This window comes from Gordonia sp. YY1 (genome assembly GCF_009872315.1).
Classification (GTDB): Bacteria; Actinomycetota; Actinomycetes; order Mycobacteriales; family Mycobacteriaceae; genus Gordonia; species Gordonia amicalis.
Map to the genome: position 1 here is coordinate 57,030 of NZ_WXYI01000008.1, position 57,320 is coordinate 114,349.

50 protein-coding genes, 1 tRNA gene and 9 pseudogenes (2 of these 60 cut by a window edge) are annotated in these 57,320 nt (G+C 67.4%); 24 read left to right on the forward strand and 36 right to left on the reverse strand.

The annotated features are described in order from the left end of the window. The 4 genes in view from BPODLACK_RS12530 to BPODLACK_RS12545 are tightly spaced (at most 53 nt apart) and all read left to right on the forward strand, a layout consistent with a single transcriptional unit that may run on beyond the window. Positions 1–1,330, forward strand: partial view of a penicillin-binding protein gene (locus tag BPODLACK_RS12530; RefSeq protein ID WP_096272867.1) — the 3' portion only. 1,124 nt of this gene lie to the left of the window's left edge; the window shows 1,330 of its 2,454 coding nt (coding positions 1,125–2,454); its start codon lies beyond the left edge, outside the window; it ends in the stop codon at positions 1,328–1,330. Between the two features lie 53 nt (positions 1,331–1,383). Then, a complete protein-coding gene (locus tag BPODLACK_RS12535) occupies positions 1,384–2,391 on the forward strand; it encodes a metallophosphoesterase (protein ID WP_006435106.1) in 1,008 nt (335 codons plus the stop codon). A 34-nt stretch (positions 2,392–2,425) separates the two neighbouring features. Beyond that, positions 2,426–3,121, forward strand: a complete 696-nt coding sequence (locus tag BPODLACK_RS12540; RefSeq protein ID WP_006435107.1) for a haloacid dehalogenase type II — start codon at positions 2,426–2,428, stop codon at positions 3,119–3,121. Positions 3,122–3,141: 20 nt separating this feature from the next. Continuing rightward, positions 3,142–3,333: a hypothetical protein gene (locus tag BPODLACK_RS12545; RefSeq protein ID WP_006435108.1), complete on the forward strand. Its 192-nt coding sequence runs from the start codon at positions 3,142–3,144 to the stop codon at positions 3,331–3,333. Positions 3,334–3,459: 126 nt separating this feature from the next. Here BPODLACK_RS12545 and BPODLACK_RS12550 read toward each other — a convergent pair. After that, positions 3,460–3,533 (reverse strand) — tRNA-Pro (locus BPODLACK_RS12550). A 201-nt stretch (positions 3,534–3,734) separates the two neighbouring features. On the opposite strand from BPODLACK_RS12550, the gene BPODLACK_RS12555 reads away from it, so the two are divergent. Both BPODLACK_RS12555 and BPODLACK_RS12560 read left to right on the forward strand, forming a co-directional pair. Then, positions 3,735–4,160: a DUF7144 family membrane protein gene (locus BPODLACK_RS12555; protein WP_159405416.1), complete on the forward strand. Its 426-nt coding sequence runs from the start codon at positions 3,735–3,737 to the stop codon at positions 4,158–4,160. Between the two features lie 141 nt (positions 4,161–4,301). Beyond that, positions 4,302–4,901, forward strand: a pseudogene (locus tag BPODLACK_RS12560) (lipocalin family protein). 73 nt (positions 4,902–4,974) lie between these two features. Here BPODLACK_RS12560 and BPODLACK_RS12565 read toward each other — a convergent pair. From BPODLACK_RS12565 to BPODLACK_RS12580, 4 genes are all read right to left on the reverse strand, one after another. Next, positions 4,975–5,430 carry a helix-turn-helix domain-containing protein gene (locus BPODLACK_RS12565; RefSeq protein ID WP_040004551.1) on the reverse strand — a complete coding sequence of 152 codons (456 nt, stop codon included), beginning with the start codon at positions 5,428–5,430 and terminating at the stop codon, positions 4,975–4,977. Positions 5,431–5,621: 191 nt separating this feature from the next. Further along, positions 5,622–7,019 carry a dipeptidase gene (locus tag BPODLACK_RS12570; RefSeq protein ID WP_006435112.1) on the reverse strand — a complete coding sequence of 466 codons (1,398 nt, stop codon included), beginning with the start codon at positions 7,017–7,019 and terminating at the stop codon, positions 5,622–5,624. Positions 7,020–7,087: 68 nt separating this feature from the next. After that, the gene (locus BPODLACK_RS12575) at positions 7,088–8,485 is read right to left on the reverse strand and encodes a DUF2252 domain-containing protein (protein ID WP_006435113.1); all 1,398 of its coding nucleotides are present in this window, start codon (positions 8,483–8,485) and stop codon (positions 7,088–7,090) included. A 110-nt stretch (positions 8,486–8,595) separates the two neighbouring features. After that, on the reverse strand, positions 8,596–10,050 hold the full coding sequence (locus BPODLACK_RS12580) for a hypothetical protein (RefSeq protein WP_006435114.1): 1,455 nt from the start codon (positions 10,048–10,050) through the stop codon (positions 8,596–8,598). A gap of 208 nt (positions 10,051–10,258) precedes the next feature. On the opposite strand from BPODLACK_RS12580, the gene BPODLACK_RS12585 reads away from it, so the two are divergent. Then, positions 10,259–10,855, forward strand: a complete 597-nt coding sequence (locus BPODLACK_RS12585; RefSeq protein ID WP_006435115.1) for a hypothetical protein — start codon at positions 10,259–10,261, stop codon at positions 10,853–10,855. 124 nt (positions 10,856–10,979) lie between these two features. Here the strand turns inward: BPODLACK_RS12585 and BPODLACK_RS12590 are convergent. The 7 genes and pseudogenes from BPODLACK_RS12590 to BPODLACK_RS12620 form a co-directional block, all read right to left on the reverse strand. Further along, positions 10,980–11,455 (reverse strand): annotated as a pseudogene (locus BPODLACK_RS12590) (Dps family protein). Positions 11,456–11,586: 131 nt separating this feature from the next. After that, positions 11,587–11,829: pseudogene (locus tag BPODLACK_RS12595) on the reverse strand (organic hydroperoxide resistance protein); the annotation flags it as partial. 161 nt (positions 11,830–11,990) lie between these two features. Then, positions 11,991–12,680, reverse strand: coding sequence for a hypothetical protein (locus BPODLACK_RS12600; RefSeq protein WP_006435118.1), 690 nt, complete (start codon positions 12,678–12,680; stop codon positions 11,991–11,993). A gap of 310 nt (positions 12,681–12,990) precedes the next feature. Next, complete coding sequence (locus BPODLACK_RS12605; RefSeq protein ID WP_040004552.1) at positions 12,991–14,277, reverse strand: lipase family protein; 1,287 nt, start codon at positions 14,275–14,277, stop codon at positions 12,991–12,993. A gap of 113 nt (positions 14,278–14,390) precedes the next feature. Then, positions 14,391–15,760: pseudogene (locus BPODLACK_RS12610) on the reverse strand (hypothetical protein). Between the two features lie 186 nt (positions 15,761–15,946). After that, positions 15,947–17,341: a GntP family permease gene (locus tag BPODLACK_RS12615; RefSeq protein WP_024499582.1), complete on the reverse strand. Its 1,395-nt coding sequence runs from the start codon at positions 17,339–17,341 to the stop codon at positions 15,947–15,949. A gap of 2 nt (positions 17,342–17,343) precedes the next feature. Next, positions 17,344–17,847, reverse strand: a complete 504-nt coding sequence (locus tag BPODLACK_RS12620) for a gluconokinase (RefSeq protein WP_006435122.1) — start codon at positions 17,845–17,847, stop codon at positions 17,344–17,346. Positions 17,848–17,972: 125 nt separating this feature from the next. On the opposite strand from BPODLACK_RS12620, the gene BPODLACK_RS12625 reads away from it, so the two are divergent. Beyond that, positions 17,973–18,722, forward strand: coding sequence for a FadR/GntR family transcriptional regulator (locus BPODLACK_RS12625; RefSeq protein WP_159405417.1), 750 nt, complete (start codon positions 17,973–17,975; stop codon positions 18,720–18,722). A 139-nt stretch (positions 18,723–18,861) separates the two neighbouring features. On the opposite strand, the gene BPODLACK_RS12630 is transcribed toward BPODLACK_RS12625, so the two are convergent. Next, positions 18,862–19,887, reverse strand: a complete 1,026-nt coding sequence (locus tag BPODLACK_RS12630; protein ID WP_159405418.1) for an aspartate-semialdehyde dehydrogenase — start codon at positions 19,885–19,887, stop codon at positions 18,862–18,864. Positions 19,888–19,889: 2 nt separating this feature from the next. Then, on the reverse strand, positions 19,890–21,155 hold the full coding sequence (locus BPODLACK_RS12635) for an aspartate kinase (RefSeq protein WP_024499587.1): 1,266 nt from the start codon (positions 21,153–21,155) through the stop codon (positions 19,890–19,892). Positions 21,156–21,322: 167 nt separating this feature from the next. Here BPODLACK_RS12635 and BPODLACK_RS12640 point away from each other — a divergent pair, with 167 nt between their 5' ends. Then, positions 21,323–22,666 (forward strand): hypothetical protein, encoded by a 1,344-nt coding sequence (locus tag BPODLACK_RS12640; RefSeq protein ID WP_159405419.1) that lies wholly within the window; start codon positions 21,323–21,325, stop codon positions 22,664–22,666. 25 nt (positions 22,667–22,691) lie between these two features. On the opposite strand, the gene BPODLACK_RS12645 is transcribed toward BPODLACK_RS12640, so the two are convergent. Next, on the reverse strand, positions 22,692–23,363 hold the full coding sequence (locus tag BPODLACK_RS12645) for a TetR/AcrR family transcriptional regulator (protein WP_040004553.1): 672 nt from the start codon (positions 23,361–23,363) through the stop codon (positions 22,692–22,694). 286 nt (positions 23,364–23,649) lie between these two features. On the opposite strand from BPODLACK_RS12645, the gene BPODLACK_RS12650 reads away from it, so the two are divergent. Together BPODLACK_RS12650 and BPODLACK_RS12655 are read left to right on the forward strand one after the other, a co-directional pair. Beyond that, on the forward strand, positions 23,650–25,230 hold the full coding sequence (locus BPODLACK_RS12650) for an MFS transporter (protein ID WP_159405420.1): 1,581 nt from the start codon (positions 23,650–23,652) through the stop codon (positions 25,228–25,230). Next, entirely contained in the window at positions 25,218–25,796 is a 579-nt protein-coding gene (locus tag BPODLACK_RS12655; RefSeq protein ID WP_159405421.1) for a nitroreductase family protein, read from the forward strand. The genes BPODLACK_RS12650 and BPODLACK_RS12655 overlap by 13 nt, the downstream gene beginning before the upstream one ends. Before the next feature lie 107 nt (positions 25,797–25,903). Here the strand turns inward: BPODLACK_RS12655 and BPODLACK_RS12660 are convergent, their stop codons facing one another. Further along, a complete protein-coding gene (locus tag BPODLACK_RS12660) occupies positions 25,904–27,349 on the reverse strand; it encodes an MFS transporter (RefSeq protein ID WP_159405422.1) in 1,446 nt (481 codons plus the stop codon). A gap of 358 nt (positions 27,350–27,707) precedes the next feature. Here BPODLACK_RS12660 and leuA point away from each other — a divergent pair, with 358 nt between their 5' ends. From leuA to BPODLACK_RS23900, 3 genes are all read left to right on the forward strand, one after another. Further along, a complete protein-coding gene (gene leuA / locus BPODLACK_RS12665; protein WP_006435131.1) occupies positions 27,708–29,558 on the forward strand; it encodes a 2-isopropylmalate synthase in 1,851 nt (616 codons plus the stop codon). A gap of 166 nt (positions 29,559–29,724) precedes the next feature. Next, positions 29,725–30,315 carry a TetR/AcrR family transcriptional regulator gene (locus tag BPODLACK_RS12670; RefSeq protein ID WP_006435132.1) on the forward strand — a complete coding sequence of 197 codons (591 nt, stop codon included), beginning with the start codon at positions 29,725–29,727 and terminating at the stop codon, positions 30,313–30,315. 102 nt (positions 30,316–30,417) lie between these two features. Next, positions 30,418–31,038: a TetR/AcrR family transcriptional regulator gene (locus BPODLACK_RS23900; protein WP_051995363.1), complete on the forward strand. Its 621-nt coding sequence runs from the start codon at positions 30,418–30,420 to the stop codon at positions 31,036–31,038. 432 nt (positions 31,039–31,470) lie between these two features. On the opposite strand, the pseudogene BPODLACK_RS23905 reads toward BPODLACK_RS23900, so the two are convergent. The 9 genes and pseudogenes from BPODLACK_RS23905 to BPODLACK_RS12720 all read right to left on the reverse strand — a co-directional run. Next, positions 31,471–31,791, reverse strand: a pseudogene (locus BPODLACK_RS23905) (MlaD family protein); the annotation flags it as partial. Then, the gene (locus BPODLACK_RS12685) at positions 31,788–32,822 is read right to left on the reverse strand and encodes an MlaD family protein (protein WP_006435138.1); all 1,035 of its coding nucleotides are present in this window, start codon (positions 32,820–32,822) and stop codon (positions 31,788–31,790) included. The gene BPODLACK_RS12685 and the pseudogene BPODLACK_RS23905, both read right to left, overlap by 4 nt. Continuing rightward, a complete protein-coding gene (locus BPODLACK_RS12690) occupies positions 32,819–33,409 on the reverse strand; it encodes a hypothetical protein (protein WP_006435139.1) in 591 nt (196 codons plus the stop codon). Before BPODLACK_RS12690 ends, BPODLACK_RS12685 begins: the two co-directional genes overlap by 4 nt. Then, entirely contained in the window at positions 33,355–33,942 is a 588-nt protein-coding gene (locus tag BPODLACK_RS12695; RefSeq protein WP_006435140.1) for an MlaD family protein, read from the reverse strand. Before BPODLACK_RS12695 ends, BPODLACK_RS12690 begins: the two co-directional genes overlap by 55 nt. Next, positions 33,942–34,955 (reverse strand): MlaD family protein, encoded by a 1,014-nt coding sequence (locus tag BPODLACK_RS12700; RefSeq protein ID WP_006435141.1) that lies wholly within the window; start codon positions 34,953–34,955, stop codon positions 33,942–33,944. The genes BPODLACK_RS12695 and BPODLACK_RS12700 overlap by 1 nt, the downstream gene beginning before the upstream one ends. Next, a complete protein-coding gene (locus BPODLACK_RS12705) occupies positions 34,952–35,968 on the reverse strand; it encodes an MlaD family protein (protein ID WP_006435142.1) in 1,017 nt (338 codons plus the stop codon). Before BPODLACK_RS12705 ends, BPODLACK_RS12700 begins: the two co-directional genes overlap by 4 nt. Beyond that, the gene (locus BPODLACK_RS12710; protein ID WP_006435143.1) at positions 35,965–36,999 is read right to left on the reverse strand and encodes a hypothetical protein; all 1,035 of its coding nucleotides are present in this window, start codon (positions 36,997–36,999) and stop codon (positions 35,965–35,967) included. Before BPODLACK_RS12710 ends, BPODLACK_RS12705 begins: the two co-directional genes overlap by 4 nt. A gap of 5 nt (positions 37,000–37,004) precedes the next feature. Further along, a pseudogene (locus BPODLACK_RS23910) lies at positions 37,005–37,878 on the reverse strand (ABC transporter permease). 52 nt (positions 37,879–37,930) lie between these two features. Further along, a pseudogene (locus tag BPODLACK_RS12720) lies at positions 37,931–38,753 on the reverse strand (MlaE family ABC transporter permease). A gap of 484 nt (positions 38,754–39,237) precedes the next feature. Between BPODLACK_RS12720 and BPODLACK_RS12725 the strand changes: the two are divergent. The 4 genes from BPODLACK_RS12725 to BPODLACK_RS12740 all read left to right on the forward strand — a co-directional run bounded on the left by BPODLACK_RS12725 (position 39,238) and on the right by BPODLACK_RS12740 (position 42,790). Further along, positions 39,238–39,558 carry a putative quinol monooxygenase gene (locus BPODLACK_RS12725; RefSeq protein WP_006435146.1) on the forward strand — a complete coding sequence of 107 codons (321 nt, stop codon included), beginning with the start codon at positions 39,238–39,240 and terminating at the stop codon, positions 39,556–39,558. Between the two features lie 192 nt (positions 39,559–39,750). Next, positions 39,751–40,944 carry a thiolase family protein gene (locus BPODLACK_RS12730; RefSeq protein ID WP_159405423.1) on the forward strand — a complete coding sequence of 398 codons (1,194 nt, stop codon included), beginning with the start codon at positions 39,751–39,753 and terminating at the stop codon, positions 40,942–40,944. Next, on the forward strand, positions 40,937–41,602 hold the full coding sequence (locus BPODLACK_RS12735) for a TetR/AcrR family transcriptional regulator (protein WP_006435148.1): 666 nt from the start codon (positions 40,937–40,939) through the stop codon (positions 41,600–41,602). Before BPODLACK_RS12730 ends, BPODLACK_RS12735 begins: the two co-directional genes overlap by 8 nt. A gap of 36 nt (positions 41,603–41,638) precedes the next feature. Next, positions 41,639–42,790, forward strand: a complete 1,152-nt coding sequence (locus BPODLACK_RS12740; protein WP_024499595.1) for an acyl-CoA dehydrogenase family protein — start codon at positions 41,639–41,641, stop codon at positions 42,788–42,790. A gap of 64 nt (positions 42,791–42,854) precedes the next feature. Here the strand turns inward: BPODLACK_RS12740 and BPODLACK_RS12745 are convergent. Continuing rightward, positions 42,855–43,208 (reverse strand): annotated as a pseudogene (locus BPODLACK_RS12745) (LysR substrate-binding domain-containing protein); the annotation flags it as partial. A gap of 141 nt (positions 43,209–43,349) precedes the next feature. Here BPODLACK_RS12745 and BPODLACK_RS12750 point away from each other — a divergent pair. Beyond that, positions 43,350–44,588: an IS256 family transposase gene (locus tag BPODLACK_RS12750; protein ID WP_159405424.1), complete on the forward strand. Its 1,239-nt coding sequence runs from the start codon at positions 43,350–43,352 to the stop codon at positions 44,586–44,588. A 77-nt stretch (positions 44,589–44,665) separates the two neighbouring features. On the opposite strand, the pseudogene BPODLACK_RS12755 reads toward BPODLACK_RS12750, so the two are convergent. After that, positions 44,666–45,199 (reverse strand): annotated as a pseudogene (locus BPODLACK_RS12755) (LysR family transcriptional regulator); the annotation flags it as partial. A 72-nt stretch (positions 45,200–45,271) separates the two neighbouring features. On the opposite strand from BPODLACK_RS12755, the gene trxA reads away from it, so the two are divergent. Together trxA and BPODLACK_RS12765 are read left to right on the forward strand one after the other, a co-directional pair. Continuing rightward, the gene (gene trxA, locus BPODLACK_RS12760; RefSeq protein WP_159405425.1) at positions 45,272–45,634 is read left to right on the forward strand and encodes a thioredoxin; all 363 of its coding nucleotides are present in this window, start codon (positions 45,272–45,274) and stop codon (positions 45,632–45,634) included. A gap of 102 nt (positions 45,635–45,736) precedes the next feature. After that, a complete protein-coding gene (locus BPODLACK_RS12765) occupies positions 45,737–46,741 on the forward strand; it encodes an EamA family transporter (protein WP_236577665.1) in 1,005 nt (334 codons plus the stop codon). Here the strand turns inward: BPODLACK_RS12765 and BPODLACK_RS12770 are convergent. Further along, entirely contained in the window at positions 46,720–47,814 is a 1,095-nt protein-coding gene (locus tag BPODLACK_RS12770) for an alpha/beta hydrolase (RefSeq protein WP_159405426.1), read from the reverse strand. The two genes, BPODLACK_RS12765 and BPODLACK_RS12770, sit on opposite strands and share 22 nt — an antisense overlap. Positions 47,815–47,889: 75 nt before the next feature. Between BPODLACK_RS12770 and BPODLACK_RS12775 the strand changes: the two genes are divergently transcribed. Beyond that, positions 47,890–49,191, forward strand: coding sequence for a MurT ligase domain-containing protein (locus BPODLACK_RS12775; RefSeq protein ID WP_159405427.1), 1,302 nt, complete (start codon positions 47,890–47,892; stop codon positions 49,189–49,191). After that, positions 49,188–49,910, forward strand: a complete 723-nt coding sequence (locus BPODLACK_RS12780; RefSeq protein ID WP_159405428.1) for a type 1 glutamine amidotransferase — start codon at positions 49,188–49,190, stop codon at positions 49,908–49,910. The genes BPODLACK_RS12775 and BPODLACK_RS12780 overlap by 4 nt, the downstream gene beginning before the upstream one ends. A 10-nt stretch (positions 49,911–49,920) precedes the next feature. Here BPODLACK_RS12780 and BPODLACK_RS12785 read toward each other — a convergent pair whose 3' ends face one another. The 8 genes from BPODLACK_RS12785 to BPODLACK_RS12820 all read right to left on the reverse strand — a co-directional run bounded on the left by BPODLACK_RS12785 (position 49,921) and on the right by BPODLACK_RS12820 (position 55,891). Beyond that, complete coding sequence (locus BPODLACK_RS12785; protein ID WP_006435156.1) at positions 49,921–50,646, reverse strand: uracil-DNA glycosylase; 726 nt, start codon at positions 50,644–50,646, stop codon at positions 49,921–49,923. A gap of 33 nt (positions 50,647–50,679) precedes the next feature. Then, positions 50,680–51,240: a uridine kinase family protein gene (locus tag BPODLACK_RS12790; protein ID WP_096272846.1), complete on the reverse strand. Its 561-nt coding sequence runs from the start codon at positions 51,238–51,240 to the stop codon at positions 50,680–50,682. After that, positions 51,237–52,811, reverse strand: coding sequence for an alpha/beta fold hydrolase (locus BPODLACK_RS12795; protein WP_236577671.1), 1,575 nt, complete (start codon positions 52,809–52,811; stop codon positions 51,237–51,239). The genes BPODLACK_RS12790 and BPODLACK_RS12795 overlap by 4 nt, the downstream gene beginning before the upstream one ends. Before the next feature lie 122 nt (positions 52,812–52,933). After that, positions 52,934–53,545, reverse strand: a complete 612-nt coding sequence (gene recR, locus BPODLACK_RS12800; protein WP_006435159.1) for a recombination mediator RecR — start codon at positions 53,543–53,545, stop codon at positions 52,934–52,936. 51 nt (positions 53,546–53,596) lie between these two features. Continuing rightward, a complete protein-coding gene (locus BPODLACK_RS12805) occupies positions 53,597–54,013 on the reverse strand; it encodes a YbaB/EbfC family nucleoid-associated protein (RefSeq protein ID WP_174324705.1) in 417 nt (138 codons plus the stop codon). Continuing rightward, a complete protein-coding gene (locus tag BPODLACK_RS12810) occupies positions 53,991–54,320 on the reverse strand; it encodes a hypothetical protein (protein ID WP_006435161.1) in 330 nt (109 codons plus the stop codon). Before BPODLACK_RS12810 ends, BPODLACK_RS12805 begins: the two co-directional genes overlap by 23 nt. A gap of 162 nt (positions 54,321–54,482) precedes the next feature. Next, positions 54,483–55,379 carry a pseudouridine synthase gene (locus BPODLACK_RS12815; protein WP_191834966.1) on the reverse strand — a complete coding sequence of 299 codons (897 nt, stop codon included), beginning with the start codon at positions 55,377–55,379 and terminating at the stop codon, positions 54,483–54,485. Positions 55,380–55,453: 74 nt separating this feature from the next. Continuing rightward, positions 55,454–55,891, reverse strand: a complete 438-nt coding sequence (locus BPODLACK_RS12820; RefSeq protein WP_006435163.1) for an SRPBCC family protein — start codon at positions 55,889–55,891, stop codon at positions 55,454–55,456. 80 nt (positions 55,892–55,971) lie between these two features. Here BPODLACK_RS12820 and BPODLACK_RS12825 point away from each other — a divergent pair, with 80 nt between their 5' ends. Then, positions 55,972–57,320, forward strand: the 5' portion of a protein-coding gene (locus BPODLACK_RS12825) for an FAD-binding oxidoreductase (protein WP_159405449.1). 34 nt of this gene lie beyond the right edge of the window; only the first 1,349 of its 1,383 coding nucleotides appear in the window; its start codon is at positions 55,972–55,974; the stop codon falls past the right edge of the window.

A 57,320-nucleotide genomic window follows, 5' to 3' on the forward strand; every position in this document is an offset into this window, starting at 1 on the left:
CGACGTGCTGTCCATGGCGTCGAGTCGCCGCTACGGACTGAACCTGAATGCCGGCGAGACGATGCAGCCGCAACCGTTCTCGATGGTCGGCGACGGCGCGGGCTCGGTGTTCAAGATCTTCACCGTGGCTGCGGCCTTGGAGAAGGGTCTCGGCGCCGGGTCGACGATCCCGGTGCCCGGTTTCGTCGCCGTGGAGGGCATGGGTAACAGCGGCGGGGTGAACGGGTGTCCGGCCAACGCCTACTGCGTGAAGAACGCCGGCCGCTACCCCGCGGCGATGTCGGTGACCGATGCGCTCGCCCAATCGCCGAACACCGCTTTCGTCAAGCTGCTGCAGCAGGTCGGCGTGAAGCCGGCCGTCGACATGGCCGTCCGCCTCGGCCTGCGTTCCTACACCGTCCCCGGCTCGTCGGGAAACGGCGAGAAGAGCATTGCCCAGTACGTCAAGGACGGGAACTTCGGTTCGTTCACGCTAGGGCCGCTGCCCATCAACGCGCTCGAGCTCGCCAACGTCGCCGCGACGATCGCCTCCGGCGGCGTCTGGTGCCCGCCCAACCCGATCAAGTCGATCAGCCGGGTGAAGCGCGATCAGTACGGCAACCCGGTGATCGGGCCCGACGGGCAGCGTGCCCTCACCACGGTCCCGTTCAACGCTCCGGGCTGCGAACAGGTCGTCGACAAGGGTCTCGCCGACACCCTCGCCGTCACCATGAGCAAGGACGACGTGGGTGCGGGTACCGCCGCGGGCGCCGCGGGTTCGGTCGGCTGGACGCTTCCGATGTCGGGTAAGACCGGCACGACCGAGGCATACCGGTCGTCGGCGTTCGTCGGATTCACCAACCAGATCGCCGGCGCCGCGTACGTCTACAGCGATGGCCCCAACCCGCAGGGTGTGTGCACCAGTCCGCTTCGGTCCTGCTACGAAGGCAACGTGTTCGGCGGTATGGAACCCGCGCGGACATGGTTCCAGGCGGTGAAACCGGTCGCGACCAAGTTCGGTCCGGTCCGGCTCCCTCCGATCGACCGCGAATACTGGAACGGCAGTGACCGCGGACGAATCCCGCAGGTCAGCGGACTGACCGCCAGTGAGGCGACCTCACGCCTGCAACGGGCCGGGTTCAAGGTCAACGAGCTCGAGGTCGACAGCGGCCGCCCCAAGGGCACGGTCGTGTTCACCGCACCCTCGGATTCCGCGATGCCCGGCAGCACGGTCACCATCTACGTCAGCAACGGTCGTCGCGCCGGTGGCGGTGACGGCGGCAACGGTCCCACCGAGACCACCGTGGTGGTTCCCGGTGTCGGCCCGGTCGTGATCCAGCTACCCGGCTGAGCCCGGGGCCGGGAACGGGTGGGCATGCGCTCGGTGATGCGTATTCTGAACAGATGCAACACTCCGAACTCGACTTCGCACGCCTCGGCCGTTCACGCCTCGGTTCACCCGGTTCCGGGGTCGGTTCGCGCGCACTGATCGGTGCCGCGGGACTCGCCGCGGCCGGCCTCGTCTACTCGACGGTCATCGAGCGCAACGCCTTCGCCCTGCGCCACACGACGCTGTCGGTCCTCGAACCCGGCGCCTCTCCCCTGCGGGTCCTGCACATCAGCGACCTGCACATGATGCCCAACCAGCGGCTCAAGCAGGCGTGGATCTCCGAGCTCGAGGCGCTGGAACCAGATCTGGTGGTCAACACCGGCGACAATCTCGCGCACCCGCAGGCGGTGCCCGCGGTGATCCAGTCCCTCGGCGGCCTCCTGTCGCGTCCGGGTCTGTTCGTCTTCGGTTCCAACGACTACTTCGGCCCCAAGGCGAAGAATCCGTTCAAGTACTTCAAGAAGGATCACCAGCGCACGTATGGTGAACCGCTTCCGTGGCAGGACCTGCGGGCGGCGTTCACCGAACGCGGCTGGCTCGACGCCACACACACCGTGCGTGAGCTCGAGGTCAGCGGGGTGCGGGTGGTCGCGGCCGGAGTCGACGATCCGCACATCGAGCGGGACCGCTACGAGACCATTGCCGGGCGCCCCAACCCGCTGGCGCACCTGCGCCTCGGCCTCACGCATTCGCCCGAGCCGCGGGTCCTCGACCGCTTCGCCGCCGACGGCTACGACCTCGTGATGGCCGGCCACACCCACGGCGGGCAACTGTGCCTGCCGTTCTTCGGGGCGCTCGTCACCAACTGCCACATCGACCGTTCCCGGGTGAAGGGACCGTCGAACTGGGGGTCGTCGATGAAGCTGCACGTGAGCGCCGGCCTCGGCACATCCCCGTACGCGCCCGTCCGCTTCTGCTGCCGCCCGGAGGCCAGCCTCATCACCCTGACGCCGGTCTCGCACGGCGACGCCGATTACGACGCCGACCAGTCGCTGCCGCAGCTGGCACGCGAGTCCCTGTGAGCGTCCCCCGAACACACCGGGGGTCGATCGACTCGTGAACGCGCTCGGCGTGAAGGTCCTGGCGTTCGACACCTTCGGTACGGTCACCGATTGGTTCACCGGGATCTCCGGTGCCGTGGCGCTGATCGTCCCCGAGGTCGACTCCGCCGACTTCGCGCGTGAGTGGCGTCGCCGCTACTCGCCGATCCTCGCGCGTGTCGAGGCCGGAGAGCTCCCCTGGCGTCGTCTCGACGACCTGCAGACCGAGACCCTCCGGGAGGTCGCAGGGGCCTTCGGCGTGACTCTCGACGCCGAACAGAGCCGCGCGCTGGTGCGTGCGTGGCGGACCATCCCCGGCTGGCCCGACGCCGCCGAAGGCATCCGGCGCCTCAAGCGGGACCGCATCGTGTGCGCTCTCAGCAACGGGACCGTGGCGTTGCTGACCGACATGGCACGACACAACGGCTTCGGGTGGGACGTCATCGGGGGTTCCGACCTCTGGCGTCACTACAAACCCGCGCGCGAGACGTACTGCGGCCTCGCCGAACTCCTCGAGGTCCGACCGGACGAGGTGATGATGGTCGCGACGCATCAGTCGGACCTCGACGCCGCCCGCTCCTTCGGCCTGCGTACCGCGTTCGTCGAGCGACCGGCCGAATGGGGTGGCGAACCCAAGGACGACTCCGGTTCGCCGGACAACGATTTCCACGCCACCGATCTGCTCGACCTGGCCCGGCAGCTGGGTTGCTGAGCGAAGGAGCCCGTTGCGTCATGACCCTCGACGATCTGCGGCGCTGGGAGGACTCCGGTGCTTGCTGGCGGGTCGTCCGCCGCGGTCCCGAGGATGTCACCGTGAGTCTGTTGCGCTGTGACGGCGGCGAAGAGGTCGACCGGTTCGTCAGCGCCGACCCCGAGATCCTCGCTCACCTCGGCGATCGTGTCTCTTCCGAGCAGAAGATCTGAGCCCGCGCTCTCCACTGCGAGGTCACCGGCGAAGACGAGGAAACCCCGGCCGCATCTCTGCCGACCGGGGTTTCACTGCTGTGTCTCAACCAACACATCTCTGTGATCGACCGTGGCCGATCTCTGTCGGGGTGGCGGGATTCGAACCCACGACCTCTTCGTCCCGAACGAAGCGCGCTACCAAGCTGCGCCACACCCCGTGTGTAGCCTGCGATAGCTTATACCCGACCCCCGCCGAGTACTAAATCGCCTGCTCAAAGATGTGCCGGAACTGAGCGAAACGCTGTGGGACACGGGTCGGATGTCCCATCCTTGGTTAAGGTCCACCCGCAACAACGCCACCGCGCCGTCGCGCCAGGATCTCTGGACGCCGGCGTTCCCCACCATGAAAGGACGCCACCATGAGCGCCACCCCCGACCAGCAGGCGAACTCGTCGGCCAAACAGGGCTTCGCCTTCGGGATCTCGATCGTCGCCGCCGCCCTGCTCTTCGTCGCAGGCCTGGTCTCGGTCTTCCAGGGCATCTCGGCGATCGCCAACGACGAACTCTTCGTCGTAGGCCGCGACTACGTCTTCGAATTCGACCTCACCGCGTGGGGCTGGATTCACATGATCCTCGGCATCGTCGGCATCCTCGTCGCCGGCGGACTCGCGGTCGGTGCGGACTGGGCGCGCATCGCCGCCATCGTCATCGCGTCACTGTCGATCATCGCGCAGTTCCTGTGGCTGCCCTACTACCCGGCCTGGGCGATCCTGATCATCGTCCTCGACCTCATCGTCATCTGGGCGGTCTCCACCTGGAACCCGAACAACGTCTACAACATGTGATCTTTCGTTTCACCAGCGATGATGCCCGCCGACATGGCCTGCCGGGTGCCCATGACCCATCCGTGACCGCGTGCGGTCTGAACACTCTTCAGACAGCCGATCGGGACTCGACGTAGACGATCGGCCCACGAAAGGAACACCATGCGCGTCACACACACCCTTGCAGCCCTTGTCGCCGGCATCGTCGTGGTATCGGTTTCGTCATCGGGACCGGTCCGGCGCAGGCCGCGCCCCTGGCCCCGGTGGCCTACGTCGACGTCGACCGTTACCTCGGCAAATGGTGGCAGCTGGCGACCGTCCCCTCGTTCTGGGGCGTGACCTGCGCGCGTTCTACACCCGGATCGATGAGAAGACCATCGGTGTCGACAACCAGTGCACCGGACCCACCGGCATGCGGGGCGGCGTGATCGGGCGCGCCACCGTGGTGGACACCAAGACGAATGCCCAGTTGAGTGTGCGGTTCCCGCAGACACCCGCCAGCATCAACCCCAACGGGGCGCCGAACTACATCATCGCCTACATCGAGGACGGCGAGAACCCGAACGGTCCGTACAAGTACGCGATCGTCGGTGACCCACTCGCGCCTCGGGATTCCTGCTCTCGCGCGACAAGGTCGTGTCCGACTCCGAACTGCGTCGGCTGACCAAGGAGATAGAGAAGGTGGGGTTCAACCCGTGCACGTTCCTCGTCTCACCGACGACCGGTGGACGCAGTGACTACTCGCCGCTTTGCATACTGTGATCGCGAACCGCCACTGAACACGACGATCGAAACCATTTCAGCGCAAGCACCAAAGTGCTTGCGCCGAAATGCATCAGCTGGCTTCCGCGTCGGCAACCGTTGCGGCGCGCCGGAATTCGTCAGGGGTGAGCCCGTACTTGGCGCGGAATCTGTTCCGCATCGTCGCCGTCGAGGCGAAGCCCGAAGCATGTGCCACCGCTTCGAGTTTCGGATTCCCCGGGCCCGTCAGCAGGCCACGGGCCCAGTCGAGACGGCGGTCGGCGATCATCTCGGCCAGCGACGTGGGACTGCCGGCGAGAACCCGATAGAGGTGCCGGCGACTCACATGCAGGTGCCGCGCCACGACCTCGACACTGAAATCCGGGTCGCGGAAATTACGCTCGATGAGGTCGGTGACCGCGGCGCGCAAATACCGCTCACTCGTTCGCAAGTCCGACACTCCGACACGGGAAACCTGTTCGCTACGCGAAACATGTTCCGGCGCAATGTTCATCACTTGCCCGTCACGACCAATGGGACCTGGGCCCACCTTGTTCCTTCCACGAGAGTTCTCCCACCCGGCATCAGACATTACCGACGGGGGTGTTCCCGGTCTTGGGCCTTTGGTCCCAATTTCATGGGTCTTCGTCTCGGGATTGTGCTGCGACACGCGAACTTTCCCTATCCACTTCGCTCAGGAACTGGGTCAGCCGTCCACCTTCGCGAGCTATCGGACCCGCGCTAGGCGCCGCCTGGCCCGGCGTTGGCCGAATCCCGGCCGGCCCGGGCCGCGCGGGACGCGTAGTCACGTAGGAACAGGGCCTCGGCGAGCGCGATCCGCTCGATCTCGGTCGGATCGACGCTCTCGTTGGGGGCGTGGATCAGGCACCGCGGCTCCTCGACACCGAAGAGCATGATCTCGGCGTCGGGGAAGGTGCTCTGCAGGACGTTGCACAGCGGGATCGATCCACCCTGCCCCTGGATCAGCACCTCCTCGCCGCCGTAGGCGGCCGCGAGCGCGTCGGTGAGCGCCTCGTAGGCCGGACCGGATGTCGAGCCGACGAACGGCGATCCCACCGCCTCACGCTCGAAGGACACCCGGGCATTCCATGGGGTGGCCGCCCGGAGGTGTTCGATGAGCGCGTCCTGGGCGTAGGTGGGGTCCATTCCCGGCGGCACGCGCAGGTTGATGCGCGCCCGGGCGCGTGGCTGGACCGCCGCGGAGGACCCGACCACCGGCGGGCAGTCGATGCCGAGCACGGTCGCGGCGGGACGCGCCCACACCATGTCCGACACCGATCCGGATCCCACGAGCTCGACGCCCTCGAGCACCGTTGCATCAGAACGGAACTGTTCGGGCGGGTAGGAAACGCCAGGCCACTCGGCATCGGCGTCGAGACCGGTGATGGTGGTGTTGCCGTGCTCGTCGCGCAGAGTGGCGAGCATCGCGATGAGGGCGGCCAGCGCATCCGGCGCGGCCCCACCGAACATGCCGGAATGCATTGCCGATCCCAGGGTTTCGACCGTGACGTCGATGTTGGCGATGCCGCGCAACGTCGTCGTGAGACTCGGTCTGCCGACAGCGAAGTTGCCGGAGTCGGCGATCAGGATGGTGTCGGCACGCAACAGGTCGGGATGCTCGACCGCGAAATGCTCGAGCCCACCCGTCCCCTGTTCCTCCGAGCCCTCGCCGATGATCTTCACGGTCACACCGAGGTCGCCGGCGAGGGCACGCAGCGCGGTGAGGTGCACGGCGATGTTGCCCTTGCAGTCGGCGGCACCGCGTCCGTACCAGCGACCGTCCCGTTCCGTCAGCTCCCACACCGGCGAATCCCATTCGTTCTCACCGAGGGGCGGTTGCACGTCGTGATGGAAGTACAGCAGGACGGTCGGCGCACCTTCCGGACCGGGGATCTGCCCGGTGACCGCCTTGGACCCGTCACTGGTCACATGCGCGGCGACATCCTCGACACCCAGCTCGCGGAACGTTCCCAACAGCCATTCGACCATGCCGTCGCATTCCTCCACCGGGAACTGCTGCGGGTCGTGAACCGAGCGGAACCGCACCATCTCCGCCAGATCCGACTTCGCACGAGGCATCAACTCCCGCACCCGATCTCGCAATGTCGCGTCATCCATGCACACATCTCCCTGTCGGTTCTCGGCGGTCGGTTCGCTCCGTCGTCTGTGTACCACAGCCCGGTGCGTCAGCTCTTTCCCGCCGCGGTGAGGTCGTGCACACTCAGCTCGCCGCGGCTGATCGCCGCCGTCATCTGGGTATGATCGGCGTCGTTGAGATCTGCGTAGGCGATCGAGAACTCCGCCACGGCATCCGCGAAACCCTTTGTCTCGGAGAGATATCGTGCGATGTCGAAGCGAGTCGACGTCCTGGCGTGCGCCTGGGCGAGCGCCGTCCCGCACAGGCGCGCATAGAGTTTCATCGCGTCGGGTTCGAGCGCCTCGACGACGACCGACCCCTTCCCGTCGCGGAGCTGGCGCACGTAGAAGTCACGTCGCTCGCCGTTCTCGTCGAGCCCCGTCGACCAGCCCAGAAAGAGGTCGCTCGCCGCCTGCAGGAGACGCTGGCCCTCGACGACGCGCTGGCCCTGGTTGTCGAATCCCGAGGTCGGGACGTAATCGGCGAGGACCGACCGCTGAGCCTCCTTCACCTGGAGGAAGAGCGGATCCTCGAGGTTCTTGCCCATCATCAGCACGATCCACGCCCGGGTCCCGACGCTCCCCACTCCGACGACCTTGAAGGCGATGTCGACGAGCGAGAACTGGGCGAGCAACGCCTGCACATGCAACGGCAGTGTCGCCCGGTAGTTGTCGACCCGCTCTCGGACACGTTCCTCGACCACGGCGGCGTTCTCACTGGAGAAGCGCTCTTTCAGTGGCACCAGCAGCGGCGGATCGCTGCGGATGTGTGCCGTGCCGTCCGGGTCGATCTCGCAGAGTTTGGCCAGGGCCTGGGCACTGTTCCGGTGCCGGGCCTTGCGTAGCGCCTTCTGCGTCCGCTCCGTCACCGAGGTGTCCAGCCGGTCTCCCAGTTCCGCGACCAGAGAGTCGACATCGATTCCGGCGTACCAACATTCGAGAGTGGTCAGCGAGACACTGCGTTTGATCGTCCGACGGTAGGTCTTCGCCACGGTCTTGGCGATCGTCCGGTTGGTCGTGTCGTCGAATCCGTTGTTGCGACCTGCGATCGTGAAACTCGCCGCCAGCCGTTTCACGTCCCATTCGAAGGGACCGATGTGGGTCTCGTCGAAATCGTTCAGGTCGAAGACCATTCGACGCTCCGGACTGAAGAACAGGCCCAGATTGCTCAGGTGGGCATCCCCGCAGAGCTGCGTGATGATTCCGGTGTCCGGGGTTCGCGAGAGATCGTCGGCCATGACTGCCGCCGCGCCGCGATAGAACGTGAACGGCGTCGCCGCCATCCGCGCGTGCCGGACGGGGATGAGTTCGGGCACCCTGTTCAGCGACTGTCTGGCGAGGATCGCCAGCGGGTCGGATCGCTCCCCCGGTGTCGGACACGCGGCCAGATCGGCGGCGGTCGGGACGGGATGCCGCTGGGACTGCGGGTCGGCCGGAGTCGTGGTCACCGGGGTTCCTCCCTGTCGGGTGCGTCCCGTCGCGTTCTGGAACCTCGTGGCGCGGGGTCGCGTGTCCCGGGCGCCGGTCGGAGCCCGGAGGTGGCAGGCCTCCCGGCGCGCTACTGGTACGAGACGAACCAGGGTGTCGGCGCGACCGCCATGGTCGTCGCCGGCGAGAACGTCGGCTTGTCCTCCGTGTAGAAATTCTTCCAGCCCATCCACACCCCCGCGGGAAGATCACCGAGCAATCTGCGCCAGGTCTCCATCTTGACCGGCGGTGTCCCGTGCCCGTCGGCGTGCAGGACCACCTGGAGTTCCTCTCGGTCGGTGACGATGTTCTTCCGCTGACCGAGCATGCCGGCGTCGAACTGGTGCAGCACGAAGAGCTTCTGTGGCAGTCCTCGCTCACGCACCATTCCCGCGAGCCACGCCGAGGTGCGATTCACCTCGGCGGCCTCGACGGACCCGATCTGCTTCAGGTGTACCTGATCCGGCTTGAGGCGCCACTCCGGGTCGAGCGCCAGCCCGACATGCGGCAGGGCCAGGAGCTCCGCATACTTCTGGGCCTGGGTCAGGAAGTCCATACGTCCGGGCTGGAGGTCGAGAGTCACGTAGACACCGGCACGTCCGGCCGCCTCGACCCACGGCCGCAACGTCGCGGGGTCGATCATGCTCGTGTAGTTGGAGCCCTCGCCCGGTTCCGACGATGCGACGGTCGCGATGATCTCGAACGCGGGGACGACCGGCTCGGCACTGACCCGCTGATAGTCGGCCGCGAGACGCCGGACGCGTTCGATCGACGCCTCGATCCCCTGCCGGCCGAGCGGACCCAGGGCCGGCGCGTCGGGGGAACCGTAGAGCGCGACCATCCGCCTGCCCGGGAACACGACCTGTCCACCGCCGGGGAGTTCCGGCGTTCGCCGCGCCTGGTCGACCCGTGCCGCGAAGTCCTCGGTGTCGCCGAAGCCGGCTCCGACCGCTCGGATCGGGGTCTGCGACGAAGCACCGGTCAGAGCGGCCACGGCAGGCGTGTTCGCGCGCGGGTCGGGGAACGGCACCTCGACGACGCGCGCTCCGGAACGAGCGGTCAGCGTGGCATCGACAGGGGTGTCCCGGGAGACCATCACGATCGGTTCGTCCCCGTCTCGCGGCCGGTTGCCTCGCAGGTCCCCGAGATCGATCGCGGGCCGACGACCCTCGAGCCCTTCGACCTCGCCGAGTCGCACCACCCGTTGCGCACCGAGACGCCCCAGCTCGTCGTCGACGTCGTCCGCCGTCTGCGGGGTCACGGTGAGCACCGGCACGTGCTTGTCACCTGCGGTCTCCCCGACGCGATTCCGTGTCTCGGGGTCGGCGAGTGCACCCGGTGCGAGCAGGATCGCCTCGGCGGATCGGGAGTACAACTCGCGGCTGACGAGGACCGCCTCGGGTTCCGCGCCGGACAGGACGGCGACCCCCGGTTGTGGGTCAGCGAACGCGACGACGTCGTTCGTTCCCGCTTGCCCCGCAGATGCGCTGATGAACAGCCCGAGCATCACGCACACGATCGTCGCGCCGATCAATCTGATCGTCACCAGTGCATTCCTCCCGTTCTCGGTTCCGCTCGACCCGAGGGGTCGGACGTTTCGTGACCGCGATGGCTAGACGGTCGCCCAACGTATCAGCGACGACCGGTCCCATCGACTCCTCGCGCGCACCGGTACTCGACCGCACCGCTGTGACCGGTGCCGACCGTCCCACCATGTGACCTGGTTCACGAGCGGTGACGGACGGCGTTGTAGCGTGTGTGCCGTGGACTATTGGGGAGTCATGGTCGGGTTGGGTCTTCTCGCGTCGGCGTTCGGTGCCGCCGCGTTCGTGCGGTACCGGGAACGGGAGTCCGCGACCCTCCAGAGACAGACGGCACTGGCACGCGAACTGCGCGACCTCGCAGGCGCTGACGAGGTTCGTCTGGCCGCAGTGGACGAGTTCTCGCTCACCATCTACCAGCGCCTCTTCTACGCCTCGGTGGTGGCGCCGTGGATTCGCTCGGCGGTCTGGGCCCTGCTGGGCGCGGCCCTCGCCGCGGCGGGCGCCGTCGCGACCGGTCCGATCGACGGGGTGTACGCCACGGCCGTCCACGTCGTCACGATCGCCGCGTCCGCGATCTTCGGGCTGGCCGCACTCGTCTTCGCCGGCATCGCCCTTTACCACTCGGCGTCGACTCCTCGTGTCTCCTTCCGCGATTCCTACGCGGTCGACGACGACGCCGGCTCACACGTCGCCGTCACGAACACAGCAGGCACCGACACCACGACCACCGACCACGAGTCCGCCGCGAAGAACGTCGTCGAGAAGAAGACCATCGAGAAGAAGGCCACCGAACCGGCCGGCGACTGACGCCGACCATGGATCCCGAGCCTTCCGAACATCCACGACGACATCGGAATACGACGAACCCCGCCGGTGAGACCGGCGGGGTTCGTCGCTGTGAGAGGCCCCGATCAACGGGGTGTTCTGCTGGTCAGGCGACCTGTGCCTGCCACATCCAGTGCAGCTGTTCGAGTTTCGACGCGAACGAGATGAGCAGATCCTGGGTCACCGGGTCGGCCTCCTCGGTGGCGTCGATGCGCTCGCGGAGTCCCGCGACGACCGCCTTGAGGTTGGCGACGATGGCGTCGACGACATCCGAGTCCTTGGTCCAGCCTTCGCCGAATCCCTTGGTGTTCGCGGTCTTCGCCACGGTTTCGGCGCGCCCGTCGGGACTGACGCCGATCGCGGTGGCACGCTCGGCCGCCGAGTCGGTGAACTCACGCGCCACGGTGACCAGTTCGTCGAGATCGAGGTGCACCGATCGGAACTGCTTGCCCACGACGTTCCAGTGGGCCTGCTTCGCGTCAGACTGAGGTCGATCAGGTCGACGAGGGTGTCCTGCAGGGCCTTTCCGGCCACGGACTGCTGCTCTTCGGTGAGAGTGCTGGTGATGGGAGTGGTGGTCATGATCAAGAACTTCCTTTCTTGTCATATCTGCGCTGCTCCGGAGCCGGTCTCGATGCCCCGGTGGGTAGAGACGTCCCGCTGGGAGGGAAAACGAACGGGGACCGGTTGCCGCCGTGTGACCCCTCGAATTAGACGGTGGACTCGTCGGGCACCGGGCTACCGGCCGCCTTCGACGTGGCGCGGAGGGCACCCAGAAAACATGCCGCGTACCCGGCCGAGAAGAGTTCTTCCGGATTGCTGCCGTCGCCGCTGCCACCCATTTCCTTCGGCGGCCGGAGGGAGAGGTCGATCCGACCCGTCGCCGAAACCACCTCACCGTCACGTCCACCACCGGACGCCTTGGACGAAATGGTGTACACCGGCTCGATTGCCATCGGAGATCCTCCTGAGTTCGGGTCTTCGGGTGAGTCGCGATCAGACAGGGTCGGCCGTAGAACCAACGTTCTGTCCAACAGACCAGTACCCGGGATCATTCCGACCAAACCGGCAGGTGGCGGGCCTGACAAAGTCGGCGCGGGCGTGACGGCGCCGACGTTCAGCGGCCGCGCAGCATACGGGTCGGCTTCATCCTCGTGGATTCGGGCAGCCACGTGTTCACCGACCGACGCAGCGTGAAGAGCGCGGCGATCACCAGCAGGGCGAACTGCACGTAGCTGAGGACGACCATCGTGGACGTGATGTCCGGATAACGGAAGAGCAGGTCGACGCCGACGGGGATACAGAGGAGATGAACCACCACCGCGGCGAGGAAGAAGTTGCGGCAATGACGGCTGTGGTGGGTGGCCGCTGCCACCAGGAGCAGATACTCGATCACCAGCACCACCACGATCATCACCAGCATGAACGGCGGGAAGAAGCCGGCCAGTGTATCGATCTGGTCCTCGGGGGCGGAGTTGGCCGGGTCGGACACGACCCCCTCGAGCAGACGGAGCCGCAGGTCGTCGGTGATGGTGCTGAGGTTGAAGAAGCCGTAGACCGCCAGGATCGACCCGATGACCGCCGCGGCCCACCAGACCACGCGGGCGTGGAGGACCAGCGCCACCGGCGGGCGGCCCGGATCGGCCGGCCGCGGCGGATAGAGCGAGGCCTGGTCGTGGTCACGCGACGACCGTTCCAGCTCGGCGAGGTCCTCGGCGTCGAGTTCTGCCTGGCTCGGGATGCGTTCGGGGTCTCGATCATGGGGATCCCCGTTCGCACCTCCCCCCGGCCCGTGCGGATCGTTCATTCCTCGATCCTGCCATCCGGGCGTCGGGTACCGACAGGTCCCGGGCCCCTGAGGAGCGTCCGGAGACAGACAGGGCCCGCGTCCCGCCCCCTGAGGAGCGTCCGGAGACAGACAGGGCCCGCGCCCCGACACCCCCTGAGGAGCGTCCCGAGACAGGCCCGCGCCCCCCCCGCCCCCTGAGGAGCGTCCCGAGACGACAGGGCCCGCGCCCCCGCCCCCGCCCCCTGAGGAGCGTCCGGAGCTTGCGGAGGACGCGTCTCGAAGGGCCGGCGGGCCCTGTCTGCGGTTCGAGTGGTTCTGCTCCCCGGGTCTACTTCTGGAACTCGCCGAGGACGAACTCCATACCGGGCAGGAAGGTGCCCAGCATGGGGACAACGTGGTTGACGATCGACTTGGTCAGGATCGGCGGCGTCGGGTTCGTCACGAACCGGACGTCGGCGCCCTGTGCGCGCCAGTCCGCGGCGAGCTGCGCGACCTGGCCGTATGGGATCACGTCGTCGTGGAGGCCGCCCTCGAGGAACACCGGCGCGTTCGGCTTGAGGCGGCCGATGCGCTGTTCGCCGACGACCTTCTGCACTCCGGGCGATCGCGCGATGACCGCGGAGAGCGTCTCGCCGGTGCGTGTCCAGTTCTGCGTCCGCTGGAATCCGTACGCCGGGATGATGTCACCGATGCAGCTCGTCGAGATCTGCCGCAGCGCAGCCTTTCCGGACGCGTTGGTCTCCCTGTGCACCACGTCGGCGACCTCCGGGTACCGCTGGGTGAGGCCGTTGATGGCGAATCCGATGGCCCCGGCGATGGTGCTGCCGTCGATGGCCGGGATGACCTTCTCCAGGTCGGCCGGCGGCGCACCGGCGTAACTGGCACGGACGTTCAGTTCCGGCGCGTAGGTCGCGGCGAGTTCGGCGGCGGACGCAGCGGCGCCCCCGCCCTGCGAGTACCCGGCGAACCCGACCGGCGCATCGGCCGGGGCCCCGGAGGCGCGCAACGCCGCGCGGGCACCGTCGAGCATGGCGTGGCCGGTCTCGGACCGGTTGACGTAGGTGTGGATACCCGGGGTGCCCATGCCGATGTAGTCGGTGACGAACACCCGAACGCCGTTGAGCAGCATGTAGTACGTCTCCGGCGCGGTGTAGTTGACGCCGATACTGGGTTTGGTGATGTCGATCGACACCGGCAGGGTCATCATCTTCGACGCCGCGCACTGGTCACCTTGGCCGATGGTGCCCGGGCCGACGACGACGGTCGGCCGCGGCCCCTTCCCACGCCACGGCGCGGTCGGCTCGACGACGGTTCCGGTCACGGCCGCGGGGGTGCCGTCCTGGTAGGTCGAGGTGTACATGACCTTGCGGGCCGTGCCCGGCCACTGTCCGGGCGCGCCGGGGATCTGCAGGAGCAGCGGGATCTCCTGGCTCCGGATCACCGAGCCGGGCTCGGTGGCGAAGGACGACGGCGGCGTGTAGAAGTCGGCCGCACTCGCGTCCGACGCCGGACTGATCAACGCGGCCGCGCATGCGGCCGCCACCCCCGCTATCGCGGCCGTTCGCAGGCGTGACCTGCGGCGTGACCCGATGCTCATACCCGACTTCAGCTTCATGGGCGAGTAACCTACCCCACAGTAAGTGGAGTCAGGTGACCGGGTCGGCTTCCGGGGCGTGTTGTGAGTGACCCTTGATCACGACACCTCGGTGACCTGGCCGTCCGCGACCGTCAGCGGCCGGCCGGCACGATCTTGAGCATCCGCCCGACCGTCGCCTGCCACAGAGCTCCGTCCGCGGTGATGGTGCCGGTGAGTTCGAGCGGTTCGTCGGCGGGCGCATTCCCGACTTGTCGGATCTCGACACGGAGTCCGGTCGCGAAATCCGTCGCGACGTAAGCGACCGGACCGAGCTGTTGCGGCCGGCTCGGAGCCCACGGACCGTAGCCGAGCGCATGGATGAGGCCGTCCGCGCGCGAGAGCCTCGGCAGCGTCGCGATCCGGTCGGAGTTCTCCCACACGCGCCGGCACCCGTTCTCGTCGACGTCGATTCGGGTCGCGCCACCGGTGAAGGCGGCGTCCGCGGGAACCGCCGGACCGGTCACCGCCATCGGCGGATACTGGTATCCGTACGTGCTGGGGATGACGACAGAGTTGCCCCAGGCCATCGGTGAGTTCTCGGTACCCGGCCCCGAACGGTCGAAGGCCCGGATCCGGCACACCTCGGACCCGTCGTCACTGCGGAACACCCGGAGGTCCGGCCGGTCCGCGTTGTCGACGATCGCCACCCAGCCGTCACCGCCCGGGCCGAAGTACGTGGGGGTGGTCCCCGATCCCCAGGTCAGCTGGCCGGGTTTGCGTGCAGGGCCGCGGTCGTACGATCGACGCCACACGATCCGCGGCGCGGCACCGCGTTCCGCGCGCATCTCGTACAGGGCGTGCGTCGTCAGGATCGACGCCCCCGATCGTCGGATCGACAGTCCGTTGCCGAGTTCCTCGCCCCGCGGCAGTCGCGTCGAGTGAACGCGCTTGTCCTCATCCACCGTCCCCACGACGCCGCGGGTCGTCGCAAACCAGACGCGTCCGTCGAAATCCGGTGCGAGACCGGTGATCGTGTCGCCGGTCGGGATGTGGGCCGAGACATCGACGCGGTCATCGACCTGGACTTGCCAGCCGGTGACCGTCTTTCGGTGTGCGACACGCAGAATCGACCCGGACCCATCTGCGACGACGACCCGGTCGCGGTAGTCGAGGTAGCCGTAGACCCCGCCGAGCAGTCCACCTTTGGTCAGTTGCCTCGACGCCAACGGTTGCGCCGTACGGGGATCGAACGGAACAACGGTCGGCGCCGCCACGCCGGCGGCGAGGTCGCCACGAACTGCGTGCACAGCGCGACCGGCATCCCGTCGCGGCCGACGAAGGTCGCCGCGCAGGCCCCACCGGGAATCGACGAGGCGGCGAGGCGCGCGCCACGCCCCGGTCCTCGGTGTCCCGTCGAGTCGGTGGACGCCAGGTCGCCGTGCATGAGCGACGTGCCCGCGGGACCGAGACCGGTTGCCGGCGAATCAGGCTGTGCTGCGGCGGGATACGCGGTCACCGCCATCACCAGCGCGCCGGCGAACACCCACATGCGAAGTCGCGTCATGAGTCGTCAAGCTACCGCAGAACCGCCCCGGAGATCCGCCCTCGAGAGGCCATTCGACGACAATATGTCGACGACCCGGCTGCTGAGGGCGCATTCCAGGGGCGGTTCACCGGGGCGTTTTTCAGAGCGGCGCGGTCGGCTCCGTCAGATCACCAGCCCCAACGCCAGCACGACGACCAGGCCGCTGACCGAGAGGAGGGTCTCCATCATCGACCACGTCTTGAAGGTCTGGCCGACGGTCATGCCGAAGTACTCCTTCACCAACCAGAAACCGGCGTCGTTGACGTGGGACAGGAAGACCGAACCGGCGCCGATCGCGAGGACGACCAGGGAGACCTCGCCCGAGCTCAATCCGTCCACGAGGCCGAGCATCAGCGAGGACGCGGTGATGGTCGCGACGGTCGCCGACCCGGTGGCCAGGCGGATCAGCGCGGCAAGGACCCAGGCGAGGACCAGTACCGGAATGTTCGCGCCGGTGGCCCAGTCCGCCAGCAACGTGCCGATGCCGGTGTCGACGAGGACCTGCTTGAAACCGCCACCGGCGGAGACGATCAACAGGATGCCGGCGATGGCGGGCAATGCCGCACCGGTGCACTTCGAGATCGTCTCGCGGTCCATCCCCGAGCCGCGGCCCAGCGTGAACATCGCGACGATGACGGCGATCAGCAGTGCGATCAGCGGGGTACCGAGGATGTCGAGAATCCTCCGCACGGGTTGATCTTCGTCGGAGATGAAGATCTCGGCGAGCGCCTTGCCCAGCATCAGGACGACGGGCAGCAAGACGCTGAACATGGTGATCCCGAAGGACGGCCGCTTGGTCGTCGGACCGTCGTCAGGGTCGATGTCGAAGGTGTGCGGCGCCTCGACCGTCACCCACTTCCCGGCGACGGTGGCGAACAGCGGACCCGAGACGATGATCGTCGGGATGGCAACGCCCACACCGAGGGCGAGCGTCAGGCCGAGGTCGGCACCGAGGGCGTCGATCGCGACGAGCGGGCCCGGATGCGGCGGAACGAAGCCATGCATGGCCGAGAGGCCGGCGAGCGCGGGGATGCCGATGGGGATCAGGCCCAGACCGGACCGCCGGGCGACGAGATAGATCACCGGCATCAAGAGCACGAGACCGATCTCGAAGAACATCGGCAGTCCGATGATGGCGCCGACGAGGGCCATCGCCCACGGCAGCATCCGCGGCGAGGCGTGCCCGACGATCGTGTCCACGATCTCGTCCGCTCCGCCGGAGTCGGCGAGGAGTTTCGCAAACATCGCGCCGAGTGCGATGAGGATGCCGACACCGGCTGCGGTCGAACCGAATCCGGTGGTGAACGACTCCAGGACCGTCGGGATCGACTCGCCCGCGACGATGCCGACGGTGGCACCGCCACCCACCAGCGCGAGGAAGGGATGAACCTTGGCAACGGTGATGGCGACGACGATGACGGCGATGCCGGCCAGCGCCGCGACGACGAGTTGCCAGCCCGCCGCGACGGGTTCGGGCAGATCCGCACCGGCGGCAAGGATCGTGGTGGTGGACAACATGTTCAGTTCTCCTCGCCGTTGGGGAGTGAAGCAACGAGTTCGTCGACGATGGCGTCGACGCTCTGGTCGACGTCGACGGTCAGTCCGCGTTCATCGGAGGTCAGGGGTTCGAGGGTGTCGAACTGGGAGGCGAGGAGCGCCGACGGCATGAAGTGACCCGGACGCGATGCCTGCCGGCGCGCGATGACCTCGACCGAGCCGGCCAAGTGCGCGAAGAGCACCGACGGCTCATGTCCGCGAAGGCGGTCGCGGTACTCGAGCTTGAGCGCCGAGCAGCTCATCACGCCGCCGTCACCGTGCTCGGCCAGCCAGACGCCGATGGACTCGAGCCAGGGTCGGCGATCGTCGTCGTCGAGCGGTTGCCCGGCGGACATCTTGGCGATGTTCTCCGCCGAGTGGAAGTCGTCGGCATCAGCGAATGGCACACGCAGACGCTGTGCCAAGGCGGCTCCCACCGTCGACTTACCCGACCCCGAGACCCCCATGACGACCACCGGTGATCGCATGCCAACTCCTCCACATCGCTGTGCTGATGATCACGGAGATTGCCGCAATAGTCATACTTATGCAAGTTGTGAGAACAATAAGTACGCTGATTGGCGCTGGCTGCCGCTAATGAGAAGATGAAAACGTGAGTCAGAGCACACGTGGGACCACCGAGCGCCACGACGAGGTCCTCGCCGCCATCGGTCGGCACATCGTCTCGGGAGCACACCCCGCCGGCAGCGTCCTGACGCTCGACGCCATCTGCACCGACCATGGGGTATCCCGAACCGTGGCCCGCGAGGTGATCAAGGTCCTCGAATCGATGGGACTCGTCGAGTCACGACGCCGCGTCGGCATCACCATCCAGCCACGGACCCGCTGGAGTGTCTTCGACCCGCGACTGATCCGGTGGCGTCTCGACGGCGCGGACCGGTCGGACTTTCTCACAACCCTGTCGGAACTACGACGCGGATTCGAGCCCGTGGCGGCCGCGCTGGCCGCCGAACGCGCGGACGAAGAACAGTGCCGCATCCTCGCAGCCGCGGTGTCGGACATGTCTGTTCACGGCCGCACCGGCGACCTGGAGTCATACCTACTGGCCGACAAGGTCTTTCACCGCACCTTGCTGGAGGCGAGCGGCAACGAGATGTTCCGATCCCTGGCCGACGTCGTCGGCGAGGTGCTCGCCGGACGCACCCATCACGGAATGATGCCGACGTCGCCCAACCCGGCCGCGATCGCACTGCACGACGACGTGGCACGAGCAATACGCCTCCGCGACCCGAAGGCCGCGGAGGCGTCGATGCGCGAGATCATCACCGAGGCGGCAGCGGCCGTCGCCCCTTCGCCGACTAGGCCCCTCGCTGCGAGCGAAGCGCCGCCCATCGCTCCCTGAGGTGCGAGGAGCGATAGCGACGAGCCTCGAAGGGCCTGGTGAGATGACGTCACCAGGCCTTCGAGGCTCGCTTTCGCTCGCACCTCAGGCAGCAAGGGGTCAAGTCGCTCCTCGCACCCCAGGCAGCGGCGAGGCTCGATCAGACCAGCAGTTCGGCGATCTGAATCGTGTTGAGGGCAGCGCCTTTTCGCAGGTTGTCACCCGAGACGAACAACACGAGACCGCGACCTTCGGGGGCACCCGGGTCCTGACGGATGCGACCCACGAGCGAGACGTCCTTGCCGGCGGCCGCGAGCGGCGTCGGCACGTCGGCCAGCTCCACACCGGCTGCGGCGCCGAGGATCTCCTGGGCACGGGCCACCGACAACGGGTTCGCGAATTCGGCGTTGATCGACAGCGAGTGTCCGGTGAAGACCGGCACGCGCACACAGGTGCCACTCACGAGAAGTTCCGGCAGACCGAGGATCTTGCGCGATTCGTTGCGCAGCTTCTGATCCTCGTCGGTCTCGCCGGAGCCGTCGTCGACGAGCGAACCCGCAAGTGCCACAACGTTGAACGCGATGGGCGCGACGTACTTGTTCGGTGCCGGGAAGTCCACGGCCGAGCCGTCGTGGACGAGCTTCTCGGCCTCGCCGGCCACCGCGCGCACCTGGGTGGCGAGTTCCTCGACACCGGCCAGACCGCTGCCGGAGACCGCCTGATAGCTGGAGATGATGAGGCGCTGCAGTCCGGCTGCGTCGTGCAGCGGCTTGAGCACCGGCATCGCGGCCATCGTGGTGCAGTTGGGGTTGGCGATGATGCCCTTGGGCGGCTTCTTCGCCAGCTCGCCGTTGACCTCCGAGACCACCAGCGGCACATCGGGATCCTTGCGCCACGCCGACGAGTTGTCGATCACCGTGACGCCGGCCGCAGCAAAACGCGGTGCCTGCTCGCGGGACATCGTGGCACCCGCGGAGAACAGGGCGATGTCGAGACCCGCGGGGTCTGCGGTCGCCGCATCCTCCACCACGATCTCCCCGTCGCCCCAGGGCAGTTTCTTGCCCGCCGACCGCGGCGAAGCGAAGAAGCGCACCTCGTCGGCCGGGAAGTTGCGCTCCGCCAGCAGGGTTCGCATGACGGCGCCGACCTGACCGGTCGCGCCGACGACTCCGATACGTGCACCCACGGTTATCGACCCGTTCCGGCGTAGACGACGGCTTCTTCTTCGCCGCCGAGATCGAAGGCCGCATGCAGGGCGCGCACGGCGTCGTCGAGTTCGGTGTCGCGGCACAGCACCGAGATACGGATCTCCGAGGTGGAGATCAGTTCGATGTTCACGCCGGCCTCGCTGAGGGCCTCACAGAAGGTCGCGGTGACGCCCGGGTGCGACTTCATGCCGGCACCGACGAGCGAGACCTTACCGATGTGATCGTCGTACAGCAGATCGGTGAACCCGATCTCCTGCTGCAGCTTGGTGAGCTTCTCGACGCCCAGCGGGCCGAGCTCGCGTGGCAGGGTGAAGGTGATGTCGGTCTTGCCGGTGTCGACCTTCGAGACGTTCTGCAACACCATGTCGATGTTGATCTCGGCGTCAGCGACGGCCCGGAACACCTTGGCGGCGTAGCCCGGCTTGTCGTCGAGACCCACGACGGTGATCTTGGCCTCGCTGCGATCGTGTGCGACGCCGGTGAGAATGGCTTCTTCCACGGGAATGTCCTCCATCGATCCGGTCACCACGGTGCCGGGTTTGGTCGAGTACGACGAGCGCACGTGAACGGGAACGTTGTACCGGCGGGCGTACTCCACGCACCGCAGCATCAGGACCTTCGCGCCACAGGCCGCGAGCTCGAGCATCTCCTCGAAGGAGACCTTGTCGAGGCGGCGGGCGTCGGGGACGATGCGCGGGTCGGCGGAGTACACGCCGTCGACGTCGGTGTAGATCTCGCAGACGTCGGCGTCGAGGGCTGCCGCCAGCGCGACGGCGGTGGTGTCGGAACCGCCGCGGCCGAGCGTGGTGATGTCCTTGGTGTCCTGCGAAACACCCTGGAACCCGGCGACCAGCACGATCTTGCCGTCGTCGAGTGCGCTGCGGACCCGGCCCGGCGTGACATCGATGATCTTGGCCTTGCCGTGGCTGCTCGTCGTGATCACGCCGGCCTGCGAGCCGGTGAACGACTGTGCGTGTGCGCCAAGGGAACTGATGGCCATCGCCACGAGTGCGTTGGAGATGCGCTCGCCGGAGGTGAGGAGCATGTCCATCTCCCTCGCCGGCGGCGCCGGATTGACCTGCTGGGCGAGGTCGAGTAGTTCGTCGGTGGTGTCGCCCATCGCCGAGACGACGACAACAACGTCGTTGCCCTGTTTCTTCGTCTCGACGATGCGCTCGGCAACGCGACGGATGCGTTCGGCCGTTGCGACCGAGGATCCGCCGTACTTCTGCACCACGAGGGCCACGTCGAGTTACCTCCCGCCGGCTCGTGCGCCGGTTCGATAGACGTCAGCTTGCTCGGACAACCTTACCGGGCAACTGTGCGACGCTCTGACCTGGTCACCGGCACGATGTGATCCGACGCACACGGCGCGCCCCCTGTGGTCGTCGCCGACGACCTAGGATTCTTCGGGTGGCCACCCCAACCGACGTCGACGATCCGGGCCGTCGTCCCGACCCCGATCCGGTGACGGGCGGAGACCGCGCCGACAGCCGGTTCATCCCTCCCTGTGGGTCGGCGGACCCGGCGGCGACACGACGCGCCGCCGACCCGCGACCCCCGTTCGCGGGGTGGGTGGGCCGGCATCGCTGGTGTCTCGACGCCCTCGTCGTATACCTCGTCATTCGCGCGATCGGCATCCTCACACTCGCGCGATTCGCGGACCTGCGGGACACCACCCTCGGCAAGGCCCTCACGGTGTGGGACGGGCAGTGGATGCTCGCGATCGCCACCCACGGATACGACGGCGTTCCCGCGAGCCTGACCGATGCGCGCGGTGTCCACACGTCCGACACCGCCTACGCCTTCTTTCCCGGCTATCCGTATCTGGTCGGGTGGCTGGCGAAGCTGCCCGGGCTGACGCCGTTCGGTGCGGCTCTGACCCTGAATCTCGTTCTCGGATGCATCGCCGCGGTCGGCGCGGCACGGCTGGGCACGGTCTGCGCGCGGCTCATGTCGAGACGCTCCCCGGTGGGTCCCGCACCCGAGTGCGCGACCGGACTCTTTCTGGTGGTGCTGTTCGCCGCCACCCCGATGTCGATCGTGCTCAACATGGCCTACACCGAGGCGATGTTCTGCGCCCTCGCGACGTGGGCACTCATCGGAATCCTGGAGCGGCGCTGGTTGCTCGCCGGCATCATGGCCGGACTCTGCGGTCTCTGCCGTCCGACGGCGGCGGTCCTCATCGGTGTCGTGATCGTCGCCGCGATCGTCTTTCTGTGGACCAGCCGGAACAGCGCCGACGTCACGCCGGCAGCGCGGGTGCGCGCCGCCGCCGCCGTCGTCATCAGCCCGCTCGGCTACCTCGCCTACCTGGGCGTCGTGTGGGCGCACACCGGTTCACCGACGGGCTGGTTCCGCATCCAGACCGAGGGCTGGGACACCGAATTCGACTGGGGTGTCGCCGCATTCAACTTCGTCAACGAGCAGCTGGTCCATTCCGCCGAGGTCGCCACCACCGCGACATCGTGGATCGTCCTGAGCACGCTCGTGATGCTCGGTGTGGCGGTCTGGGCGCGGTTGCCCTGGCCGGTGTTGCTGTTCGGCTCGTTGCTCGTCGCCCAGATCGTGTTGTCGAGCGGCTTGATGATGAGCCGGCCGCGTCTCCTGCTGCCGGCCTTCGTTCTGCTCATCCCGCTCGCGATGGCTCTCGCACGGACACGGCCGGTGGTCGCCGGGCTCATCGTCGTGCCGATCGTGATCGGCAGTTCGTGGTTCGGCGCCCACATGCTGACCGTGTTTCCGCATGCCGTGTGACCGTACGCCCCGGGGCTGACCGGGTTCAGCGGGCGGAGGCCTCGAAACCTGCGCAGAGATAACCGATTCCGGCGTCCAGACGGGCCCTCGGGTCCAGCAGGTGTGCGGCGTCGGCGCGCCCGGCGAGACGAGCGAGGTGCGGAGGCACCGGGGCGTCGGATCTCCCCGCGAACACGTCGGCCAGGCGAGCCGAGGGCAGCGACGTCTCCTGCCCCTGGTCGCTGAGCAATCGGTCGCCGACGGCCATCAGTGCGACGCCGTGGATGAAGCTCCACACGGTCAGCGCCATGTCGGTGGCACGTTCGATGCCGGCACCGAGTTCGAGGAAGCCGGCGGACAACCAGTCGAGACACTCCAGGGATGCCTCGCCGTAACTGAGTCTCGGCGATGCGTAGGCGAGCACCAGCCAGGGGTGCCGCTGATAGAGCTCCCAGTCGACGTCGACGGCGACCCGGACACGCTCGCGCCACGACGGCGCGGTCTCGACCGGGTAGGGGTAGCGCTGACCCACTTCCTCGGCCATCGCCTGCAGCAGCGCGTCCTTGTCGGCCACATGCCGGTACAGCGACATCGCGCCGACCCCGAGTTCGTCGGCGACCCGCCGCATCGAGAGGCCGGTGAGTCCGTTGGCATCCGCGACCCGGATCGCGGCGTCGACGATGGTCGCCGGCGACAGCTTGGTGGTGTCGGACGTCACCTGCGATTCCTCCTGGCCGGGCTCGGGAACAAACGGATTGCGTACAGCGTACTCATCCCCGTACCCTGTCTCGCGTACACCGTACGCACCCCCGCCGGTTGAGCCGGTACGGAGCGCAGCGACGCACCGCGCCCCCGCCGGTTGAGCCGGTACGGAGCGCAGCGACGCACCGCGCCCCCGCCGGTTGAGCCGGTACGGAGCGCAGCGACGCACCGCGCCCCCGCCGGTTGAGCCGGTACGGAGCGTAGCGACGCACCGTGTCGAAACCCCCCCAAGGAGAACCATCGTGTCCACCCGCCTCGACCCGTCGAATCGGCAGCAGCCCCCGGGCGCCGCCGACCGACGTACCTGGTTGGGACTCGCGGTGCTCACGCTCCCGGTGTTCCTGGTGTCGATGGACGTCTCCGTCCTCTACCTCGCGATCCCGTCGATCACCGACGCGCTCGCACCGTCGGCCGCCGAGCAGCTGTGGATCCTCGACATCTACGGCTTCCTGATCGCCGGACTGCTGATCACCATGGGCAACCTCGGCGATCGGGTCGGCCGCCGTCGAATCCTGCTCGCCGGCGCCGCCGTGTTCGGCGGGGCATCGATCCTGGCCGCGTTCGCGCCGACCGCCGGCATCCTGATCGCCGCGCGCGCCCTCATGGGTGTCGGCGGGGCGACGCTGATGCCGTCGAGTCTCTCGTTGATCGCCAACATGTTCTCCGATGATCGTGAGCGGGGGCGCGCCATCGGCGTCTGGACCGCCGCCTTCGCCGGCGGCGCTGCCGTCGGTCCGGTCATCGGCGGCGTTCTGCTGCACCACTTCTGGTGGGGTTCGGCCTTCCTGATCAACGTGCCGGTACTGGCCGCACTCCTCGTTCTCGGCCCCCGCCTGATCCCCGAGTACAAGGCCCCGTCGGCCGCACGGTTCGACGTGCTCGGCGTCGTGTTGTCGATGGCCGGCATCCTGCCCGTCGTCTACGCGGTGAAAACCCTGGCGAGCGACGGTGTCGATCCGGGCGTCATCGTCATCGGGCTCGTGGGCGCGGCACTGCTCGTCGGCTTCGTGGTCCAGCAACGCCACTCCGCAGCCCCGCTGCTCGACCTGAAGCTGTTCCGGAACGCGCAGTACGTCGGCGCGATCACCGTCGCCCTCGTCGGCATGATGGCGCTCGGCGGGATGTCGTATCTGACCGGCGTCTACCTGCAGTCGGTGATGGGTCACGACGTCCTGGCCGCCGCGGTGGCCGGCCTCCCGATGGCGGTTGCGGTCGCCGTGTTCTCGGTCGGCGCTTCCCGTATCGCATCGATGGTCGGCATGCGCACAGCCTTCCTCGGCTCGATCGTGCTGGCCGCCGTCGGCAACTTCGGCCTGCTCGCACTGACCACGTCGTCGCCGATCTGGGTCTACCTCGTCTTCACCTCGATCGCCGGTATCGGTTACGGCATCCAGTTCAGTCTGGTGTCGGTCGTGGTCGTCGGCGCGGTTCCACCGGAACGGTCGGGCTCGGCGTCGGGTATCTCGGAGACCAGCTTCGAACTCGGCAATGCCCTCGGCCTCGCCCTGTTCGGTTCACTCGCGACGCTCGTGTTCCGCGGGCATCGCGACGGATGGTCGTTCGGCGACACCCTCGGCGAGACGCTGCATCGCGCGCTCGAGATGGGGACTCAGGGAGACGGTCTCGCGACCGCGGCCCGCCAGGCCTACGTCGAGGGCATACACGCCGCATCGCTCGCCATCGGAATCGCACTGACACTCCTGGGCATCGGGCTGTTCTTCGCCATGCGCGAACCCGTCACTCCCGCGGGTGCCGGCGCGCAGACCGGCACCGACGAAGACGCGGTCGCCGCGCCGCTACCCTCGACCGAGTGCACGAACTGATCGACGGGCGGTGGAGCGCGCGAGGTTACGACCCCGCCGCCACCATTTCCGTGGCGGACCTCACGACCATCGTCGACGCCGGGCGGTGGGCACCCACCTGGGGTCGCATGCAGCCGGTCCGGTTTCTCGTCGGCCGCCGCGGTGACGAGACCTTCGAGGCCCTCAGCGGTGTGCTGATCCGCGGCAACGCCGGATGGGCGCCGCGGTCGGCGGCCCTGGTCCTGGTGTGCACAACGGACCGCCCCGACGATCCGAAGGAACATACGTATGCGGCCGTCGACGTCGGCCTCGCGGTGTCGCAGATGATCCTGCAGGCCGAGGCGCTCGGCTTCAACGGTCATCCGATGGCCGGCTTCGACGCCGCGGCCGCGACCACCGCCTTCGACATCCCGGCCGGCATACGGGCCCTCGTCCTGCTGGGGATCGGCGCCCTCGTCGAGGACCCCGCATCGTTGCCCGAGGACATCCGCGAGCGCGACGAACGTCCCCGGACCCGACTCCCGCTCGACGAGGTCGCGTTCGCCGGCCGGTGGGGCCACCCGGCATTCACCGGTCTCGAGATGTGACCAGTGAGGCATCTGCCCCCTCACGGCGACGTCCCCGCCGCGATCGGTGATCGTGACGGGGACGTCGTCGTTCTGCGGACCGCGAATCAGTCTCGGCCCGAACACGTTCAGCCGACCAGCGAGGGTTCCTCCTCGGGCGATTCCGTCGCGGCTCGCATGGCCTTGTCCTTGGTCTCCACGATCAGGATCGTGCAGACCACGCTGATCGCCGACAGGCCGGCGAGCAGGACACCCACCCAGATCGCCCCGGGGCCGGCGATCAGTGGCGCGGCGATCAGCGGCGGGATGGCTCCGCCGAAGATGCCGGCGAGGTTGTAACCCATCCCCGCACCGGTGTAGCGGTAGCGCGCCTCGAACAGTTCGGGAAGCAGCGCACCCGCAGGGCCGTAGGCGATTCCGAAGATGAGCAGGGTGCCGGTCAGGCCGATGACGAAGGCGAATCCGCCGCCGATCTCGAGGATCGGGAACAGGACCAGCGCCCACGGGACGGCGATGGCGCACGAGGTCAGGATGACCCGGCGACGACCCACCCGATCGGACCACATGGCCGACGCGGCGGTGGACAATCCGAACACGATCGCGGCGATCATTCCCGCACTCAACACGAAGGTGCGTGACAGGTCGAGGCTCTTGGTGCCGTAGTTCGTGAGGAATGCGGTGCCCATGTAGAAGAGCGAGAACAGGCTCGCCAGCGCACCGCCGGCGATGAGGATCTCTTTCCACTGGTGACGAAAGGCATCGAGGAACGGCAGAGCGGGTTCGTTCGACGCCGGGCCATCCGACGCCGCGGCCTCGAGTGCCTTGCGACGCTGCACATCTCGGAACACGGGTGTCTCCGCGACCGCGAGCCGAACCCAGAGGCCGACGGCGACGAGGGCGAACGACAGGATGAACGGGATCCGCCAGCCGTAGTCGAGGAAGGCCGAGCTGGTCTCGCCGAGGGTCAGCGAGGCGATCAAGAAGGTCAGGCTCGACAGGAAGAACGCGAACGCCGGGCCGAGCTGCGGGAACATCGCGTACAGCCCACGCTTGCCCGCCGGTGCGTATTCGGCCGTCAGCAGCGTCGCGCCGGCCCATTCACCACCGACGGCGAAGCCCTGGAGGAATCGCAGGACGACCAGAGCGATGGGTGCTCCGATGCCGATCCCCGATTCGGCGAACCCGAAGACGCCGGACTCGTACCCCGGGAGGAGTCCCATCGCCACGGTCGCGAGGCCCATGATGAGCAGGGTCCACACCAGCGTGCGCTTGCGGCCGATCCGGTCACCGAAGTGCCCGAAGAGCATCGCCCCGACCGGCCGGGCGAAGAACGCCACGGCGAAGGTCGCGAAGGACGCGATCGTGCCCGTGACCTCGTCGGCCGCCGGGAAGAACACCGTCGGGAAGACCAGCGCTGCCGCGGTCCCGTAGATGAAGAAGTCGTAGAACTCGATGGTCGTGCCGATCGAGCTGGCGGCGGCGACACGTCGAAGACTGGTGGGCTTCGACGCAGGCGGGGTGTGGGGTTCGGGCGGTAGGTCTGCGCGTGGTGGATCGGCGGGGATCGTGGTCACTTGACGTCGTCCTTCTGTGCAGGCGGCAGAGTCGCGGTCGAGCGGCTCTGTCGAAGACCGGGCACGGAGCCCGTACACCCTTCGGCCGCTGGAATGATTTCCGTCACTCTCAGCGCCGTGCGTGATGCATATCATAGCCTGACGGGTGTGTCGGACCCGCGGCACCCCCGAAGAGGGGGACACGAAAAACGCCCACACCTGCGGCTTTGGTCTCGTCAACGCCGAGGAGTACAGTCGTGCGCATGCAGCGTGCACTCCTTCTCGGTTGCCGCGGCGGGGTCTGACACGACCGGCCCTCCGTCGCGGGGCCCAATCACGCGCCGGTCACTTTCCTTCCAGACACGGAGAATGACCAACCATGGCACCAGCAGACACCTTCACCTCCGGCGCGAGCCGAATCGTCGAGCCGTCCGGCCCGATTCCCGCCGACCAGCCCGTATGGAATCCGCAGCGCAACTCCGCGATGCCGGTTCATCGCTATCGTCAGTTCGCCGACGAGGTCGAGACGATCTCGCTGCCGGACCGTACCTGGCCCGACAAGGTCATCACCAAGGCGCCGCTGTGGTGCGCGGTCGACCTGCGTGACGGAAACCAGGCCCTGATCGATCCAATGAGCCCGGCGCGCAAGCGTCGCATGTTCGACCTCCTGGTCCGGATGGGCTACAAGGAGATCGAGGTCGGGTTCCCGTCGGCCAGCCAGACCGATTACGACTTCGTCCGCGAGATCATCGAGGACAACGCGATCCCCGACGACGTCAGCATCCAGGTGCTGACCCAGTGCCGCGAGGAACTGATCGAGCGCACCTTCGAGGCCTGCCGCGGTGCGGCGAACGTCATCGTGCACTTCTACAACTCCACCTCGGTGCTGCAGCGTCGTGTGGTCTTCCGCGCCGACAAGCCCGCGATCATCAAGATCGCCACCGACGCCGCCCACAAGGTGCTGGAGGTCGAGAAGCAGTATCCCGACACCAACTGGCGTTACGAGTACTCGCCGGAGTCCTACACGGGCACCGAGCTGAGCTTCGCCAAAGAGGTCGTCGACGCGGTCACCGAGGTCATCGCCCCCACCCCCGAGCGGCCGATGATCATCAACCTGCCGGCGACCGTCGAGATGGCCACGCCGAACGTCTACGCCGACTCGATCGAGTGGATGCACCGCAACCTGGCTCGCCGCGACTCGATCATCCTGAGCCTGCACCCCCACAACGACCGCGGAACCGGTGTCGCCGCAGCCGAACTGGGCTACCAGGCCGGCGCCGACCGCATCGAGGGCTGCCTGTTCGGCAACGGTGAGCGCACCGGGAACGTGTGCCTGGTGACCCTGGGCATGAACATGTTCAGCCGGGGCGTCGACCCGCAGATCAGCTTCTCCGACATCGACGAGATCCGTCGCACCGTCGAGTACTGCAACCAGCTCAACGTCCCCGAGCGCCACCCCTACGGTGGTGATCTGGTGTTCACCGCCTTCTCCGGAAGCCACCAGGACGCCATCAACAAGGGCCTCGACCAGATGAAGTTCGACGCCGACGACGCCGACTCCGACGTCGACGACATCGTCTGGGCCGTACCGTATCTGCCGATCGACCCCAAGGACGTCGGCCGCAGCTACGAGGCCGTCATCCGCGTGAACAGCCAGTCCGGCAAGGGCGGCGTCGCCTACATCATGAAGGCCGACCACGGCATGAACCTGCCGCGTCGCCTGCAGATCGAGTTCAGCCGCGAGATCCAGAAGATCACCGACGGCGAGGGCGGCGAGGTCAATCCCAAGGAGATGTGGGACGTCTTCGCGCAGAACTACCTGCACCCGGTCTGGCCGCTGGAGCGCATCCGGCAGAAGGTCGACGCGGCCGAGGTCGACGGCGGCGAGGACCACATCACCGCGGTCGTGAAGGTCGAGGGCAACGAGCGCGAGATCACCGGTGCGGGCAACGGGCCGCTGGCCGCCTTCGTCGATGCCCTGGGCACCGTCGGCTATGAGGTCCGGGTCCTGGACTACAGCGAGCACGCCCTGACCGCCGGCGGCGACGCCAGCGCCGCCGCGTACGTCGAGACCGAGGTCAACGGCGAAACCGTCTGGGGTGTCGGCGTGGCATCGTCGATCACCACCGCCAGCCTGCGTGCCGTGGTGTCCGCGGTCAACCGCGCGTACCGCGTCACCTCGACGCCGCCGGCCGAGGACGAGGCAGCGCCGCGGACCTGGGCACCGTAGGTCGCAGACCCTCGTCGAAGACAGAATCCGGCTGATGGGCCGGGACCCGAGGCAAGCGTTTCGTCTCCGGTCCCGGCCCATCGGCGTATCCGCTCGGCGTCGGATCGACGAAACCGGACATCTGACCCATACGACCGATCAGCTCGGCGTGGAATACGGTAGCGACATGGCAGCCACCACGACGCGAGAGTTGTATCTGGAGACGGGCCTCGCCGTTCTCGCGGATTCGGGCTACAGCGCACTCAAGCTCGCCGAGGTCTGCAAGCGGCTCGGGGTCACCAGCGGTTCCTTCTACCACTTCTTCAAGAACTGGTCGGACTACACCAGCCAGGTCATCACGCACTGGTACGACTCGCGCACCGAGGCCGAGTTGGCGGCCGCCCGGACCGAACCGGACATGTCACGCCGCGTCGACGATCTCGTCCAGAGTGCCCTCGGCCTCCCTCACGACGCGGAGTCCGCGATCCGAACGTGGGCCGCGATGGATCCGGAGGTCTGCAAGGTCCAGGAAGCCGCCGACAGAGCTCGCTACGACGCGGCCCTCGAACTCCTCGACGACCGCGTCGCCGCCCACCGATACGCGAACTGGGCGCTCTACCTGCTGACCGGTTACGAGCAGACCACGCTCCCCCAGGACAAAGAGGCGCTGAAGTGGGCCGCCGACCAGTTCACCGCGGCGCTCGAGCGCGAAGCTCGCCGGTCCCGCGCGGAACGCACGACGGTCGACGGGCAACCGAGCGCCGACGTCCGTCTCTGAGGAGCTCCTCGAGCCGTAAAGGTATGCGTGCCACGTCTCGCACCCTGCCTCCTGTCGGACCCACCGTGACCACCGGTTAGTGTGCAAGAACGTCATTCGAGTATGCGAGGGATCTTGCCGAGAGCCAGACGACAGCGACGGTTGAGCACCGACAGGGCCGAAGCACGCGATCAGATCCTCGACGCCGCCGCCCGACACATCGAGCACTATGGGCTGGACCGAACGACGATCGACGACATCGCGCGTGAGACCGGGGTGTCACGGGCGACGATCTACCGCTACTTCGAGGACCGCTACGAGATCGTGCTGTCCCTCATCGGGAAACGTGCGCGAACCCTGATCGAGAAGATCCGCGAGATCATCCGCGACGAGCCCTCCTACGCCGGCAAGCTGACGGTCGGGATGATCGAACTGGTGGACCGGGGACGGCGTGACCCGATCCTGCGTTCCTTGATCTCCAGCGACACCGCTCTGCTGGGTACGCGCCTGCTCGACTCCTCGCATCTCGCAACCGATTTGACCGAGGAACTCTGGCAATCCGTCCTCGAGGAGGGCGTGGCGAAGGGTGAGTTCCGCGAAGACCTGGACATCACGCAGGCCTGCGCCTGGTTGTCCTACACCGAGATGATCCTGGTGGGGCGCCTCGAACTGGCGGACGTGACCGTGCCGCAACTCCGCCGGATGCTCGAAGCCCACCTCGTGCCCGGCTTCACCCGCGCCTGACGCCCAGACGCCGGTTCTGTGCCCCCTTCCCGACCCCGGCACACCCATGTCCGCAAAGGACACGCCGAGGGACTCGCCGAACGCATCGAGCTGAGGCGGAGCAGCCATCATCGCCGGCTTCAGTTCGTCTGTCTTGGAGAGGATCTCGGTCATGTGATCGATCAGCGCATCGAGATGCCCCTGCCGCGACGGCAGCGTCATCAACAGGAGGTCGGCACCGCGACGCACCGCCGGGGTGACCGCGGACTCCACTCCGGTGACCGATTGCGAGAGCGTGTCGAGCAGGCTCGTCACCCGCTCGGGTTCGACTTGTTCGAGCATCGCCGAGGTGTCACCGAGGAGCTGCGCCACCGACGTCGGCACCTCGACAGTCTGCGTCAGGTGCGCGCCGTCCTCCAGCCACGGTCCACTGTCCGTGTTGGGCATGAAGGCGAAGACGGGCTCACCCAGCGACGACAGCTGCTCGATCTTCAGGTCCGTCGCGACCGGAACCCGTTGGTCGGCAGCGTAGGTCAGCGCAACACGAACCCCGCCGGTCCGACCGGTCACCTCGTCGACCGTGCCGATGTTCACGCCGCGGTACACCACGTCGGAACCACTCTTCAGTCCGGACGAGTCGGTCAGGTCGACGGTGATGCTCGTGCGCTTCTCGATCGGATCGACGGCCAGCACCCCGATGAGGAGGTATCCGACGCCGAGGACCGTCGTCATGATCAGGGCGCCCGCCGAGAGCCATCCGGGGATTCGACTCATCGGACCGCCCCCACCATCTTCAACAGCAGGAAGGCGTTCGCGCTCACATCCTGCTCGGCCATGCTGACCTGCTTCACGTTGACGTTGGGCCCCAACAGGAACGGAACCAGTTTGTTCTTCGTGAACGACGTCACGGTGGCCGCATTGCCGTTCAGCTGATGCGGGCTCGCCGAGGGTTCCCGGATGAGCGGGGCGATCAGTTCGAGATTCTCCCGGACGTGAGGCAACCGCGGGATCAGCCATTCGAGACCGGTCGTCAGGGTGTTCACGTCGATCACCACGTTGAGAACCGCGCTCATGAACTGCGGGACGCGCTCCAGCCGGGTGCGGGCATGATCGGAGAAGATGAATCCCAGGTCGTCGCGCATCGCATCCAGTCGACTGCTCAGCTCGTCGGCCGCCTCGATGCTCCGTCCGAGAGAGTCCAGGTTGTCTGCCGACTCACGTACTGCCGCAGAACCGAATTCGGACAGACCACGCAGCTCCGCGACATCCGAGGGCAGGGTCTTGTTCAGCTCGGCGATGGCGTCCTGGAGACGGGTGACGCTCCCGGCGTTGACGAAGTCGGCCATGCGCGCCAGCACGTCCTCGATCTGCGGACCCGGATCGGTGTCGTCGAGGGCGACCACGTCACCGTCACCGAGGAGCTCCGGCCCCATCTCGACCGGCGGGATGAGAGCGATGTAGATGTCGCCGAGCATCGACGTCTGCCGCAGCTCGGCGCGCGTACCGCGCGGCAGCTCGACATCCTCGCTGACGTCGATGTGCGCGACCGCAGCCTCGTCGGTGAGCGTGATCGACCTCATCGAACCGACCTTCGCGCCGTTGCTTCGTACCTCGGCACCGGCGGGAAGACTCAGCAGCGAACTGAACTCGAGGTGGAGCCGGTAGGTCGGACCGCCCACACCGGTTCCCGGCATGACGTAGTTGCTGGGGTTGAACGAGCAACCGGCACAGACGATCACCGCGGCGAGGAGAACGCCGACCCATGAGGTCAGGCGACGACGCGACGAGGCGAAGCCGTGGGTCATCGGTGGCCTCCCAGGTCGTTCAGCAACAACTGCGGCAACGGGACGGTGATCGTCTTCGACGTCACCTCGCACCGGCTACCGGGGATCTTCTTGAGCGCTGCACACAACGCTCCCGCGTCGGCGCTCTTCACCGCGGCCTTGGGTGCGCGGTAGTCGACGCCGACACCACGCCCCGGACTTTCGATCATGCGGTGGAGCATCGTGAGGATTCCCGGGATCTTCCCGAGGATCTCCGGCGATTCCTCCGCCTGGGTACGCACCATGCTGACGATCGGCACCGACGCGTTGAGCACATCCATGATCAACGGGAAGTTCTCGTTGAAGAGCCGATCCAGCGGATCCAGTGCATCGGCGAGCTTCTCGACGATGGTCTTCACCAGACCCAGCATGTACTCGATCAGTGCCAGGCCGGGACCCAGCGTCTTGATGGTGGTGGACACGTTGTCCCAGTCGGCATCGACGAACTCGGTGAGCTCCGCGCTGTTCTCGATCAGGGTGCCGAACTCCCTCATGAAGGTGTCCGGGGACTCCATCAGGTTGCCGAGTTCACGCAGCTGCCGGTTGATCGTCGGTCCGAGTCCGCCCATCTCACGGTCGGCGCCCTCGAGCAGCGCCTGGAGTGGGAGGCGGCCCGACTCGTCGGCCGTGGTGATGTCCTTGAAGAACCGGGAGAGAACGAGTTCAACGCGTCCGGCACGCTGGTGGGCTCGGCGGTACGTGACTCCGGGATGCAGGTGCCGTCGAATTCGGTTCCGCCATCGGGGACTTCGGTGTTGACGAGCTCGACGCGACGATCGGTGAGGATCGAGGAGTTCACGATCGCCGCACCGACGTCACGGCCGAGGGTACGGTCGTCGATCGTCATGTCGACCTGCACCTGCGTGCCGCGCGGGGTCACCGATTCGACGGTTCCGATCTGGATACCGCGAATGGTCACTGCCGCACCCGGGTACAGACCGAATGAATTCTGGAAGGCCGCGCAGATGCCGTTGTCCGAACCGCTGTCGGTGCGGGTGAAGGCGACACTGCAGACGGCGACGACGGTGACGACGATCGTGAAGACGGCCAGCGTGCGACGTCTGGCCGGCGAGATCTTCTGCGGCTGTTGCGGTGTGGTCATCAGCAGATCCGTCCGGGAACGGGCAGGCAGACGTCGGGGAGTTCGGTGGTGAGGCCGCTCTGGTCGACGAGGGCCTTGCCCTCCGGACCGGCGAGCTCGCCGAGGCTGAGCAGCGTGGCGCGCAACTGGTCGACGACCTGTGTGGACCAGTCCTCCATCTCCTTGCTCAGGTTCCTGGCCTCGACCACCGGCCCGAGCAGCGGCTCGATCTTCTGCTGGTAGGGACCCGAGAGGAAGTCGAAGACGACGCCGACGAGGACCGAGGTCGAGTCCGCGAAGATCTTGGTCTCGGTCGCCGACGCCATCGTCGACGGCCCGAGGACCGCATACGCCCGGATCACTTCGGTGATCAGCGCCTTGTTGTCGAGCACCGCGCCCACGTATTCGTTGGACAGCGACAGCAGGTCGGTGATCTGGTTCTTCTGCTCCGCGAACAGTTCGATGATGCGCTGCATGTTGGTCACCGTGCTGCGCACCGATCCGGGTGCGCCGGCGAGGGCATCCGACGACGCGGACATCGCATCTCGTAGTGCCCTGGTGTCGATCTCGTCGGTCACCTCGACCGCGCTCTTGACGAGGTCGTTGACGAGGAACGGCACCGCCGCCCGCGACTGTGGGATCGGTTCACGCAGTGGGTTGGTACCCGAGGGCATCATCGCGAGGTACAGACCGCCGACCGGGGTCAGCATCCGCACGCTCACCGACGTCGTATCCCCCACGAAGACATCGTTCTTCACGGTGAACTCGACGTCGACGTGGTCGTCTTCGAGAGTGAGCCCGAGGACCTTGCCGACCGGGATGCCGGCCACGCGAACGGTGTCACCCGCGCGGAGGTTACCCGACTCGCTGAGCTGCAGATGGAAGGTCTGGTTGCCCGGTGGCTTGAGGTACAGGATGCCCGTCGTCGCGATGACGATCGCGACGACGGCGATACTGATGGCCGCCCACCACATCTGGGATCTGCTCGACGCATACTCCGAGCCGATCAGGGTCTTGCTCCTGGTGTCGCTCATCGGTCCCCCTTGCACACCGTGAGGGCTCGGCCGTTCATGAGCACCGTCGCGGCAACGGGCATCGAGAAGGTCCCGTTGCTGCACGACGACGCCGGATTCGCCTTCGGGATGAGCTGATTCAGCCCCTCGAGCACGCCCGGCAACATCGACAGCGACTTCACCGCCGCGGTGGTGTCCGGGATGACCTCGGAGATCTTCTGCGTCACATCATCGGTGGTGCCGGTCGCCCCGAGGCCCATCAGCGAGAGGGCATCGGTGACCCGCAGGATCTCGGAGAGTTCGATCGAGCCCTTGCCCATCAGGGACAGGAACTCCTCCATACGGGTGGCGATGGGGATGAAGATCGAGTGGAAGACCTTGAGGATCGCGGCGAGATTCGCCGAGCGGCCGTTGATCTCCTTCGAGATCCGTTCCAGGTTCCCGACGATCGTCTCCATCACCGCGGTCCGGTCACTGGCGTAGGAGGTGAGCAGCGAGACGTCCTTGAGCACCGGCGTCATGTCGCTGCTCCCACCGTCGATGAGTGCGACCAGGTTGGTCGCGAGACGGTTGTAGACCTCGGGATCGGCCGCGCTGAGCAGCGGGCGCAGGCCGTTGAACACCGTGGTGATGTCGAAGGAGTCCGCGGTGTTGGTGACGAGTGCGCCGTCGGCTACCGCCGGCGCGGCCTCCTCGCCCCGGATGAGCTCGATGTAGCGCTGCCCGGTCAGGTTCTGGAATCGGATGGACAGCTTGTCCGAGGTACGCAGTCGGTGTTCGTCCTGGATGTGGAAGGAGACCTCCGCACGGGCGTCGTCGGTCAGGTCGATCCCGGTCACCTTGCCGATCTGGACACCGCGCAGACGGACGTCGGCGTTCTGGGTCAGACCGAAGACGTCGCCGAACGTGGCACGGTAGTCCACGGTCTGGCCGGCCACGGGACGCTGGATGGCCTGCACGATCAGGGTGATGATGAGCGCGGCGGCAACACCGAGGATGGCGAGCCGGATGGCGGCTTGGCGTGGACTCTTCACCGCTGTTCCCTCTCCGTCGGTGCTTCCGTGGTCTTCGCCAGTGCGGCCAGGGGTTGTCCGAATGCCGGGAATCCCTGCAGGAGGATCTCGGTGTCGAGGTCGACGCGGTCGCCACGACGATGCAGTGCCCCGTCGGCGCCGTCGAGCAGGCGCTCGACCTTGGCCGGCGTGATGCCTTGCAGCCCTTGGTTGAGCGGGACGATCAGGCCGAGCATCACGTCCATGAGACCGGCCATCGGGGCGAGCGCGCCCACGAGACGCCCGGCGAACGAGAAGACCAGGTTCGAGACCTCGACGACCGTGCCGTTGGCCAGTTCGACCTGAGCCGGATCGTCGAGATCCTCGACCGAGGCCAGCGAGTTCAGGATGCCGATGGCCGACGGGGTGAACACCGCGGCTCCCTCGGAGGCATTGGCGATCTTGGGCAGCAACTCACCCATCGACAGGTTCATCTTGCGCTGCATGGTCCGCAGCATCACCAATCCGGATGCCATCAGCGGCGCCGACGCGGCGGTGAGCTCGGCACCGGCGTCGAGTGAGGTCGCGAGGTCACGATTGACGACGTCGATCATCAGTCGTCCCGAGTCCCGCATGATCGTCGTGATGGTGTCGTCGGACGCCCCGTTGCCGAGATCGAGAACCTCCGCGGGACGCAACGGGTCACCGGACCCGGTGGGAACCAGTTCGACTGCCGTCGAACCGAACACGGTGCCCGAGATGAACCGGACGTCGAGCTCGTCGGACAGTTCGCCGAACCGCTCGTCATCGACCGAGAGGGTGATCAGCTGACGACCCGGCCCGTGCGGACGATGGTCGACGACCTCGCCGACCGTGAGCCCGTGCAGCCGGACGGGTGTCGCTTCTCCCACACCGTCGCCGAGGTCGGAGACCACCAGGGCGAATCGCACGCCGTCGGCGGGAGCCGGCGTGACCTTCTGCCACACCACGACCGCGAGGACCGCAACAAGCGCGAGGACGACGAGACCACGGATGCGGTATCCGCGGATGCTGGGTTCACGATGCGAGCTCATGCTCCTCACCCCGCGAAATCGATTGACGATTCGAGACCCCACATCAGCAGGGTGAGGACCATGTCGCAGACGGTGATCGCGACGAGGCTGGCGCGGATCGCCCGGCCCGATGCCACGCCGACGCCCTCGGGCCCGCCCGACGCGTAGAAGCCCTGGTACGCGTGCACGAGGGTGACCACCACGACGAACACCGCAACCTTGATCAGCGAGTACACGAGGTCGACAGGCTGCACGAACATGTCGAAGTAGTGCTGATAGGCGCCGGTCGCCTGACCTTGCACCGCGGTGACCGTGAGTTTGGTGGTCGCGAAGCCGAGCGCGAGCGCGATCAGGTACGCGGGGATCACGGTCAGCACCGAGGCGATCACGCGCGTCGACACCACATACGGCACCGGATCGATCGCCTGCGCCTCGAGGGCATCGATCTCCTCGGAGATCCGCATCGCGCCGACCTCTGCGGTGATCCGGCACCCGGCCTGTGCGGCGAATCCGACCGCGGCGATCAACGGCGCGAGCTCACGGGGGTTGGCCAGCGCCGACATGGCCCCGGCGAGCGGACCGACACCGAGCATGTCGAGAACCTCGAAGCCGATGATTGCCGATCATCGCGCCGGAGACGACACCCATGAGCGCGAGAACCGGTGCCACACCGCCACCGACGATGACCGCGCGTCCGTTGCCCCAGGCGAGGCCGGTGAAGATCTCGGTGGTCTGACGACGGTGTTTGGCCAGCGCATGCCCGACACCGCGCAGCGCCATCCACACGAAATGGAACTGGCGTCCCAGAGCGTCGACCGGTTCCCACGCGCGCTCGATCGAGCGCGTCCAGCCGAACCCGCGACGCCGGTACACGGCGGGTTCGTTGATCTCGGTGCTCAGCGACTATCAGTCACCTCGACCCAACACTTCTTCGCGGCATCACTTGTACCCGTCAGAGGAATCGAATGGGAACGAACATCATGGTCAGCTGGGTCAGCGCGAGGTTGATGACGACGCAGGCCAGGATGCCCAGCACGACTGCGGCATTCACGCTGTCGGCGACACCCTTGGGCCCGCCCTTCGCCTCCAGCCCGCGGTGGCAGGCGATGGCCGCCACGACGAAACCGAAGACCACCGCCTTGCCGAGGCAGATCAGCAGGTCAGTGATCGACGCGAAGCTGCCGAACGACAACCGGTACGAGCCGGGTGCGACGCCCTGACCCAGGGCGGCAACGGCAAAGCTGGAGAGAATGCTCATCAAGATCACGAGCACCGAGAGCGCCGGCGCCACCACCGACATCGCCACGAGGCGTGGTGCGACGAGACGCTGGTGAGGGTCGATGCCCATGGTGCGCAGGGCGTCGATCTCGTCGCGAATCGTCCTGGCGCCCAGGTCCGAGGCGATGGCGGAACCGCCGGCTCCGCCGACGAGCAGTGCCGTGGCCAGCGGCGCGATCTGCTGCATGACCCCCATACCGCCGACGGCGCCGGCCATCGAATTGGCGCCGACGTTGGACGCGACGCTGCCGATCTGGACCGCGATCACGACCCCCATCGGGATGGAGATGAGGATCGCCGGCCAGAGTGAGACCGACACGAAGAACCAGCCCTGAACGAGACTCTCGCGCAGGGGGAATCGGCCGGTCATCGATCTCGGCAACGGCAATCGCCGACGACCGCGTCGTCATCCGGATCAGTCGGCCGAACGTGCGGACCGATCCGAGCACATAGGTGACGGGACCCGAACGCGCGACCCCGATGCTCGCAGTGCTCACGACACCCCCGTCAACTGCGCTCCGACACTCCCCCCGGCCACGAAATGTGACCGAACGCACGAAGCATAGGGAGCCGGGATCCTGCCGGGCAAGCCTGATAAGTCACGTGCCACAAGATTCGGGCCCCGAAACTGACCGTCGAGTAGATAGGACCGCGCACACGTTCGAACCGCCTTGGCCGCACGGTTTTTCAGCGGCCGCAGCACCTGGCCTGCGGGTTCACTCCGACCCCAGACTCTCGCCGCCGTCCAAATCCGACATCACGCGTAGTCACATCGAACCCTCGACTGTGTTCTCGGTCTCATTTCCCGACGGCGGCCCGTTCGGCTCACCTCGGCAGGTCCCGGGAGTGCCGTCGTGCGGTCCGGCGACGCGACATGGGGCATCGAATGCGAGCTCGGCGAAACCGCCACGCGAACCTGCGACACTCCCCTAACGTCACGACCTACCCCCATCCCCACCCCCATCCATAGGAGACTCACCCATGTCCGAAGTGATCGTCGTCGCCACCATCTCGCCCAAGGCCGGCGAGGAGCAGGCCGTCCGCGATGCTGTTCTGGCCGCCATCCCCCAGGTGCACGGCGAACCCGGCTGCGGGAAGTACGCACTGCACGAGGCGACGGGCGACTCGACCGATCTCGTGATGATCGAACGCTGGGAGTCGTTCGAGGCACTGTCGACGCACGGCAGCGCACCGGCGCTGACCGAACTCGGCAAGAAGATCGGCCCGCTGCTGGCCGGCCCGCTCGACGTGAAGACGTTCAGCGCCGTTCCCGCTGGTGACGCGGACAAGGGCGCCATCTGACACCCTGACGCGACAACGCCCTCGCCCGAATCCACTCGGGCGAGGGCGCCTGAACCTCTCGAATCCCCGGCGCCTTGTTGATTCAGCGGACAGGCACGTGCTAGACCGGTATAACGATCGTTAGATAAAGTAACCGGCGCCATGCGGTGCTCGGTCACGTCCGCGACACCACATGCTCGAGAGGAAACCTTCATGCCCGAAGCCGTCATCGTCGACGTAGTCCGCCTCGCATCCGGAAAGGGCAAGCCCGGTGGCGCCCTGTCGGAGACCAAGCCGGTCGAACTGCTCGCCCACGTGCTGCGCTCGCTCGTCGAGCGCAACGACATCGACCCGGCCATCGTCGACGACGTGATCGGCGGCTGCGTCGGCCAGGCGGGCGAGCAGGCGCTCAACATCTCGCGTACCGCACTGCTGTCGGCCGGTTTCCCGGAGTCCGTCCCGGCGACCACCGTCGACCGCCAGTGCGGATCGAGCCAGCAGGCCGCCCACTTCGCCGCACAGGGCATCATCGCCGGCGCCTACGACGTCGTCATCGCCGCCGGCGTCGAGTCGATGAGCCGCGTGCCCATGGGCTTCTCCACCGCCGGCCGCAGCCCGTACGGTCCGAGCATCGAGGCCCGTTACCCGGAAGGCCTTGTCAACCAGGGTATTTCGGCCGAACTGGTGGCCGCGAAGTGGAAGTTCGACCGCGAGGCACTCGACACCTTCGCCGCGCAGTCCCACCAGCGCGCCGCTGCCGCCGCTGCCGATGGCTTCTTCGATCGCGAGATCCTGCCCATCGACGTGGTCAACGCCGCGGGTGAGACGTTCACGCACAAGGTCGACGAGACCGTGCGCGCCTCCACCACCGCCGAGGGACTGACCGGGCTCAAGTCGTCGTTCTACAACGAGGATCTGGCCAAGCGGTTCCCGGAGATCAACTGGCACATCACCCCGGGCAACTCCTCGCCGCTCACCGACGGCGCATCCGGTGCCCTCATCATGAGCGACACGATGGCGTCGAAGCTGGGCCTGACCCCGCGCGCCCGTTTCCACTCGTTCTCGGTCGCCGGCGACGACCCGATCTTCATGCTGACCGCACCCATCCCGGCCACCCACAAGATCCTCCAGCGTTCGGGGCTGTCCATCGAGGACATCGACGCCTACGAGGTCAACGAGGCGTTCGCGTCGGTCCCGATGGCCTGGGCCCAGGAGTTCGGCGCCGATCCCGCCAAGCTGAACCCGCGCGGCGGTGCCATCGCCCTGGGTCACGCACTCGGTTCGTCGGGCACCCGCCTGCTGGGCACCCTGGTCAACCACCTGGAGGCAACCGGCGGCCGCTACGGCCTGCAGACCATGTGCGAAGGCGCCGGCATGGCCAACGCCACCATCATCGAACGTGTCTGAGGCAGCCAAAACCGCTGCTGCCAAACGGTTCACGATCGACACCGAGGGACACGACTGGCGGCGGCGCGAACCCGTGCCGCTGCCGTCGACCCTCGTCGCGGCGAAGCACGCGTTCTACGAGCGCGGGTTTCACGGGACCTCGATCCGCGACATCGCCTCGCGGGCCGGGGTCTCCCTGCCGACGCTCTACTACCACCACGACAACAAACTCGGCATCCTCGTGGAGTTGCTCGAAGCGGCGATGACCTCGGTCCTCGCCTGGGTCGGAGCAGCCATCGAGGAGGGACGTACGCCGAGCGAGAAGCTGTCGAACGCGATCGAGTCCATCGTCCTGCACATGACCAGCGACCTCGAGCTGGCCAGTGTCGCAAGCGAGTTCCGTCATCTCGACCCGGAGGACCCGCGCCGCGAGCCCTACATCGCGATGCGGACCGAGACCGAGACCATGCTCGCCGACGTCATCCAGGCGGGCCTGGAATCGGGCGAGTTCCGGTTCGACCAGGACGTCAAGGACGTCCTGCGCTACCTGTTCGGCGCCTGCCAGGCGGTGACCACCTGGTACCGCCCGTCCGGTGCGCGGACACCCGCCGAGGTCGCGGCGTCCTACGCCCTGATCGCGCTGCGGGTCGTCGGCGCGCAGGGCACGAACGACGACTGACACATCCATCGCAGACTCACGAAAGGGAGAAAAGCCATGAAACGCACCATCTTCGAAGCCGAACACGAGGCCCTGCGGGAAACCGCGCGTCAGTTCCTGATCCGCGAGTGCCTCCCCTACAACGACGAATGGACCAAGGCCGGTCAGGTCGACCGTGAGATCTTCAAGAAGGCCGGCGACGCAGGCCTCCTGGGCTTCAACATCCCGGAGGAGTACGGCGGCGGTGGCGCGATGGACGACTTCCGCTTCAATGCGGTCGTCGTCGAGGAGTTCGCCAAGTTCGACGGCGCAGCTCCCGGCCTCAGCCTCCAGAACGACGTCGTCGCACCGTACTTCGTCCACCTGGCCAACGACGAGCAGAAGAAGCGCTGGATGCCGGGTATCGCCACCGGTGAGACGATTCTCGCCGTCGCGATGACCGAGCCGGGCGCCGGTTCCGACCTCGCCGGCATCAAGACCTCGGCGAAGCTGGACGGCGACCACTACGTCCTCAACGGCAACAAGACCTTCATCTCGTCGGGCATCAACTCCGACCTCGTGGTCGTGGTGTGCCGCACCAACCCGGACCCCGAGGCCGGCCACAAGGCGTTCTCGCTCCTCGTCGTCGAGCGCGGCATGGAAGGCTTCGAGCGCGGTCGCAAGCTCGACAAGATGGGCCTCAAGGCGCAGGACACCGCCGAGCTGCACTTCAACAACGTGCGCGTCCCGGTCGAGAACCTACTCGGCCAGGAAGGCATGGGCTTCTACCACCTCATGCAGAACCTGCCCTCCGAGCGTCTGTCGATCGGCATCGGTGCGATCGCCGGCGCCCGCGCCATCTTCGACGAGACCCTGCAGTACACCAAGGACCGCAAGGCATTCGGCCGTCCCATCGGCACCTTCCAGGCGAACCGCTTCACGCTCGCCGAGATGGCCACCGAGCTGGACATCGCCGAGGTCTACATCGACCGCTGCCTGCAGGGCGTGCTCGACGGTGAGCTGAACGCCGTCGACGCCTCCAAGAACAAGTGGTGGTGCACCGAGCTCGCCAAGCGCGTCATCGACAGCTGCCTCCAGCTGCACGGCGGCTACGGCTACATGAACGAGTACCGCGTGGCCCGCGCCTACACCGATGCCCGCATCCAGACGATCTTCGGTGGCACCACCGAGATCATGAAGGACATCGTCGGCAAGAGCCTGGGCGTCTGACCCCGAGAGCACGGACGAAGGCCGGTGGCTCACGCGAGAAGCGTGGGCCACCGGCCTTTGTCGATCACTGACCGTGTTCGGCGCCCGCGGCCATCAGAAGTTCGACGACCTGCGCGACCGCGGTTCGGGCGCGCGGCCGCACCAAGGCCTCGTACACCCGTGCCGCCCGAACTCCCTTGAGTTCCAGCCGCTTCACGCCCGGGTGACGAACCGCGAACCGCGGCATCAACGCGATCCCATGACCTCCGGCGACGAGCGCCTCGATGGTGGTGAAGTCCAGCATGCGTTGCGTCACCCGGGGCGCGACACCGGTCACCGCCGAGATCGACTGCAGCACATCGTCGACCGGGAAACCCTCGACGCTGATCCAATCGTGTTCGGCGAGCTCGGACACCGCCACCTCGTCGGCCTCGGCGAGGGTGAGTCCCCTGGTGTGGTGGGGTTTCGGGGCTGGGGTGAGGCCGTCACGTTGCGTGTCGGTGCCCCTGTTGAGGCGGGCCATCGCGTAGTGGTCAGTGAGTTACCTACCCAGTGACTCAACAGAAGGACACACGACGCGATGACCCACGATCATTCTGCCTTGCTCGCCCAGCTCGATGCACTTACGGCCGCTGATTCCGGCGCGGTGTTCGCCGAGTTGATCCGAGCGGGCCTACAAGCCCTGATCGAGGCCGAGGCCAGCGAGAAAATCGGTGCCGGCCGCTATGAGCGTTCCGCGGAACGCTCGACTCACCGTAACGGCCACCGCACCAAGACCGTGTCAACGACCTCGGGTGATGTCGAGGTCAAGATCCCCAAGCTACGATCCGGGTCGTTCTTCCCGAGCCTGCTCGAACGACGCAGACGCATCGACAAAGCACTGCACGCAGTGGTGATGGAGGCCTACGTCCACGGCGTGTCCACGCGCTCGGTCGATGACCTCGTCAACGCCCTCGGCGTGTCCTCGGGCATCTCCAAGTCCGAAGTCTCCCGCATCTGCGCCGGCCTCGACCAGGAAGTGGCCGCGTTCCGCGAGCGCTCGCTGACCCACACCGAGTTCCCGTACGTGTTCGCCGATGCCACTTTCTGCAAGGTTCGCGTCGGTGCCCACGTGGTGTCGCAAGCGTTGGTCGTGGCGACGGGAGTGTCGATCGACGGCACCCGTGAAGTGTTGGGTACCGCAGTCGGCGACTCGGAGTCCTTCGAGTTCTGGCGTGAATTCCTCGCCTCCCTCAAAGCGCGGGGTCTGTCTGGGGTGCATCTGGTCATCTCCGATGCCCACGCCGGATTGAAAGCCGCTGTGGCCCAACAGTTCACCGGCTCATCGTGGCAGCGATGCCGGGTTCACTTCATGCGGAACCTGCACGGTGCGGTGTCAGCAAAACAGGCACCCGTGGTGACCGCGGCGGTCAAGACCATCTTCGCTCACACCGAGCCCGCCGAGGTCGCCGCGCAGTGGGACCAGGTCGCCGACACCCTGGAATCGTCGTTCCCGAAGGTGGCGGCGATGATGGCCGATGCCAAACCCGACGTGCTCGCGTTCACCGCGTTCCCACACGCGCACTGGCAGAAGATCTGGTCCAACAACCCCATCGAACGGCTCAACAAGGAGATCAAACGCCGTGCCGATGTCGTCGAGATCTTCCCCAACCCCGCCGCGTTCCTGCGGTTGGCGACCGCGGTCGTGATCGAGGCCCACGACGAGTGGCAAGTCACCCGCCGCTACCTCTCCGACATCAGCATGGCCGAACTTCGCAAGGTCATCGCCGCCAAACATCAAGCCACCGAAACAGTCGACGAAACACGCCAAATCGCCTAACATTCACCACGACTCGTTGATCACAACGCGTGGCTCACGCCGGTCCGAAGTCCACCACCCCAAGGGGCGCTATCCTCGGCGAGCGGACTGTCGACGGGGACGATGACGTCGACCGGTTCACGCATCAGCTCGGCGACCCGCACCCGAGACCGGTTGACGGCGGGTGCCCGTTCGTCCCGGTGGGTCACGACGATGTCGAAGTCCGCAAGAGCCGGAGCTGCACCCGGGTATCCGACGTCGAGGTGAAAGGCGTGCACCTCGATCCCGGACTCGGTGGCGCGATCGAGGACGGTCGGCAACAGCAGCGTCGAGCCCGACGGGAACATCGCCAGCCGCACGCGAGCCCGGCCCGACCGATACGACGCCATCTCTTCCTGGGCCCGCTCGACGGCGGCGATCACCTCGTCGGCCCGCAGCACCAGCGCGCGGCCCGCCTCGGTCAGCCGGATGCGCCGCCCGTCGGGTTCGAACAGCGGCACGCCGGCCTCGTCGGCGAGGACCTTGAGTTGCTGCGAGACCGCCGACGGCGTCATGTGCATCGCGTCGGCGACCGCACCGATCGACTCACGATCGGCAAACTCACGCAGCAACCGCAGCCGGCGGACCTCCATGCGCCAAAGGTACCGATACTCGACCGAACCACCCTGTGGAATGTCTCCACCACCGAAACGGTTGTTGTGACCATGGCATCACAAGACGTAACCATCGAAACCTTCGAAGACACCATCTCCAAGGACGGCATCGTCCTGCTCGACTTCTGGGCGAGCTGGTGTGGACCGTGCCGCATGTTCGCCCCGGTCTTCGAGAAGGCGTCGGAAGCCCATTCCGACATCTTCTTCGGCAAGATCGACACCGAGGCACAGCAGCAGCTCGCCGGAAGCCTTGGCATTCAATCGATTCCGACGCTGATGGCGTTCCGCGACGGCATCCTCGTGTTCAACCAGCCGGGCGCGCTGCCCGCTGCACAGCTCGAGGAACTGATCGGCGCGGTCGAGGCGCTCGACATGGACGACGTCCGGGCGAAGGTCGCAGCCGCTCAGAAGTGACGGGCTGAGCTCGACCCCCGGATGGATTGTTCAGTAGATCTGAACAATCCATCCGTTTAAATTCGATTGTCCTTCATCACCACGCCTCGGACGATGGTGTGCATGTCCACTCGTGACCGGTTGCTCGCCCTCGGCGTCGTGTTCTTGTGGGGACTAAATTTCGTCGCGATCCACCTCAGTCTCGAGCACTTTCCGCCGTTCTTCCTGGCTGCGCTCCGTTTCGCGGTCATGGCGATCCCGGTCGCCCTGTTCGTCCGGTTCCCGAAGGTCCGCCTCAAGTGGTTCCTGGTCTACGTGGCGGGCTTCGGAACCGTGCAGTTCATGTTCCTGTTCCTGGCGATGACCCTGGGTATGCCGGCCGGGCTCGCCTCGCTGGTGCTGCAGACATCGGCGCCCTTCACGGTGATCCTGGGGGTGCTGTTCCTGCGTGAGCGGATGACGTTCGCCCAGGTCGTGGGCCTTCTGGTCGCCGTCGGCGGCATGGGCCTGATCGCCGTCGACCGCGCCACCGGCAGCGATATCGGTGTGGCCGCCCTCCTCCCCATCGGTCTCACCATCCTGGGTGGCCTCAGCTGGGCGATCGGCAACATCGGCGGGCGCCTGGCCCAGCCCGACGACTCGTTCCGCATGACACTGTGGATGGCCGTCGTCGCGACCCCGCCGCTGTACCTGGCGAGCCTGATCATCGAAGGCCCGGCCGCGGGCTTCGACTCACTGATGGCGATCGGCACCGAGACAGGGCTACGTGCGCTCGGCGGACTCGTCTACCTGGCCGTCTTCGGCACCCTCGTCGGCGCCGGCCTGTGGACCATGCTCCTGAGCCGCAACGACGCCAGCAGGGTGTCGCCGATGTCGCTGCTCGTGCCCGTCGTCGGCATCAGCGCATCCTTCGCCTTCCTCGGCGAGGTTCCGACGGTCGGCGAGATCGTCGGAGCGGTGATCGTCGTCAGCGGTTGCGCGGTCGGCGTGATGGCGCGCCCGCGGTCGCGCAGGCGTCACCGAGCACCAGCCGTGGCCACGGTCACGCGCACTGCATCGGAAGGCGATGCCGACCACGCGTGCGTCGGGGCGATCGCGCCCGGACGTCAGCCGGCGATCGACTGCTGATCCGCCGGCGGAGCCCCGTCGAGTGCTCGCCGGACCTCCGCACACATCCGGTCCACCGCCGCGCGGGCGCCCGGGCTGATCAGGGTCATGTTGACGAACCCGTGGATCATCGAACCCTCCCGCCGCAGCGTGACGGGGACCCCTGCTTCCTCGAGCCGTTTCGCGTAGGCGAGGCCCTCGTCGCGCAACGGGTCGAAGCCGGCGACGATGACATGTGCCGGCGGCAGTCCGCCGAGGTCGTCGGCGAGCAGTGGCGAACAGCGCGGGTCGCTGCGCTGTTCGAGGTCGGGGACGTAGTGGTCGTTGAACCACTCGATACCGTCCGTGGTCAGGAAGAACCCGGTCGCGAACTCACGTCGCGACGGGGTCTGCGCGGAGAGATCGGTGACGGGGTAGATGAGCAGCTGGAAGACCGGCGTCACCGGTTCGTCCCGGACCAGCCGGGCCACCACGGTGGCCAGGTTCCCGCCCGCACTGTCACCGGCGACGACGATGCGCCGCGGATCGAGCCCCCACCGGGGAGCAACGTCGACGGCGAAGTGCCAGGCCGCCACCGCGTCCTCCACCCCACCGGGAAACGGATGCTCCGGCGCGAGCCGGTACTCGACCGACAGGACGTCGAGTCCCGTGCCGTGGGCGAGACGGCGCACGAAGGTGTCGTGGCTGATGCGGCTGCCGGTGACGAATCCGCCGCCGTGGAAGTAGACGAGCAGCCCGCCCGACTCGGTCGACGACCGGTACCGCGTGGCCGGGATCGGACCGGCGGGACCGTCGATGACGAGGTCTTCCTCCACCGCCATGGGCGGCAGGTTCTCGGCCATCGACGCACCACTCTCGTCGGTCGCCGAACGCGACCGGGCGACCTCACCCTGGAACGGATCCAAGCCGGGAACGTGTTGATTCGCCCAGCCGATCGCGGCGAGCTCGGGCGCAACCCGCTCGCCATCGGAGTTGACCGACGCCCGCCGCCCGAGCGCCGACAGTGCGGCGCCGGGAATCCTCCCCGCGGCCAGCAGCACGCCACGCTGGATTCGTGCGGGCAGGGACAAACGCAGATAAGTGTCGCGGCTCACAGTCGCAGAGCCTACTTGCTGGTCGCCGGTCGGCACGAGCAACCCGAAGATCGACCCTGTGGAACACTCGTGACCATGCCCGACCGTCCATCGTCCGCCGGATCCGTATCTCCCCGGAGCAACCGCGTGCCCGCCCGCACCTCGGTCGCGCTGGTCGCGGCTGCGGCCGCCCGCTGGGCATCGCGTACCGCGGGACGCGGCAAGGGTTCGATGATCGGCGGACTCGTCGCCGCCAAGATCGATCCCGACATCATGCGTCGTCTCGCGGCCGGCAAGCACACCGCGATCATCACCGGCACCAACGGCAAGTCGACGACCACGCGGATGACCGCCGCGGCGATGGCCGAACTCGGCGAGGTCGCCACTCAGGCCGACGGCGCCAACATGGACGCCGGCATCATCGCCACCCTCACGCTCAGCCGCACCGCGCCGCTGTGTGCACTCGAGGTCGACGAACTCCACGTGCCCCACGTCAGCGATGCGGTGGACCCCGAGGTGCTGGTCCTGCTGAACCTGTCGCGCGACCAGCTCGACCGGGTCGGCGAGATCAACATGATCGAACGACGGCTCCGCGAGGGCATCGCCCGCCATCCCTCGACCACGGTCATCGCCAACTGCGACGACGTGCTGGTGACCTCCGCTGCCTTCGACGCCCCCGACGTGGTGTGGGTGGCCGCCGGCGCCGGCTGGGTCGGCGACTCGGTGAGCTGTCCCCGCACCGGCGAACCGATCGTGCGGTCCGGTGAGGGCTGGCAGTCGACCGGCGACGAGAACTTCCGTCGGCCCACGCCCGACTGGTGGTTCGACGACGAGAACATCTACGGGCCCGACGGTTTCTCCGCCCCCATGACCCTCGCCGTCCCCGGCCGGGCCAATCGTGGCAACGCGACGCAGGCGGTGGCGGCCGCCGTCGCGATGGGAGCCGACCCGGGCAAGGCCGCCGCCGCGGTCGGAACCGTCGGCGAGGTCGCCGGGCGCTACGGCATCCACCAGATCGGAAACCATTCCGTCCGAACACTTCTCGCGAAGAACCCGGCGGGCTGGCAGGAGGCCTTGTCGATGATCGACCAGGACGCCGACGGCCTGGTGATCGCGGTGAACGGCCAGGTTCCCGACGGCGAGGATCTCTCCTGGCTGTGGGACGTGCGGTTCGAGACGTTCGAGACGATGCAGGTGGTGGCCGCCGGCGAGCGGGCCGCCGACCTGTCGGTGCGTCTGCTCTACGCGGGCGCCGAGCACACCACGATCCCCGATCCGATGGCCGCGATCGCCTCGTGCCCACCGGGGCGGGTCGAAGTGCTCGCCAACTACACCGCGTTCCGCGATCTGGGGATCGCCATGGAACGTGCGGAACGTGCACGGAGGGCCGAACAGTGAGCGAGTCGACGCTGCGCATCGGGCTGGTCCTGCCCGACGTCATGGGCACCTACGGCGACAGCGGCAACGCCCTCGTCCTCAAGCGCCGCGCGATCATGCGCGGCATCGACGCCGAAGTCGTGCACATCACGCTCGACGACCCGGTTCCCGATTCGCTGGACATCTACACCCTCGGTGGCGCCGAGGATTACGCCCAGCGCCTGGCGACCCGGCACCTGGCCCGCTATCCCGGCCTGCAGCAGGCCGCCGCGGCGGGCCGCCCGGTCCTGGCGATCTGTGCCGCCATCCAGGTACTCGGCCACTGGTACGAGACCTCGGCGGGCGAACGCGTCGACGGCATCTCGCTGTTCGACCTGACGACGGCGCCGCAGGCGAAACGCAGCATCGGTGAGCTGATCACCGAACCGACTCTGGCTGCGCTCACCCAGCCGCTCACCGGATTCGAGAACCACCGCGGCGGAAGCACACTGGGCTCAGACGCCGCACCTCTCGGTCGGGTCAAACACGGCGTCGGCAACGGCGTCGGCGACGGCACCGAGGGCGTCGTGCAGGGCAGCGTGATCGGCACCTACATGCACGGTCCGGCGCTGGCCCGCAACCCGGAGCTCGCCGATTACCTCCTCGCAACCGCGATGGGCGTCGAATCGCTTGCGCCGCTAGACCTCCCCGAGGTCAGCCGGCTGCGCAAGGAGCGCCTCGCCGCCGGGCGGCGACGGTAGGAGAACAAGCTCACTGCCCCAGAGCGATCCCCGCCGACTTTGCCGCCCGCTGCAACACCTCGACGAGCATGTCGACGGTCAGCCGCCCGGTGAAGGTGTTGTGCTGGCTCACGTGGTAGCACCCGAACACCTCGAGTGTCGCGTCGCCGCGGGTCAGGATCGTCGACGCCCCGTGCCCGAACTTCGGTGCCGGACGTGGCACCGTCCAGCCGAGCGCACCGAATGTGCGCAGTGCCGACTGCCAACCGAAAACGCCGAGCGTGATCACCGAACGCACTGTCGGAGAGAGCAGTTCGAGCTCGCCGTGCAACCAGTACGAACACCGGTCCCGTTCCTCTACGGTCGGTTTGTTCTGCGGCGGAGCGCAATGCACGGGTGCGGTGATCCGCGTACCGAACAGCTCCAGCCCGTCATCCATCGCCGCCGAATGCGGTTGACTCACCAGGCCGGCGAGATACATTGCGGAGAACAGGAAATCGCCGCTCTGGTCGCCGGTGAACATCCGGCCGGTGCGGTTGCCGCCGTGTGCGGCAGGTGCGAGTCCGACGATCAGCAACCGCGCGTCGGCCGGTCCGAGGCCGGGCACCGGACGTCCCCAGTACTCCTGGTCGGAGAACGCGCGACGCTTCTCCCGGGCCACCTGTTCACGCCACTCGACGAGCCGCGGGCATGCGCGACAGTCGATCAGGTGCGCATCGAGTTCCGCGAGATCGCGGAACCGCCGTCGAGTGTCCATATCCGACAGTAACCGCGAGCCGCGACCGGCCGGTCAGTCCAGTACGACGCACCGTTCGCGGGTGCGGTCGACGGCGAACCAGCCTCGTTCGAACTCCTGCCACTGCCGCAGGTGTGCCCGCGACTCCTCGCCGTCCCGCGCGACGGCCCGCTCCAGGCGCTCCGCCTCGGTTCCGCCGTCGAGCCACAGGGCACGAGTCAGTCGGTCGGCGATGCGACGCCGCGCCGACGAGACGCCTTCGATGATCAGTAGTGGCTGCCATTCGATCCACACCTGCGGGCCCGGCGTCGCACGGCCGTCGCGCCAGACCCGAGGACGGTAGCGGTAGTCGCGGCGTCGGACGAAGGAATGCAGGACATCGGCCTCCAGCTCGGGCCACCACGCGACCGGGTCGTCCCAGGTCGCGAAGTCGTCGGTGCGCACCAGCGTCACGCCGACCCCGCGGTCGCGCAACCGGGCGACCAGCAGATCCGCGACCGTCGACTTCCCGGCGCCCGACGGCCCGTCTATCGCGACGATCCCCGAGTCGAGACCCGCAGCGAGCTCGGCGAGACGCGCGCCGACCTCGGGCGCGACGCGGTCGGGTACCGTCACCAAGCCGTCGCGCCCACGGTCAGGCTCGGCGGGAACCGGGTCAGCGACGCCGTGATCGGCGCCTCCGGAACCCGGGTCACCGCCGTCCGTCCGGTCCTCAGGTATCCGGCGATCGCGGCGTCGAGTGGCCGATTCCCGCGGCCGAGCTGGGCGTGGTCGCCTCCGCCGACGGTGATCAGGTGGCTGCCCATCCGGCGTTGCATGACCAGACTTCCGCGGTACGGCGTCTGCGGGTCCCCGACGCTCTGGATCTGCAACGGCCGTACGGCGAGTCCCCGATCCCTGATCCGGATCGGACGGGCGACCGGGGGTGCTCCGGCACAGGCCATCCCCGAACGGTAGACGAGTCCCGGCGCCTCGAACGGGTCGGCGGTGACGTAGCCGGTGATGAACGCCGAAAGGCTCATCGACGGATCCGCGGGCACCTGGTTCTCGTTGCACAGGACGGCCGCCTGCATGTCCTGTGAGACCGTCGCCGCTTCGAGGACCGCGGGCGAGGGCTTGGCGAACTCCCCGGGGGCGCCGGCCGTCAACATCGCGATGACCGGCCAGAAGTTCCGATCGGGCGCGAACGCCCGCGTCAAGACCAGAAGTCCCGAATTCGCTTGCACCGAACCAGGTGTCAGCAGCGTCGCGACGAAGTTCTCGAACCGTGCACGCGCATCCGCGGTCAGGTCGGTTCCGGCGATGTACTGTTCGGCGATGGCGCGGAGCCCCGGCGGAACGTCCCCGACCTGCGCCGGCGGCGCGACCAGCGACGGCGGGACACCCGCCTCGGCGCTGACGCGATTGCTCCACTTCCGGTACACGGCGAGCGGAGTGGTTCCCAGATGGTAGACGTGGTCGTGGCGGGCGATCCACGCCATCATGGCGTGGACACGGGCCTTGTAGCCGGGGGTCTGTACATCGAGCAGGCTGTTCCACACGACGCCCGGATCGAATCCGGAATCGAGGACCATGCGGTCCACCCGCTGGGGGAACAGCGTGGCGTAGGTCGCGAAGAGCAATGTCCCGTACGAGACCCCGTACAGACTGATCTTGGTCTCGCCCAGCCGGCGGCGAACCACCTCGATGTCACGCGCGGTGTTCTCCGTCGTCAGGGTCGCCCCCAGACCGGGCGTCCGCCGCGCACACCGCTCGCGATTGAGTTTTCCTGCGGCGGTGAGGATTTCGGATTCCGCGCCGGTGAGCGGAGCGCACTTCAGCGGCGTGCCCGACACCAGGCCGCGCGGTTGCACGGCGACGAGATCCCATTGGTCGCGCACCTCGGCCGGCGGATGCAACTGGCTGAACATCGCGATCCCGTCGCCGCCGGGGCCTCCCGGATTCCCCATCAGGACACCGCGGCGTTGCGCCGGATCGCGGGCTGGGACGCGACTCACCAGGAGCTCGATCGTGGGCCCGTTCGGCTGGGCGTGATCCAGCGGGACCTCGACCGCGGCACACCGGACGCTCGACGGAACACCGTGAACGGCGGGACATGAGGTCCATTCCAGCTCGGGTACCGCAGCCCCGGCGGAAGGCACGGCCCGTGCCGTGTCCAGCAGGCCGATGGCGGCGATCGCGGCCATCCCCGCCGCGATCACCCGGATTCGTTGACGCCCCCGCTTCAGCGATATCACCTCCCGACCTTAGCCGGGGTCACGCAACACGCCCCGCGTGCGGTCCTCAGGCCAGAATCCGGCGGCGGTCCTCAGGCCAGAATCCGGCGACCGGACAGCGCCCGGCCGAGCGTCAGTTCGTCGGCGAACTCGAGATCGCCGCCCATCGGCAGACCCGACGCCAGCCGTGTCACCGACAGCCCGGGGAAGTCTTTGAGCATGCGCTGCAGGTAGGTGGCGGTCGCCTCGCCCTCGGTGTTGGGGTCGGTCGCGACGATCACCTCGCTGACGTCGACTCCGTCCTCCTGATTGGCGAGCCGCCGCAGCAGCTCACGAATGCGCAGCTGGTCGGGTCCGATCCCGGACAACGGGTCGAGCGCACCGCCGAGCACGTGGTAGCGACCGGTGAACTCCTTGGTCCGCTCGATCGCGTGGACGTCCTTGGGTTCTTCGACGACACAGATCTTGGTGGCGTCGCGTCGGGAATCCGAGCAGATCCGGCACAGGCGATTCGCCGACACGTTGCCGCATTCGGCGCAGAAGACGACGTCGTCGCGGACGCGTCCGAGTGCGGCGATCAGTCGGTCGATGTCGGACTTCTCCCCGGCGAGCAGGTGGAAGGCGATCCGCTGCGCACCTTTCGGACCGAGACCCGGCTGCTTGGCCAGTTCGTCGATCAGATCCTGGATCGGTCCTTCATACATCGTGTGCCCGGGTTCTCTGGTGTCGTGGGGAGGATCGCGCGGCGGGCGCGATCAGCCGCCGAGCCCGGGGATACCGCCGCCGAGGCCTCCGGCCAGCGGACCCATCTTCTCCGTGGTGAGCTGCTCACGCTTCTGCGACAGGTCGGCGAGCGCGCCCAGCAACAGATCCTGCAGGGTCTCCACGTCTTCGGGGTCGACGACCTTGGGGTCGATGGACACCGCGGTCACCTCACCGGTGCCGTTGCCGGTCACGGTGACCAGGCCGTTGCCCGCGCTTCCGACGATCTCCGCCGCGGCGATCTCGTTCTGTGCGGACAGGAGCTTCTCCTGCATCTGCTGCGCCTGGGCCAGCAGTCCCGCCATCGGGTTCTCGCCGCCCTGGCCGCCGCCGAACAATGCGCTGGGATCGAATGGTTGCGTCACGCCGTCCAGGGTAGCCCCCGGGTCAGCGCAACAATCGATCGACATGCGCGGCGATGTCGTCGACGGTCACCTCGTCGACCGGGCTGATCTCGAAGGACAGCACCTCGTCCCCGAACAGTCGGCTTGCCCGGCGGGTCAGCGAGAACTCGAAACGGTCGTCCACGCGCCGCCACTCGACGATGCCGCCGTAGACGGGCGCGCTCGCCCCGGTCGTGACGCAGTGTTCGTCGGCGCGCGGTCCGCCGGTGAGATCGCGCTGGATCTGGAAACAGGCCAGCGACTCGTCGTCGATGAAGACGACGGCTTCACATCCCAGGTCGGGGTGTCGCTCATACGACGCTCGAATCGTCACGGTGGCCAGGGTAGATGCTCACGTGCACCCGTAGCCATCCACCGAAAGCGCCCCCCGAGATGCGCCCTCTGGAAGTCCGGCACGGACGATATGTCGCCGGCGTCCTGCTGAAGGGCGGATTTCGGGCGCGGATTTCGGGGCCGGATTTCGGGGGTATCGAGGTCAGTCCGACCACACCGAGCGTCGGCTCTCGAACCGGCGCGGCGTGCCGTCGAGCGGATCGGTGAACTCCAGGACGTGCGCGACCAGCCGCAGCGGGGACGTGAAGTCCCCGTGGTCGGGTCGTTCCGCCAGCTCCGGGCGGACATCGGGATACAGCGGATCGTCGACGATGGGGACGCCCAGCGAGGACATGTGCAGCCGCAGCTGATGGGTACGTCCCGTGTGCGGCACCAACCGGTACACGCCACCCCGGTCGGTCTGTTCGACGAGGGTGATGTCGCTGATGGCGTTGACCGGACCGTCGACGACGCGCGCCCGCAGGTCACCGGCCGTTTTCTCGATACGGTCGCGCACGGTGACGGTGCCGGAGAGCGCCTCGTCGACCGGCGCGAGCGCGCGATACTCCTTGCGCGCCTGCCTCGACGCGAAGAGGTCCTGGTAAGCAGCCCGGACCTCTGGTCGCAAGGTGAAGAGCAGGATGCCGGCGGTGAGGCGGTCGAGACGGTGGGCCGGCGAGATCGTGTCGCTGTCCAACTCGCGCCGGAGTCGCACCAGAGCGGTCTGCGTCACGTGACGACCCCGCGGCATGGTCGCCAGGAAGTGCGGCTTGTCCACGACGACGATGTTGTCGTCGCGGTAGAGCACCGGGACGTCGAAGGGGATCGGGACCTCGTCGGGGAGATCGCGGTACAGGTAGAGCGAGACGTTCACCCGCGACGGCGCGTCGAGGTCGACGGGTTGGCCGCCGGCGTCGACGATCTCACCCGCGGCGGCGCGCGCCCGCAGTTCCGCGGCGCCGAGGCCCGCGAGACTCGGGGACGCGAGGAGCGCTTCGCCGACGGTGGATTCGGGCCCCGACCGCAAGACCACCCGCGTCGAGTCGACGCCGTCCCTGATCGGAAGCGGCGAGGGTCGGGCCCGGCCCCTCCTGCGCGGGGTCAGTTCTCTGCGCCTGTCAGTTCTCTGCGCTGTCAGTTCTCGAGGCGCTTCTTGAGGTTGCCGAGCACCTCGGCCTGAATGCGGTTGAGTCCCTTGGGCGCGAAGGTCTTCTCGAAGAAGCCGCCGATGCCGCCGGCACCGTTCCAGGTGGTGGTGGTCGTGACGCGCGAACCGCTGCCCGACGGGGCGACCTTGTAGGTCGTCACCATGGTGGAGTTGGCGTCGCGCTCGGTGACGGTGTCCGGGGTGACGCTGACGGTCGCCTGCACGTCGCGCTGCCGCTTCGAGGTGGCCTGGAGAATCCAGTGCACGACGGTGCCGTCGCCGTTACCGCCGCTGATGACCTTGTAGTCGCGGTACTGCGCCGGGAGGATCGCCGGACGCACGTCGTCGTAATCGGCGAGCGCCCCGATGACGGCGTCCGGAGCGGCGGTGATGTCGATCGATTGTGATGCGGAAACCTGACCCACGATGGACACTCCTCAGGACGAAACGATTGGCGGGCGAACTGATCAAGTCCTAGGCTAACCGGGTGAGCTCTGGGCTGGAGATGGGGGGACAGGCATTTGACCAGGGGGTGTCCACCCTACTGGCCAGCTATCGTGCCATTCCTCCGAACGCGACCGTGCGCCTTGCGAAGAAGACGTCCAACCTCTTCCGCAAACGCGCAGCCAATCCACATCCCGGACTGGACGTCTCCGGACTCGACCGGGTGATCTCGGTCGACCCCGACGCCCGAACCGCCGACGTCGCCGGGATGTGCACCTACGAAAACCTCGTCGCGGCGACCCTGCCCTATGGTCTGGCGCCCCTGGTGGTCCCCCAACTCAAGACGATCACCCTCGGCGGCGCGGTGACCGGCCTCGGCATCGAGAGCACCTCCTTCCGTTCCGGACTCCCGCACGAGTCGGTGTCGGAGATCGACATCCTGACCGGTGACGGTGAGATCATCACCGCCACACCCACCAACGAACATGCCGATCTGTTCTTCGGCTTCCCGAACTCCTATGGCACGCTGGGCTATTCGGTCCAACTGCGCATCGAGCTGGAACCGGTGAAGCCCTACGTCGCGCTGCGCCACGTGCGGTTCACCTCCGTCGCCGAGCTGCAGTCGACGATGGAGACGATCGTCACCGACAAGACATACGACGGCGAGCACGTCGACTACCTCGACGGAGTCGTGTTCTCCGCCAACGAGTCCTACCTCACAGTCGGACGCCAGACCGACGAGGAGGGCGCGGTCAGCGACTACACCGGGATGGACATCTACTACCGCTCCGTCCAGAGCAAGACCACCGACCGTCTCACCATCCACGACTACCTGTGGCGCTGGGACACCGACTGGTTCTGGTGCTCGCGCGCTTTCGGTGCGCAGAACCCGAAGATCCGCCGCTGGTGGCCGAAGCGCTACCTGCGCAGCAGCTTCTACTGGAAGCTGATCGCGCTCGACCAGCGCTACGACATCGGCGACCGGCTCAACGCGCGCAAGGGACTTCCGCCGGGTGAACGCGTCGTGCAGGACATCGAGGTGCCGATCGAGCGCACCACCGAGTACGTCGAGTGGTTCCTGGACAACATCCCGATCGAGCCGATCTGGTTGTGCCCGCTGCGTCTCCGCGAACCCGCCCTGCCCGGCTCGGACCCGGTCCGCCCGTGGCCGCTGTACCCGCTCGAACCGCAACGCACCTACGTCAACGTCGGCTTCTGGTCGGCCGTGCCGGTCACCCCGGGCGATCCCGGGCACACCAACAAGATCATCGAACGCAAGGTCGCCGAACTCGACGGCCACAAATCGCTGTACTCGGAAAGTTTCTACGAGCCGGACGAGTTCGACGAACTCTACGGCGGTGAGAGTTATCGGCTCCTGAAGAAGCGGTACGACCCCCGCGGCCGTCTTCT

Coding starts and splice junctions, on each gene's coding strand:
- BPODLACK_RS12795 (WP_236577671.1), bottom strand. CDS start 52,811: ATGGCCGCGATCGCCGCCATCGGCCTGCTGGACACGGCACGGGCCGTG.
- BPODLACK_RS12750 (WP_159405424.1), top strand. CDS start 43,350: ATGACCCACGATCATTCTGCCTTGCTCGCCCAGCTCGATGCACTTACG.
- BPODLACK_RS12670 (WP_006435132.1), top strand. CDS start 29,725: ATGGCAGCCACCACGACGCGAGAGTTGTATCTGGAGACGGGCCTCGCC.
- BPODLACK_RS12555 (WP_159405416.1), top strand. CDS start 3,735: ATGAGCGCCACCCCCGACCAGCAGGCGAACTCGTCGGCCAAACAGGGC.
- BPODLACK_RS12685 (WP_006435138.1), bottom strand. CDS start 32,822: ATGACCCACGGCTTCGCCTCGTCGCGTCGTCGCCTGACCTCATGGGTC.
- BPODLACK_RS23900 (WP_051995363.1), top strand. CDS start 30,418: ATGCGAGGGATCTTGCCGAGAGCCAGACGACAGCGACGGTTGAGCACC.
- BPODLACK_RS12620 (WP_006435122.1), bottom strand. CDS start 17,847: ATGCGATCACCGGTGGTCGTCATGGGGGTCTCGGGGTCGGGTAAGTCG.
- BPODLACK_RS12710 (WP_006435143.1), bottom strand. CDS start 36,999: ATGAGCTCGCATCGTGAACCCAGCATCCGCGGATACCGCATCCGTGGT.
- BPODLACK_RS12535 (WP_006435106.1), top strand. CDS start 1,384: ATGCAACACTCCGAACTCGACTTCGCACGCCTCGGCCGTTCACGCCTC.
- BPODLACK_RS12600 (WP_006435118.1), bottom strand. CDS start 12,680: ATGAACGATCCGCACGGGCCGGGGGGAGGTGCGAACGGGGATCCCCAT.
- BPODLACK_RS12690 (WP_006435139.1), bottom strand. CDS start 33,409: ATGGGCGGACTCGGACCGACGATCAACCGGCAGCTGCGTGAACTCGGC.
- BPODLACK_RS12765 (WP_236577665.1), top strand. CDS start 45,737: ATGTCCACTCGTGACCGGTTGCTCGCCCTCGGCGTCGTGTTCTTGTGG.
- BPODLACK_RS12605 (WP_040004552.1), bottom strand. CDS start 14,277: ATGAAGCTGAAGTCGGGTATGAGCATCGGGTCACGCCGCAGGTCACGC.
- BPODLACK_RS12700 (WP_006435141.1), bottom strand. CDS start 34,955: ATGAGCGACACCAGGAGCAAGACCCTGATCGGCTCGGAGTATGCGTCG.
- leuA (WP_006435131.1), top strand. CDS start 27,708: ATGGCACCAGCAGACACCTTCACCTCCGGCGCGAGCCGAATCGTCGAG.
- BPODLACK_RS12545 (WP_006435108.1), top strand. CDS start 3,142: ATGACCCTCGACGATCTGCGGCGCTGGGAGGACTCCGGTGCTTGCTGG.
- BPODLACK_RS12725 (WP_006435146.1), top strand. CDS start 39,238: ATGTCCGAAGTGATCGTCGTCGCCACCATCTCGCCCAAGGCCGGCGAG.
- recR (WP_006435159.1), bottom strand. CDS start 53,545: ATGTATGAAGGACCGATCCAGGATCTGATCGACGAACTGGCCAAGCAG.
- BPODLACK_RS12615 (WP_024499582.1), bottom strand. CDS start 17,341: ATGTTGTCCACCACCACGATCCTTGCCGCCGGTGCGGATCTGCCCGAA.
- BPODLACK_RS12570 (WP_006435112.1), bottom strand. CDS start 7,019: ATGGATGACGCGACATTGCGAGATCGGGTGCGGGAGTTGATGCCTCGT.
- BPODLACK_RS12740 (WP_024499595.1), top strand. CDS start 41,639: ATGAAACGCACCATCTTCGAAGCCGAACACGAGGCCCTGCGGGAAACC.
- BPODLACK_RS12785 (WP_006435156.1), bottom strand. CDS start 50,646: ATGGACACTCGACGGCGGTTCCGCGATCTCGCGGAACTCGATGCGCAC.
- trxA (WP_159405425.1), top strand. CDS start 45,272: ATGGCATCACAAGACGTAACCATCGAAACCTTCGAAGACACCATCTCC.
- BPODLACK_RS12695 (WP_006435140.1), bottom strand. CDS start 33,942: ATGACCACACCGCAACAGCCGCAGAAGATCTCGCCGGCCAGACGTCGC.
- BPODLACK_RS12775 (WP_159405427.1), top strand. CDS start 47,890: ATGCCCGACCGTCCATCGTCCGCCGGATCCGTATCTCCCCGGAGCAAC.
- BPODLACK_RS12730 (WP_159405423.1), top strand. CDS start 39,751: ATGCCCGAAGCCGTCATCGTCGACGTAGTCCGCCTCGCATCCGGAAAG.
- BPODLACK_RS12805 (WP_174324705.1), bottom strand. CDS start 54,013: ATGTCGATCGATTGTTGCGCTGACCCGGGGGCTACCCTGGACGGCGTG.